Source organism: Streptosporangium amethystogenes subsp. fukuiense (genome assembly GCF_042665875.1).
In the GTDB taxonomy this organism is placed as follows: domain Bacteria; phylum Actinomycetota; class Actinomycetes; order Streptosporangiales; family Streptosporangiaceae; genus Streptosporangium; species Streptosporangium fukuiense.
The window spans coordinates 5,210,868-5,266,639 of the sequence record NZ_JBHTEE010000001.1 but is presented as its reverse complement, the minus strand read 5'-3'; the positions used below and the strand labels follow the sequence as shown (position 1 = coordinate 5,266,639).

56 protein-coding genes, 1 tRNA gene, 1 pseudogene and 2 riboswitches (2 of these 60 cut by a window edge) are annotated in these 55,772 nt (G+C 70.8%); of the genes and pseudogenes, 33 read left to right on the top strand and 25 right to left on the bottom strand.

Annotated features, from left to right (window positions below; all coding sequences use genetic code 11):
• Positions 1-161, top strand: partial view of a YqgE/AlgH family protein gene (locus ACFQVD_RS22485; RefSeq protein WP_343975538.1) — the 3' end only. It extends 418 nt beyond the left edge of the window; only the last 161 of its 579 coding nucleotides appear in the window; its start codon lies beyond the left edge, outside the window; its stop codon occupies positions 159-161.
• Here ACFQVD_RS22485 and ACFQVD_RS22480 read toward each other — a convergent pair.
• Entirely contained in the window at positions 158-793 is a 636-nt protein-coding gene (locus ACFQVD_RS22480) for a TetR family transcriptional regulator (RefSeq protein ID WP_343975997.1), read from the bottom strand. The genes ACFQVD_RS22485 and ACFQVD_RS22480 overlap by 4 nt on opposite strands.
• 155 nt (positions 794-948) lie before the next feature.
• Between ACFQVD_RS22480 and ACFQVD_RS22475 the strand changes: the two genes are divergently transcribed.
• The 6 genes from ACFQVD_RS22475 (at position 949) to ACFQVD_RS22450 (ending at position 8,168) form a co-directional block, all read left to right on the top strand.
• Positions 949-2,538 carry a DHA2 family efflux MFS transporter permease subunit gene (locus tag ACFQVD_RS22475; protein ID WP_343975535.1) on the top strand — a complete coding sequence of 530 codons (1,590 nt, stop codon included), beginning with the start codon at positions 949-951 and terminating at the stop codon, positions 2,536-2,538.
• A gap of 104 nt (positions 2,539-2,642) precedes the next feature.
• The gene (locus tag ACFQVD_RS22470; protein ID WP_343975532.1) at positions 2,643-2,894 is read left to right on the top strand and encodes a DUF3039 domain-containing protein; all 252 of its coding nucleotides are present in this window, start codon (positions 2,643-2,645) and stop codon (positions 2,892-2,894) included.
• Positions 2,895-2,990: 96 nt separating this feature from the next.
• Positions 2,991-3,935 carry a zinc metalloprotease gene (locus ACFQVD_RS22465; RefSeq protein WP_386271947.1) on the top strand — a complete coding sequence of 315 codons (945 nt, stop codon included), beginning with the start codon at positions 2,991-2,993 and terminating at the stop codon, positions 3,933-3,935.
• Positions 3,913-5,301: an MFS transporter gene (locus ACFQVD_RS22460; protein ID WP_343975526.1), complete on the top strand. Its 1,389-nt coding sequence runs from the start codon at positions 3,913-3,915 to the stop codon at positions 5,299-5,301. Before ACFQVD_RS22465 ends, ACFQVD_RS22460 begins: the two co-directional genes overlap by 23 nt.
• A gap of 98 nt (positions 5,302-5,399) precedes the next feature.
• Entirely contained in the window at positions 5,400-6,257 is an 858-nt protein-coding gene (locus ACFQVD_RS22455) for a hypothetical protein (protein WP_343975523.1), read from the top strand.
• Between the two features lie 159 nt (positions 6,258-6,416).
• On the top strand, positions 6,417-8,168 hold the full coding sequence (locus tag ACFQVD_RS22450; protein WP_343975520.1) for a DEAD/DEAH box helicase: 1,752 nt from the start codon (positions 6,417-6,419) through the stop codon (positions 8,166-8,168).
• Between the two features lie 45 nt (positions 8,169-8,213).
• On the opposite strand, the gene ACFQVD_RS22445 is transcribed toward ACFQVD_RS22450, so the two are convergent.
• The 3 genes from ACFQVD_RS22445 to ACFQVD_RS22435 form a co-directional block, all read right to left on the bottom strand.
• On the bottom strand, positions 8,214-8,834 hold the full coding sequence (locus tag ACFQVD_RS22445) for a hypothetical protein (protein WP_343975517.1): 621 nt from the start codon (positions 8,832-8,834) through the stop codon (positions 8,214-8,216).
• 187 nt (positions 8,835-9,021) lie between these two features.
• Positions 9,022-9,597: a nicotinamidase gene (locus ACFQVD_RS22440; protein ID WP_343975514.1), complete on the bottom strand. Its 576-nt coding sequence runs from the start codon at positions 9,595-9,597 to the stop codon at positions 9,022-9,024.
• A gap of 4 nt (positions 9,598-9,601) precedes the next feature.
• Positions 9,602-10,891, bottom strand: a complete 1,290-nt coding sequence (locus ACFQVD_RS22435) for a nicotinate phosphoribosyltransferase (RefSeq protein WP_343975511.1) — start codon at positions 10,889-10,891, stop codon at positions 9,602-9,604.
• A gap of 40 nt (positions 10,892-10,931) precedes the next feature.
• On the opposite strand from ACFQVD_RS22435, the gene clpS reads away from it, so the two are divergent.
• The 6 genes from clpS (at position 10,932) to ACFQVD_RS22405 (ending at position 13,869) form a co-directional block, all read left to right on the top strand.
• Positions 10,932-11,219 carry an ATP-dependent Clp protease adapter ClpS gene (clpS, locus tag ACFQVD_RS22430; protein ID WP_030906445.1) on the top strand — a complete coding sequence of 96 codons (288 nt, stop codon included), beginning with the start codon at positions 10,932-10,934 and terminating at the stop codon, positions 11,217-11,219.
• Positions 11,220-11,319: 100 nt separating this feature from the next.
• A complete protein-coding gene (locus ACFQVD_RS22425) occupies positions 11,320-11,844 on the top strand; it encodes a DUF2017 domain-containing protein (protein WP_343975509.1) in 525 nt (174 codons plus the stop codon).
• A gap of 9 nt (positions 11,845-11,853) precedes the next feature.
• Positions 11,854-12,270: a M67 family metallopeptidase gene (locus ACFQVD_RS22420; RefSeq protein WP_343975506.1), complete on the top strand. Its 417-nt coding sequence runs from the start codon at positions 11,854-11,856 to the stop codon at positions 12,268-12,270.
• Positions 12,271-12,307: 37 nt separating this feature from the next.
• Positions 12,308-12,463: a hypothetical protein gene (locus ACFQVD_RS22415; RefSeq protein WP_343975503.1), complete on the top strand. Its 156-nt coding sequence runs from the start codon at positions 12,308-12,310 to the stop codon at positions 12,461-12,463.
• Between the two features lie 88 nt (positions 12,464-12,551).
• Positions 12,552-12,830, top strand: a complete 279-nt coding sequence (locus ACFQVD_RS22410) for a MoaD/ThiS family protein (protein ID WP_030906436.1) — start codon at positions 12,552-12,554, stop codon at positions 12,828-12,830.
• Between the two features lie 91 nt (positions 12,831-12,921).
• On the top strand, positions 12,922-13,869 hold the full coding sequence (locus ACFQVD_RS22405; protein ID WP_343975498.1) for a PLP-dependent cysteine synthase family protein: 948 nt from the start codon (positions 12,922-12,924) through the stop codon (positions 13,867-13,869).
• A gap of 191 nt (positions 13,870-14,060) precedes the next feature.
• Here ACFQVD_RS22405 and ACFQVD_RS22400 read toward each other — a convergent pair whose 3' ends face one another.
• The gene (locus ACFQVD_RS22400; RefSeq protein WP_343975496.1) at positions 14,061-15,923 is read right to left on the bottom strand and encodes a DUF3352 domain-containing protein; all 1,863 of its coding nucleotides are present in this window, start codon (positions 15,921-15,923) and stop codon (positions 14,061-14,063) included.
• 386 nt (positions 15,924-16,309) lie between these two features.
• On the opposite strand from ACFQVD_RS22400, the gene ACFQVD_RS22395 reads away from it, so the two are divergent.
• From ACFQVD_RS22395 to ACFQVD_RS22370, 6 genes are all read left to right on the top strand, one after another.
• Positions 16,310-17,101, top strand: coding sequence for a thioesterase family protein (locus tag ACFQVD_RS22395; RefSeq protein WP_343975493.1), 792 nt, complete (start codon positions 16,310-16,312; stop codon positions 17,099-17,101).
• 85 nt (positions 17,102-17,186) lie between these two features.
• Positions 17,187-18,008: a glutamate racemase gene (murI, locus tag ACFQVD_RS22390; RefSeq protein ID WP_343975489.1), complete on the top strand. Its 822-nt coding sequence runs from the start codon at positions 17,187-17,189 to the stop codon at positions 18,006-18,008.
• 97 nt (positions 18,009-18,105) lie between these two features.
• Positions 18,106-18,858 carry an MBL fold metallo-hydrolase gene (locus ACFQVD_RS22385; protein WP_343975486.1) on the top strand — a complete coding sequence of 251 codons (753 nt, stop codon included), beginning with the start codon at positions 18,106-18,108 and terminating at the stop codon, positions 18,856-18,858.
• Between the two features lie 5 nt (positions 18,859-18,863).
• Complete coding sequence (rph, locus tag ACFQVD_RS22380) at positions 18,864-19,580, top strand: ribonuclease PH (protein WP_343975483.1); 717 nt, start codon at positions 18,864-18,866, stop codon at positions 19,578-19,580.
• A gap of 115 nt (positions 19,581-19,695) precedes the next feature.
• A complete protein-coding gene (locus tag ACFQVD_RS22375; protein WP_343975480.1) occupies positions 19,696-20,328 on the top strand; it encodes an XTP/dITP diphosphatase in 633 nt (210 codons plus the stop codon).
• A gap of 179 nt (positions 20,329-20,507) precedes the next feature.
• Positions 20,508-22,202 carry a molybdopterin-dependent oxidoreductase gene (locus ACFQVD_RS22370; protein WP_386271940.1) on the top strand — a complete coding sequence of 565 codons (1,695 nt, stop codon included), beginning with the start codon at positions 20,508-20,510 and terminating at the stop codon, positions 22,200-22,202.
• A gap of 279 nt (positions 22,203-22,481) precedes the next feature.
• Here the strand turns inward: ACFQVD_RS22370 and ACFQVD_RS22365 are convergent, their stop codons facing one another.
• From ACFQVD_RS22365 to ACFQVD_RS22355, 3 genes are all read right to left on the bottom strand, one after another.
• Positions 22,482-22,847 (bottom strand): peptidase inhibitor family I36 protein, encoded by a 366-nt coding sequence (locus ACFQVD_RS22365; protein WP_343975474.1) that lies wholly within the window; start codon positions 22,845-22,847, stop codon positions 22,482-22,484.
• 58 nt (positions 22,848-22,905) lie between these two features.
• The gene (locus ACFQVD_RS22360; protein ID WP_343975471.1) at positions 22,906-23,361 is read right to left on the bottom strand and encodes a phospholipase A2; all 456 of its coding nucleotides are present in this window, start codon (positions 23,359-23,361) and stop codon (positions 22,906-22,908) included.
• Positions 23,362-23,662: 301 nt separating this feature from the next.
• Positions 23,663-25,063: a serine hydrolase domain-containing protein gene (locus tag ACFQVD_RS22355; RefSeq protein WP_343975468.1), complete on the bottom strand. Its 1,401-nt coding sequence runs from the start codon at positions 25,061-25,063 to the stop codon at positions 23,663-23,665.
• A gap of 310 nt (positions 25,064-25,373) precedes the next feature.
• Here ACFQVD_RS22355 and ACFQVD_RS22350 point away from each other — a divergent pair, with 310 nt between their 5' ends.
• Positions 25,374-26,120: a toxin glutamine deamidase domain-containing protein gene (locus ACFQVD_RS22350; protein WP_343975465.1), complete on the top strand. Its 747-nt coding sequence runs from the start codon at positions 25,374-25,376 to the stop codon at positions 26,118-26,120.
• Entirely contained in the window at positions 26,117-26,386 is a 270-nt protein-coding gene (locus ACFQVD_RS22345; RefSeq protein WP_343975462.1) for a hypothetical protein, read from the top strand. The genes ACFQVD_RS22350 and ACFQVD_RS22345 overlap by 4 nt, the downstream gene beginning before the upstream one ends.
• A gap of 94 nt (positions 26,387-26,480) precedes the next feature.
• Here ACFQVD_RS22345 and ACFQVD_RS22340 read toward each other — a convergent pair whose 3' ends face one another.
• From ACFQVD_RS22340 to bcp, 7 genes and pseudogenes are all read right to left on the bottom strand, one after another.
• Positions 26,481-28,991 carry an ABC transporter permease gene (locus ACFQVD_RS22340; RefSeq protein ID WP_343975459.1) on the bottom strand — a complete coding sequence of 837 codons (2,511 nt, stop codon included), beginning with the start codon at positions 28,989-28,991 and terminating at the stop codon, positions 26,481-26,483.
• Between the two features lies 1 nt (position 28,992).
• Entirely contained in the window at positions 28,993-29,757 is a 765-nt protein-coding gene (locus ACFQVD_RS22335) for an ABC transporter ATP-binding protein (RefSeq protein WP_386274366.1), read from the bottom strand.
• A gap of 267 nt (positions 29,758-30,024) precedes the next feature.
• On the bottom strand, positions 30,025-30,690 hold the full coding sequence (locus tag ACFQVD_RS22330) for a response regulator transcription factor (RefSeq protein WP_343975993.1): 666 nt from the start codon (positions 30,688-30,690) through the stop codon (positions 30,025-30,027).
• An 82-nt stretch (positions 30,691-30,772) separates the two neighbouring features.
• Positions 30,773-31,972 (bottom strand): sensor histidine kinase, encoded by a 1,200-nt coding sequence (locus ACFQVD_RS22325; RefSeq protein WP_343975452.1) that lies wholly within the window; start codon positions 31,970-31,972, stop codon positions 30,773-30,775.
• 654 nt (positions 31,973-32,626) lie between these two features.
• A tRNA-Leu gene (locus ACFQVD_RS22320) sits at positions 32,627-32,700 on the bottom strand.
• A 30-nt stretch (positions 32,701-32,730) separates the two neighbouring features.
• A pseudogene (locus ACFQVD_RS22315) lies at positions 32,731-32,871 on the bottom strand (HNH endonuclease); the annotation flags it as partial.
• A gap of 371 nt (positions 32,872-33,242) precedes the next feature.
• Entirely contained in the window at positions 33,243-33,707 is a 465-nt protein-coding gene (gene bcp / locus ACFQVD_RS22310; RefSeq protein WP_343975449.1) for a thioredoxin-dependent thiol peroxidase, read from the bottom strand.
• A 111-nt stretch (positions 33,708-33,818) separates the two neighbouring features.
• Between bcp and ACFQVD_RS22305 the strand changes: the two genes are divergently transcribed.
• Positions 33,819-34,151: a DUF3618 domain-containing protein gene (locus ACFQVD_RS22305; RefSeq protein WP_343975446.1), complete on the top strand. Its 333-nt coding sequence runs from the start codon at positions 33,819-33,821 to the stop codon at positions 34,149-34,151.
• 187 nt (positions 34,152-34,338) lie between these two features.
• On the top strand, positions 34,339-34,815 hold the full coding sequence (locus ACFQVD_RS22300) for a hypothetical protein (protein WP_343975443.1): 477 nt from the start codon (positions 34,339-34,341) through the stop codon (positions 34,813-34,815).
• Positions 34,816-34,955: 140 nt separating this feature from the next.
• Here the strand turns inward: ACFQVD_RS22300 and ACFQVD_RS22295 are convergent, their stop codons facing one another.
• Positions 34,956-36,149 (bottom strand): amino acid deaminase/aldolase, encoded by a 1,194-nt coding sequence (locus ACFQVD_RS22295; protein ID WP_343975440.1) that lies wholly within the window; start codon positions 36,147-36,149, stop codon positions 34,956-34,958.
• A 148-nt stretch (positions 36,150-36,297) separates the two neighbouring features.
• On the opposite strand from ACFQVD_RS22295, the gene ACFQVD_RS22290 reads away from it, so the two are divergent.
• Positions 36,298-36,936: a DUF6286 domain-containing protein gene (locus tag ACFQVD_RS22290; RefSeq protein WP_343975437.1), complete on the top strand. Its 639-nt coding sequence runs from the start codon at positions 36,298-36,300 to the stop codon at positions 36,934-36,936.
• Positions 36,937-37,160: 224 nt separating this feature from the next.
• Here the strand turns inward: ACFQVD_RS22290 and ACFQVD_RS22285 are convergent, their stop codons facing one another.
• The 5 genes from ACFQVD_RS22285 to ACFQVD_RS22265 all read right to left on the bottom strand — a co-directional run bounded on the left by ACFQVD_RS22285 (position 37,161) and on the right by ACFQVD_RS22265 (position 42,865).
• Positions 37,161-38,942, bottom strand: a complete 1,782-nt coding sequence (locus ACFQVD_RS22285) for a hypothetical protein (protein WP_343975434.1) — start codon at positions 38,940-38,942, stop codon at positions 37,161-37,163.
• A gap of 114 nt (positions 38,943-39,056) precedes the next feature.
• Entirely contained in the window at positions 39,057-40,433 is a 1,377-nt protein-coding gene (locus ACFQVD_RS22280) for an L-serine ammonia-lyase (protein ID WP_343975431.1), read from the bottom strand.
• Between the two features lie 70 nt (positions 40,434-40,503).
• A complete protein-coding gene (gcvH, locus tag ACFQVD_RS22275; protein ID WP_030906360.1) occupies positions 40,504-40,893 on the bottom strand; it encodes a glycine cleavage system protein GcvH in 390 nt (129 codons plus the stop codon).
• The gene (gene gcvT, locus ACFQVD_RS22270) at positions 40,890-41,981 is read right to left on the bottom strand and encodes a glycine cleavage system aminomethyltransferase GcvT (protein ID WP_343975424.1); all 1,092 of its coding nucleotides are present in this window, start codon (positions 41,979-41,981) and stop codon (positions 40,890-40,892) included. The genes gcvH and gcvT overlap by 4 nt, the downstream gene beginning before the upstream one ends.
• 40 nt (positions 41,982-42,021) lie before the next feature.
• Positions 42,022-42,106, bottom strand: a riboswitch (glycine riboswitch).
• A gap of 2 nt (positions 42,107-42,108) precedes the next feature.
• Positions 42,109-42,207: riboswitch (glycine riboswitch) on the bottom strand.
• 70 nt (positions 42,208-42,277) lie between these two features.
• A complete protein-coding gene (locus ACFQVD_RS22265) occupies positions 42,278-42,865 on the bottom strand; it encodes a PadR family transcriptional regulator (RefSeq protein ID WP_343975421.1) in 588 nt (195 codons plus the stop codon).
• A 65-nt stretch (positions 42,866-42,930) separates the two neighbouring features.
• Here ACFQVD_RS22265 and ACFQVD_RS22260 point away from each other — a divergent pair, with 65 nt between their 5' ends.
• Both ACFQVD_RS22260 and ACFQVD_RS22255 read left to right on the top strand, forming a co-directional pair.
• Complete coding sequence (locus ACFQVD_RS22260) at positions 42,931-43,641, top strand: ABC transporter ATP-binding protein (RefSeq protein ID WP_343975417.1); 711 nt, start codon at positions 42,931-42,933, stop codon at positions 43,639-43,641.
• Complete coding sequence (locus ACFQVD_RS22255) at positions 43,638-46,418, top strand: FtsX-like permease family protein (protein WP_386271934.1); 2,781 nt, start codon at positions 43,638-43,640, stop codon at positions 46,416-46,418. The genes ACFQVD_RS22260 and ACFQVD_RS22255 overlap by 4 nt, the downstream gene beginning before the upstream one ends.
• Positions 46,419-46,487: 69 nt before the next feature.
• On the opposite strand, the gene ACFQVD_RS22250 is transcribed toward ACFQVD_RS22255, so the two are convergent.
• From ACFQVD_RS22250 to ACFQVD_RS22235, 4 genes are all read right to left on the bottom strand, one after another.
• Positions 46,488-47,183, bottom strand: a complete 696-nt coding sequence (locus tag ACFQVD_RS22250; protein WP_343972061.1) for a gamma-glutamyl-gamma-aminobutyrate hydrolase family protein — start codon at positions 47,181-47,183, stop codon at positions 46,488-46,490.
• 139 nt (positions 47,184-47,322) lie between these two features.
• On the bottom strand, positions 47,323-48,087 hold the full coding sequence (locus ACFQVD_RS22245; protein ID WP_343972058.1) for a 3-oxoacyl-ACP reductase: 765 nt from the start codon (positions 48,085-48,087) through the stop codon (positions 47,323-47,325).
• A 5-nt stretch (positions 48,088-48,092) separates the two neighbouring features.
• Positions 48,093-49,439 (bottom strand): aldehyde dehydrogenase family protein, encoded by a 1,347-nt coding sequence (locus tag ACFQVD_RS22240; RefSeq protein ID WP_343972055.1) that lies wholly within the window; start codon positions 49,437-49,439, stop codon positions 48,093-48,095.
• Positions 49,440-49,441: 2 nt separating this feature from the next.
• Positions 49,442-50,809 carry a glutamine synthetase family protein gene (locus tag ACFQVD_RS22235; RefSeq protein WP_386274364.1) on the bottom strand — a complete coding sequence of 456 codons (1,368 nt, stop codon included), beginning with the start codon at positions 50,807-50,809 and terminating at the stop codon, positions 49,442-49,444.
• 64 nt (positions 50,810-50,873) lie between these two features.
• On the opposite strand from ACFQVD_RS22235, the gene ACFQVD_RS22230 reads away from it, so the two are divergent.
• The 7 genes from ACFQVD_RS22230 to ACFQVD_RS22200 all read left to right on the top strand — a co-directional run.
• Positions 50,874-51,593, top strand: a complete 720-nt coding sequence (locus ACFQVD_RS22230) for a FadR/GntR family transcriptional regulator (RefSeq protein ID WP_343972048.1) — start codon at positions 50,874-50,876, stop codon at positions 51,591-51,593.
• A 39-nt stretch (positions 51,594-51,632) separates the two neighbouring features.
• On the top strand, positions 51,633-52,385 hold the full coding sequence (locus ACFQVD_RS22225) for a hypothetical protein (protein ID WP_343972045.1): 753 nt from the start codon (positions 51,633-51,635) through the stop codon (positions 52,383-52,385).
• Positions 52,348-52,767 carry a hypothetical protein gene (locus ACFQVD_RS22220; RefSeq protein WP_343972091.1) on the top strand — a complete coding sequence of 140 codons (420 nt, stop codon included), beginning with the start codon at positions 52,348-52,350 and terminating at the stop codon, positions 52,765-52,767. The genes ACFQVD_RS22225 and ACFQVD_RS22220 overlap by 38 nt, the downstream gene beginning before the upstream one ends.
• Before the next feature lie 115 nt (positions 52,768-52,882).
• Complete coding sequence (locus ACFQVD_RS22215; RefSeq protein ID WP_343972042.1) at positions 52,883-53,071, top strand: hypothetical protein; 189 nt, start codon at positions 52,883-52,885, stop codon at positions 53,069-53,071.
• A gap of 251 nt (positions 53,072-53,322) precedes the next feature.
• Positions 53,323-53,571 (top strand): acyl carrier protein, encoded by a 249-nt coding sequence (locus ACFQVD_RS22210; protein ID WP_084195145.1) that lies wholly within the window; start codon positions 53,323-53,325, stop codon positions 53,569-53,571.
• Entirely contained in the window at positions 53,568-54,788 is a 1,221-nt protein-coding gene (locus ACFQVD_RS22205) for a beta-ketoacyl-[acyl-carrier-protein] synthase family protein (RefSeq protein ID WP_343972035.1), read from the top strand. Before ACFQVD_RS22210 ends, ACFQVD_RS22205 begins: the two co-directional genes overlap by 4 nt.
• Before the next feature lie 208 nt (positions 54,789-54,996).
• Positions 54,997-55,772: the 5' end (the start) of an ABC transporter ATP-binding protein gene (locus tag ACFQVD_RS22200; RefSeq protein WP_343972032.1), read on the top strand. Its footprint extends 952 nt past the window's final position; the window shows 776 of its 1,728 coding nt (coding positions 1-776); it begins with the start codon at positions 54,997-54,999; its stop codon lies beyond the right edge, outside the window.

Here is a 55,772-nt window from a genome sequence, read left to right as displayed (position 1 = left end):
TGGAGAGCGAGATCGGCGAGGGCGCCTGGTACGTCGTGGACTCGGAGCCCGGCGACACCTTCCACCACGATCCCGAGTCGCTCTGGCGGGCCGTGCTCCGCCGCCAGCGGGGCGAGCTGGCCTATGTGGCCACCTGCCCCGACGACCCGTCGATGAACTAGACCGGGTGCCCGGGGCGGTCCCAGCCGGGGCGCAGGGAGCGTTCGGCCAGGGCGAGGGTCGACTCCAGGCGGGCGGCGAGGGCGTTGACGTCGTCGAGGTCGGCGGGCTCGCAGAGTTCGAAGCCGACCCGGGCGACGGCGGTGAAGAGCGCCACCACGAAGTGGGGCAGGAGGTCGCCGGGGCCGGTGCCCTGGCGCCTGCTGATCTCGGCGATCAGCCGCCGTTCGTTCTCCATCAGCCGGCGCACGCTCCCCGCGAAGAGAGCGGGGGTGGCGTCGATCACTTCGCGGGCTCTGAGGAACCTGGCGGTGTCGTCGAGATCCCCTTCCTGGAGCATGGTGACCATCGCCCGCACGGCGTGTGAGAGCGCGGTGAACGGCGCCTCGTCGGCCGGGCGGGTGGCCAGCTCGGCGAGCATGGCCTCCTGTCCGTCGGCGGCCAGGGACAGGGCGACGTCCTCCTTGGTGGCGAAGTAGCGGAAGAACGTGCGCGGGGAGACGTCCACGGCCGCGGCGATCTGGTCGACGGTCGTCGCCTCGTACCCCTGCTCAAGGAAGAGGGAGAGGGCGGCGTCGATCAGCGCCAGCCGGGTCTTCTGCTTCTTGCGCTCGCGTAGGCCGGGCCGACGCATACTCGTCACCACCTCGAAACGTATAGTTCACAGTCTGCCATAAGTCATCCGCTGCCTCTTAAAAGAATTTGTAACTTGTCAGTGACTGTCATAAATTACCCTCCGGTTGACGCCCCACGCGGGGGCAGGAGAAAGATCACAAGGGGGACCCTTCCATGGCACAGGCCAAGACGGTGGCCACGGCACCACCACCGCCGGATCCGGGCAGATCGTCCAGGCAGGGGCACCCGTGGCTGACGCTGCTGGCGGTCTCCCTCGGTGTGATGATGGTGATGCTCGACGGCACCGTCGTCGCCATCGCCAACCCGGTGATCGGCAAGGAGCTCAACGCCTCCCTCGCCGACCTGCAGTGGGTGACCAGCGGTTACCTGCTCGCGCTCGCCGTGTTCCTGATCACCGCGGGCAAGCTCGGTGACCTGTTCGGGCACAAGCGGATCTTCGTGATCGGCATCGCGGGCTTCGCGCTCACCTCCCTGGCCATCGGCCTGTCCGACTCCATCGCCTGGCTGATCGCCTTCCGCGTCCTGCAGGGGCTCTTCGGCGCCCTGCTGCAGCCCGCGGCCCTGGCCCTGCTCCGCGCGGCCTTCCCCGCCGAGAAGCTGAACATGGCGATCGGCGTCTGGGGCGCGGTGATCGGCCTGTCCAGCGCCGCCGGTCCCATCGTCGGCGGCCTGCTGGTGGAGCACGTCAACTGGCAGTCGGTCTTCTTCATCAACGTCCCGGTCGGCATCGTCGCCCTGGCCGTCGGATTCCTGGTGATCAGGGAGAGCAAGGCGGCCTCGCTGTCCAGGATCGACTGGCTCGGCGTGGTCCTGCTCTCCGGCGCCATGTTCTGCATGGTCTGGGCGATCATCAAGGCTCCCGAGTACGGCTGGGGCGACACCAGGACGCTCGGCTTCCTGGCCGGTGCCGTGGTGCTCGGCGCCGCGTTCGTCTACTGGCAGACCAAGGCCGCCGAGCCGCTCATTCCGCTCAGCCTGTTCGGCAACGCCTCGGTCGCGATCGGCACCGTGCTGATGGTGCTGGTGGCGTTCTCGATGTTCGGCGCGATGTTCTTCCTCACCTTCTACTTCCAGGGCGTGCACGGCCTGTCACCGCTCGACTCGGGTATGCGGATGCTCCCGATGAGCGCGGGCATGATCGTCGCCTCACCGCTGGCGGGTCTGGCGATCGGCAAACTCGGCCCGAAGATCACGATCTCGGCGGGCATGCTGATCACGGCCGTGGCCATGTTCCTCCTCTCCCGCCTGGGCATGGACGCGGGTTACCTCGACAGCGCGATCCCGTTCGTGCTGCTCGCCTTCGGCCTCTCCCCGGTGATGGTCGGCGCCACCGAGATCATCGTGGGCAACGCCCCGGAGGAGCTCAGCGGGGTGGCCGGCGGCGTGCAGCAGTCGGCGATGCAGGTCGGCGGCTCGATGGGCACCGCGGTGCTCGGCGCGATCGTCGCGGCCAAGGTGGCCGACGTGCTTCCCGGCTACTGGGCGGCCGCCAAGCTTCCGGAACTCCCCGCCGAGCAGCTGGAGCTGGTCAAGCAGGGCGCCTCCTACGCCCAGGCCGGCGCGGCCCCCGGCACGCCCGAGCCGATCGTGCAGGCCATCACCGGTGTCGTGCACTCCTCCTTCCTGGACGGCATGCACCTCGGTTTCACGGTCAGCACCGGGGTGGCCATCCTCGCGGCGCTGCTCGCACTCTTCGTCAGGGCGGGCCGCAAGAGCGAGGGCGCCGTGATCCACATGGGCTGAAGGCCCTCGAACACGCCTCATCCCCAGGCCCGGCGATCGATCGCCGGGCCTGGGACGTCGCGCCGGTGACCGGGGCGCGACGCTGCGGGCATAAAATCATCAGGGTGAGTACGAAGATTCTCCCTGAGAGCGACGTCCGGCCGGACCTGTCGCACGGCGACGGCGACCACGAGCGCTTCGCCCACTACGTCGAGAAGAACAAGATCATGGAGAGCGCACTGAGCGGGACACCGGTCCGCGCGCTCTGCGGGAAGGTCTGGGTGCCCAACCGCGACCCCCAGAAGTTCCCGGTCTGCCCGGAGTGCAAGGAGATCTACTCGGGCCTGCCGAAGGGTGAAGACGGCGACAAGGAGTGAGTGTTGCTCATGGGTGATCGCCACCGATGAGGCTACGGTCGGGATGTCGCCGGGGGGCGGCGAGCGACCAGTGGCCGGTATTCGTCGGGGGAGTCCATGTTTCGGCGTGCGATCGCCGTTGTCTCCGCATGCCTGTTGACGATGCCCACCCCCGGCCGGGAACCCGCCGCGCCCGGATGCGTCCTCGCCCCCGGAGCGGCTCACGTCATGGTGCGGGGGGCGGTCCGCCCCGTGCCGCCCGTGCCGTCCCCGGTGTCGTCCCCCGCGCCGTCCGTCGCGTCGCCCGCCCACCCGCCCGTCGACGGACGGTCCCGGTCGAGACGGCTTCCGCTCGTGCTTCCCGTCACCGTGCCCACCTGGGTGCACGTCATCACCGACGGCCGCCTCGGCGCCCCCGACTTCGCCGTGCGCGACCAGATCACCACGCTCAACATCGCCTACTCCGGGCAACTCGGCGGGGCGGACACCGGGATCCGGTTCAGGCTGGAGGGCATCACCCGCACCGTCAACCCGGCGTGGTTCCGCGACCCCGTCACCCACGAGCGGGCGATCAAGCAGATGCGCAGGGGCGGCCCCGAGACGCTCAACCTCTACATCGCCCAGCTCAGCGAGCTGGTGCTCGGCTACTCCACCTACCCTTACGGATACCGGAGGGAGCCGGTCCTCGACGGCGTGGTCGTCGACTGGCGCAGCCTGCCCGGCGGGGCGATGCGCAGCTTCGACCGGGGGTACACCGGGGTCCATGAGATCGGTCACTGGCTCGGGCTGCTGCACACCTTCGAGAAGGGCTGCGAGGCCGTGGGCGACGGCGTCGCGGACACCGCGCCCGAGGGGCAGCCCACCGAGGGCTGCCCGCAGGTCAAGGACACCTGCGCGGGAGGCGGGCCCGACCCGATCCACAACTTCATGGACTACTCCGACGACCGCTGCATGTCCGGGTTCACCTCCGGCCAGGCCCTCAGGATGCAGGAGATGTGGGTCGCCCATCGGGAGCCGGGGCGGACACTACCCTTGACAGGTGACAGTACCGAAGACACTTGACGCTCCGTACGAATCCCCCCGGCTCTTCGGCCCCGAGTACCGCACCGCCTCCCTCGGCATCCTGCTCGTCGTCACGCTGATCGGTTTCGAGGGCATGTCCGTGGGCACGGTCATGCCCGCGGTCTCGGCGGATCTCGACGCCCTGGACCTGTACGGGATGAGCTTCTCGGCCTTTCTCATCTCCGGTCTGCTCGCCAACGTGGTCGCCGGCCTCTGGTCCGACCGGCGGGGACACGCCTGGCCGTTCCTGCTCGGTGTGGGGCTGTTCACCGCCGGTATGGTCCTGGCCGGTGCCGCCGGGACCAAGGAACTGTTCATCGTGGCGCGGGCGGTGCAGGGCCTCGGCGGCGGCGCCGTCATCGTGGCGATCTACGTGATGATCGCGCGGGTCTACGTCCCCGAGACCAGGCCCCGGGTGTTCGCCGCGCTGTCGGCCGCCTGGGTGCTTCCCGCGCTGCTCGGGCCGGCCCTCAGCGGGATCATCGCCGAGACGGTCGGCTGGCGCTGGGTCTTCTACGGCATCGCGCCGCTCGTCGTCCCCGCCCTCGTGATGCTCCTGCCCGCGCTGCGCGCCCAGCGGGACCAGGCGCCCGAGCCCTCCACCGGGCCCCGGTCCAGGCCGCTGGCGATGACCCTGGCCGCCATCGCCACGGCGGCCGGTGGCGGAGTGCTGCTGTACGGCGTGGACCGCCTGCAGAGCACCCCGGTGCCCGGCGGGGTGGCCGTCGTGGCCGGGCTGCTGTTCCTCGCCGTGGGGCTGCCCAGGCTGCTGCCACCCGGGGCGCTCAGGTTCGGGCGCGGCCTGCCCACCACGATCATGATGCGCGGGGTGCTCGCCTCGGCCTTCTTCGCGGTCAACTCCTTCATCCCGCTGCTCCTGACCGAGGTGCGGGGCTTCTCCGTCGCCGAGGCGGGGGTCGCGCTCACCACCGGTGCCCTGGGCTGGACCACCGGCTCCTACCTGCAGAGCCGCCGCTCGTACGATCGGCCCCTGCTGGTCGGGATCGGTTCCGCGGCGATCACCGCGGGCATCCTGCTGACCCTGCTCGCGCTCGTACCCGGTATCACCGGCTGGGTCACCGTGCCCGCCTGGGTCGTCGCCGGGTTCGGCATGGGCATCGGCACCACCAGTGTCAACATCACCGCGATGCGCCAGTCACCCGACGCGGAGCAGGGCGCCAACTCCGCCGCGCTCCAGGTCGTCGACACCCTGGGCGGTGCTCTCACCATCGGTCTGGCCGGTGTCCTGATCAACCTGATCGGCCACGACGACATCGCCACCGGCTACACCGTGATCGTCGCCCTGATGGCCTCCCTGGGGCTCTTCGGGGTGATCGTGGCCCGGCGTATGCGGGACATCTCATGACTCATTGGTCACTCCCGTAACAACGATCACCCATAGCCGGACCACGCCGCGGGATGCATGGTAGGACGGTAGGACCGTGACCGCCGGGAGGAGGCCCCGTGCACGAACGACCTCGCCGGTCGGACCCGTTGGGCGAGCCCGGTCGTGACGGGGGGCGCCGGTCCCGGCGGGCCGGAAAGGCCGCCCAGAAGGCCGCGCGGAAGGCGGCGCGGAAGGCGGAAGAGCGGGAATGGCCGTCCGGTGACCCGGACCTCGGCGACGAGCGCCGTCCCTGGCCGCCGCCGGAGTCCGAGCCGTCCGACAGCCGCTCCCACCTCACCTGGCCCCCCCGGATACCCGAGCCCGGCGACGACCTGCCACCCTCGGCCCGCTGGTACGGCACGCCCATCGCCCCGCCCCAGCCCCGTCCCGGGCGCCTGCGCGGCCTGCTGCTCGTACTGCTCACCCTGGTCGTCGGCGGCGGCGTCATCGCCGGCGCGGTCGTGCTGGTGCTGCGGTCGGTGCCGGACCCGCCGCCGGGGCGGGTGACCGATCCGGTCGCGGGGGTCAGCTACCGGCTGCCGGAGGGCTGGCTCGCGGGCGCGGTGCCGCCTGTCACGGGGTTCACCTCGATCGCGGGCGACGGTGTCAACACGACGGTGATGGTCATGCCGGCGGAGCCCGCGGCCGACGTGCGCGCCACCGCGGCCGAACTCGGCGACCTGTACGGGCGGCTTCTGCTCCACGGCGACAAGGTGAAGGTCGTGGACGACACGGAGATCGCGGTGGGCGCGCGCACCGGGCACGCCCGCTCGCTGCGCGCCGAGTACCTGGACATCGTGAACCGGCCGGCCTACCTTCGCGTGGTCTTCCTCACAGGTGGCGGCAGGCGCCCGGTGGTCGTGGTCGGGATGGCCCAGCCGGACGATCCCGTGTCGCGGGCCGAGATCGATACGGTGATCGCGGGTCTGAGCTGACGCTCGGCCTCCGTGAGCCGCGCCGTGCCCGTCGATCGGCGGCGACGCGGCGGGCGAAGGATCCGGGGGACGGAACACCTAGCACGTGGAGGCGACCTTGGCGAGGATCTCGGCCGATCGGCACGTCTTGTCGGCGACGCAGATTACCCTGGTGACACTGTGAGCACTTTCGCCGCATCCCACCTCTCGCCTTCATATCCGGACCGTGCCGCCTGGGGCACCGCGCCGAAGCTTCGCGCGTGGCAGCAGGAGGCCTTTGACCTGTACTCCAGCCGTGAGCCGCGCGACTTCCTCGCGGTCGCCACGCCGGGTGCGGGCAAGACGACCTTCGCGCTCCGCATCGCCAGCGACCTGCTGTCCAGGGGGGTGATCCGGGCTGTGACCATCGTCACACCGACGGAGCATCTCAAGCAGCAGTGGGCGGACGCCGCGGGCAGGGTCGGCATCGCGATCGACCCCGAGTTCAAGAACAGCCAGGGCGCGACCTCCCGTGACTACGTCGGGGTGGCCATCACCTACGCCCAGGTGTCGATGCATCCGGCACTGCACCGCGCACGCACCGAGGCGCGCAAGACGCTCGTGATCTTCGATGAGATCCACCACGCGGGCGACGCGAAGTCCTGGGGCGACGGCGTGCGGGAGGCGTTCGAGCCCGCCGCCCGGCGCCTCGCCCTGACCGGCACCCCCTTCAGGTCCGACATCAACCCGATCCCCTTCGTCACCTACGCCGAAGACGGCGACGGGGTCAGGCGCAGTGTCTCCGACTACTCCTACGGTTACGGTCCCGCGCTCGCCGACGGTGTCGTCCGCCCGGTCATCTTCCTGGCCTACGCCGGTGAGATGCGCTGGCGGACCCGCGCCGGCGACGAGATCGCGGCGACCCTCGGCACCCCGCTCACCAAGGACCAGCTCGGCCAGGCGTGGCGGGCCGCGCTCGACCCGAAGGGCGAGTGGATTCGCCAGGTCCTCCGGGCGGCCGACCGGCGGCTGACCGAGGTGCGCAGGGGCGTGCCCGACGCCGGGGCCCTGGTCATCGCCACCGACCACGAGACCGCCCGCGCCTACGCCCGCCACATCAGGACGATCACCGGCGAGGGCGCCACGGTCGTGCTCTCCGACGACCCGGCGGCCTCCAAGAAGATCAAGGACTTCTCCGCGTCCGAGCAGCGCTGGCTGGTCGCGGTCCGGATGGTCTCCGAGGGTGTCGACATCCCGCGTCTGGCCGTCGGCGTCTACGCCACGAGCATCTCGACCCCGCTCTTCTTCGCGCAGGCGGTCGGCCGCTTCGTCCGTGCCCGCAAGAGAGGCGAGACCGCGTCCGTCTTCGTGCCCTCGGTGCCGACCCTGATGGGACTGGCCGCGGAGCTGGAGGCCGAGCGCGACCACGTGCTCGACCGCAAGCCCCCGGAGGAGGGGCTGGACGACTTCCTGATGGAGGACGCCCAGCGTAAGAAGGACAACCCCGACGTCCTTGGTGATGAGCTGCCGTTCGAGACCCTGGAGGCGGTCGCCACCTTCGACCGGGTGCTCTTCGACGGCGGCGAGTTCGGCAGCGCCGCGGAGACCGGTTCCCCCGAGGAGGAGGACTTTCTCGGCCTGCCGGGTCTGCTGGAGCCCGACCAGGTCCGCACCCTGCTGAGCAAGCGCCAGTCCGATCAGCTGAAGGCCAGGCGGAACAGGCCCGAGCCCAAGGAGCCGCAACTCGCCCCGCACGAGCTGATCGCCAACCTTCGCAAGGAGCTCAACGGCCTCGTCGGCGCCTGGAACCACCGCACCGGCCAGCCGCACGGCGTCATCCACGCCGAGCTCCGCAGGTCCTGCGGCGGCCCCGCCATCGCGCAGGCCTCCGCGGAGCAGATCCAGGAGCGGATCGACAAGATCCGCCACTGGGCCACCCAGCGCTCCCACTGACCCGGCCACCGGGTCGCACCGGCGTTCGCGCCGGGCGCGACCCGGTCAGCCGAGGGCGATCGGCCTGCCGGTCCGGCCGTCGACCGCCCGGAACCCTCCCTCGCCGCGCACCGGTTGCGCGAGCAGCACCTGCAGGGAGGCCACGCCGCCGGTGACGCTCACCGGCCGCGTCGTGGCGTCCGAGGCGCGACTCTCCCGACCATCCGTCTCGCCGTCGCGCACCCAGACCCTGATCGTGCGGTTCCGGTGACGCAGGACCACGGTCGCGGTGTCGCACTCGTCGGCCCTGGCCGTCCAGAAGAGCGTCACACCCCGCAGCGCGCCCTGGCGGCGGGCCAGCCGCACCCGCTCGGGGGCGGGCATCCTGCCGGGGCAGGAGGCGCTCCGCACGTCCCGAGCGCCCTGCTGAGCCGCCTGCGGGGCCGGGGCCGGCTCCGAGGCCGGCCCCGCAGGCGGCCCCGGAGCCGGTATCCGGGCCGCCGAGGGCGAGGGCGCGGCGATGAGGGTCCGCGGGGGGATCCGGACCGTGCTGGTGGTCCAGATCGTGGCCATCTCCAGTGAGACCAGCGCCAGCACGCTCGTCAGCCGCACCAGCGTCCCGCCGCGAAAAAGGTTCCACAGGCACAGCGGGGTCAGGACCAGCCAGGAGACACCGAGCACGAACATATGAGGTCACCACCGGTAGTAAGAGGTCTCAGCTCTCCGTGATACTCCTGTCGCGGCGGGTGGTGGTTGTGTTTACCCACCCATGCCGATCCGGTAGTCGTTCGAATGCCCGGAGTGGGCGATCCTGATGGCCTTCCCTCGCCGGGCTGACGGACAGGGCGGGAAACCGTGCCGAAGGGGGCGGCCGTCAGGCCGGGCGGACCACCGGGGTGCCGGTGAGACGGGCTCCGGCGGAGCCGAGCTCGGCGAGGGCGGCTTCGGTGGTCGGGGCGGCCACCCCCGCGGTGAGATCCAGCAGCACCCGGACGGAGAGGCCGTGCGCGAGCGCGTCCAGGGCGGTGGCCCGCACACAGTGGTCCGTGGCGATGCCGACGACGTCCACCGTGTCCACGCCGCGCTCGCCGAGCCAGTCGGCCAGGCCCGTACCGTCGGGGGTGACGCCCTCGAAGCCGCTGTAGGCGGCGGCGTGCGCCCCCTTGCTGAACACCTCCTCCACCCGTCCGGTGTCGAAGGCGGGATGGAAGTCCGAGCCGGTCGTCCCGGCGACGCAGTGGACGGGCCAGGAGTTCACGTAGTCGGGTTCGGCGGCGAAGTGGGAGCCGGGGTCCACGTGGTGGTCGCGGGTGGCCACGACGTGGTCGTAGCCGTGGGAGGCGGTGTACCGGGAGATGGCGGCGGCCACCTCGGCGCCGCCACCGACCGGAAGGCTGCCGCCCTCGCAGAAGTCGTTCTGGACATCGACGATGATCAGTGCGGTTGGCATGCGGTCAGTCAAACATGGTGGGCAGCGCGGCGTAGCCCCGGGAGAGCTGGTGGGCGTTGGCCGGCAGCTCGGCGAGGGCCTCCCGGTGTCGCGTGCGGGCCGCGTCCAGCTTCTCGCGGCCGACGATCTCGCCCTTCCTGACCAGCGGGACCTGCAGCGGACGGGCGTCCGCGGGAAGATCGCCGGAGGTGGTGACCAGCTCGGTGACCGCCGTGCCCGCCGGGTCGAGCCTGCGGAAGGCGTTCTTGCGGCCGCCCCTGCTGGGCTTGCCCACCGATCTCTTGGCCACCGGCCGCATGGTCCCGTCGGCGTCGGCGCGGGCGACGAGCTTGTAGACCAGGGCGGCGGTGGGCGAGCCCGAGCCGGTGACCAGCGACGTGCCGACGCCGTAGCCGTCCACGGGAGCGGCCGACAGCGCCGCGATGGCGTACTCGTCGAGGTCGCTGGTGACGATGATCCGGGTCTGGTGCGCGCCGAGCGCGTCGAGCTGCTCGCGGACCTCGTGGGCCACCTGGACGAGGTCGCCGGAATCGAGGCGGACGGCGCCGAGGGAGGGGCCGGCCAGCTCCACCGCGGTCCGTACGGCCTGGGCCACGTCGTAGGTGTCGACCAGCAGCGTGGTGCCGGCGCCGAGGGAGGTGATCTGGGCCTGGAAGGCCTGCTCCTCGGAGTCGTGGAGCAGGGTGAACGCGTGGGCCGCGGTGCCGGCCGTCGGCACCCCGTACGCGCGGCCCGCCATGAGGTTGGAGGTGGAGGAGAACCCGCAGAGGTAGGCGGCTCGCGCGGCGGCCACGGCCGCGGCCTCGTGGGTGCGTCGCGAGCCCATCTCGATGATCGGCCTGGTCCCGGCGGCGCCGACCATGCGAGCGGCGGCGGCGGCGATCGCGCAGTCGTGGTTGAGCACCGACAGGATCACGGTCTCCAGCAGCACCGCCTCGGCGAACGTGCCCTCCACCGTCATGATCGGGGAACCGGGGAAGTAGCACTCGCCCTCGGCGTAGCCGTCCACGTCGCCCGAGAACCGGTATCCGGCGAGGAAGGCCAGTGTCGGCTCGTCGACGATCCGGTTGTCTTCGAGGAACGCCAGCGACTCCTCGTCGAAGCGGAAGGACTCCAGCGCCTCCAGCACCCGGCCGGTACCCGCGACGACCCCGTAGCGCCGTCCACCGGGCAACTGCCGCGCGAACACCTCGAAGACCGCCCGCCTGGAGGCGGCGCCGCTTCTCAGCGCCGCCTCCAGCATCGTCAGCTCATAGTGATCGGTAAGCAACGCGGTGCTCATGCTCTCTGTCACGAGTCGAAGACTAATCCCGGGGTAGGGCAGACTGGTGAATGTGGGTAGCACCGCTCCAACAGAGGTCGAGCGTCCGTCAATCGACGTAAGACCCGATCTGCCATGGTTGACGATCGTCTGGAATGACCCCGTGAACCTGATGTCCTATGTGACGTACGTCTTCCGGACCGTCTTCGGATACTCCAAGGAGAAGGCGGAGAAGTTGATGCTCGACGTGCATCACAAGGGCAAGGCGGTGGTCTCCAGCGGCACCCGTGAGGAGATGGAGCGCGACGCGCAGATCATGCACTCCTACGGGCTGTGGGCCACGGTCCAGCGGGATTCGTGAGCGGGCGGCCGGTGCCGTCCGTCGCCGGGCGGATGACGGGTCGATCCCAGACGACGGGCGGGTCCCGGGTGGAGGGCCCGCGAGGAATGGTGGGCGAGAGATGAGTTCGGGATTCAAGCCGGGGCGTGAGGGCGGTGTGGTCACGGGTTTCGACGCCGCCGAGGTGTCGATCCTGCGCTCGCTGGTCACCCAGACCCTGGGCCTGATAGAGCCGGGGGAGACCGGAGACGATCCACTGGAGAGGGCGCTCGGCATCGGCGCGTCCGAACAGTCCAACGATCCGGTGCTGGCCAGGCTGTTCCCCTCGGCGTACGAGGACGGCGAGGCGGCCGCGGAGTTTCGCCGGTACACCGAGGCGACGCTGCGCGAGGGCAAGCGGGCCGACGCCAAGGCGATGCTCGACAGCGCCGAGCCCGGCCGGGTCGAGCTGACCAGGGAGCAGGCGGAGGCGTGGATGCGCGCGCTGAACGACGTGCGGCTCACCCTCGGCACCCGGCTGGAGGTGACCGAGGAGGTGCACGACGAGATCGCCGACATGCCGGAGCACGACCCCCGTTATCCGGTGTACGTCATCTACGACTGGCTGACCTACCTCCAGGACACCCTGGTCCGCGCCCTTTGGTAGCTTTCAGACATGCTCACGATCTCCCGGGAACTGGTTGACAAGATCATCGCGCACGCTCGGGCGGACCACCCCGACGAGGCCTGCGGTGTGATCGCCGGGCCCGTCGGTTCCGACTCCCCCGAACGGTTCATCGCCATGGAGAACGCCGAGCGGTCGCCGACGTTCTACCGGTTCGACTCGCTGGAGCAGTTGCGCGTCTGGCGGGAGATGGACGACCGCGACGAGGAGCCGGTGGTGATCTACCACTCCCACACCGCCACCGAGGCGTACCCCTCCCGCACCGACATCTCCTACGCCGCCGAACCAGGGGCCCACTACGTGCTGGTCTCCACCCGGGAGGAGCTGGGTGCGGAGGCCGAGTTCCGCTCGTACCGGATCGTCGACGGCGTCGTGAGCGAGGAGAAGGTGACGATCACCTCCGGGTGACCGTCCCGGGTGTACGGCCGTGTGGTGGATTGTCCCTTTGGGTAAGCTGGTGGGCATGCTGACCGCCGCCCCGAGCCAGGAGGACGTCGTGTGCTCGCGTCCCGGCCCACGGGCACGGCACGCGGGCGTCGCGCCCGTGCAGAACTTCCTGTTCGCGCACACGCCTTTCGTTGTCGTCTACGACTGTCGCTGACCGGCTTTTCTGGAATCCCCCGGCGCTCGCCGGTGTTTCGAACCGGTGGGCTATTACTCCCATGACGACACAAGGAGATTGACCCGCGATGGCCATTGAGGTTCGCATCCCGACCATCCTGCGCACCTACACCGACGGTGCCAAGGCCGTCGACGCCAAGGGCGCCACGCTTGAGGAGCTGATCGGCGACCTGGAGGCCCGGCACCCCGGGCTGAAGGAGCGCCTGGTCGACAAGGGCGCGCTGCGCCGCTTCGTGAACGTCTACCTGAACGACGAGGACGTCCGGTTCCTGGGCGGGCTGGAGACCCCGGTCGCCGACGGCGACACGGTCACCGTCCTGCCCGCCGTGGCCGGCGGCTCCCGCTAGTGCGCGGCGCCGCCCGCCTCGCGAGATCTCTCGGGGTGGGCGGCGCACCTCGCTGTCGTTGGTAGGACTACAGAGGCGGAAGCCGTACACCATGCGCTTTGACTCACTGATCGACTCGGTAGGCCGGACCCCGATGGTCGGCCTGCCCAGGCTCTCGCCCTCGGAGGACGTGCGGATCTGGGCCAAGCTCGAAGACCGCAACCCGACAGGTTCGATCAAGGACCGTCCGGCGCTGTGGATGATCGAGCAGGCGGAGAAGGACGGGCTCCTCTCACCGGGCTGCACCATCCTCGAACCCACGAGCGGCAACACCGGCATCTCGCTGGCGATGTCCGCCCGGCTCAAGGGTTACCAGCTGATCTGCGTGATGCCGGAGAACACCTCCGAGGAGCGCCGCCAGCTGCTGCGCATGTGGGGGGCGCAGATCATCTCCTCGCCCGCGGCGGGCGGCTCCAACGAGGCGGTCAGGGTCGCCAAGGGGCTGGCCGCCGAGAACCCCGACTGGGTGATGCTCTACCAGTACGGCAACCCGGCCAACTGGCGCTCGCACTACGAGTCGACCGGGCCGGAGATCCTGGAGGACCTGCCCTCCGTCACCCACTTCGTGGCCGGTCTGGGCACCACGGGCACCCTGATGGGCGTCGGCCGGTTCCTGCGCGAGCACGTCCCCGATGTGAAGATCGTCGCCGCCGAGCCGCGTTACGGCGAGCTGGTGTACGGCCTGCGCAACGTCGACGAGGGCTTCATCCCCGAGCTGTACGACGCCGAGGTCCTGACCACGCGTTTCTCCGTCTCCTCGGCCGACGCGCTGCGGCGCACCCGGGAGCTGCTGGCCGCGGAGGGCATCTTCGCCGGGGTCTCCACCGGGGCCGCGTTGCACGCCGCGCTCGGCATGGCGGCCAAGGCCGTCAAGGCGGGGGAACGGGCCGACATCGTCTTCGTGGTCGCGGACGGCGGCTGGAAGTACCTGTCCACCGGTGCCTACGAGGGGACGCTGGACGAGGCCGAGGAGCGGCTCGAAGGCCAGCTCTGGGCCTGATCCGAGGTCGGTGGGTACCGGCCGAGCGGTGAACGGCGAGGCCGGCTCGCGGTCCGTCGAGGGAATCGGGCCGGCGGGTACGGGTACGGGCGCCGGATGACGGGCGGACGACGAAGGGCGGGCGTCCCACCGGGACGCCCGCCCTTCGTCGTCCGGTCCCCGGCGGGAGCCCGCCGGGGACCGAGGGGGAGCTAGTCGTTGAGCAGGAGCCGCATCGAGAAGGTCGCCTCGCTGCCCGACTGGGTGCCGCTCACGCCCACGCCGCGCAGCACCTGGAGGTTGGCCTTCTCGTCGCCCTGCAGGCCTTCGAGATAGAGCTTCTCGATCTTGTCCAGGTCGACGAAGACGGCGAAGGTCGCCTCGTCGGCGTTGGGGATCGCGAGCTGGAAGGTCTCGCTGTCGCCCAGGGCGCCGTCCTTGTCGAGCTCGGCGGCGTACTCCTGCGAGCTGGCCAGCACGAAGGTGCCGTCACCGGGAACCTTGGCGAGCTGCGGGACGGCCGTCCCGGTGGCGGCGAGATACTTCTCGATCTTGCCGACCACCTCCTGCGCCTTGGCCGGGTCGGTGACGACCTTCGCGCCGAACTTCGGCTGGTCGCCGTCGAGGCCACCTGCGTCCAGCGCGAGGGTGATGTTCTTGCCGAGCAGCGTCACCAGGTCGTCGGGGAGCGACAGCCCGGACTGCTGCTTGGCCTGGTCGACGAACTGCTGCACGCCGCCGCCACCGGCCGCGTCGGCCGACTTCATGAGCTGCGTCCACTGCTTGCCGATCACCTCGCCGAGACCGGAGATCGAGACCGCGCCGGCGGTGGAGGCCGGAAGCGTGCTGATCCGGGAGGCCTCGGGGGTGCCCATGTCCAGATTCTGGGCGCCGCGGCTGACGCCCGCGAGCTCGATGTACCCGCTGTCGAAGCGGAGGGCGCCGGCCACCCGGACGTTCTTGATCTGGGCGAGGGTGGCGGGGTCCTGGGACGCCACTTCGGGAGCCAGCTGGGCGAGCTTGCCGGCGTCCGCCCAGAAGGAGAGGACGCCGGTCTCGCCGAGCGCGCTCAGGTCGTCGGAGAAGTTGGCGTTCTCCGACAGCGGCGCGGCGGCCGCGGCCCGGTCGGCCTCCGCCTGGGTGGGGCTGAGCAGCGCGTAGTCGTCGCGGAACGCGATGCCGTACTTCTCCTTGCCCATCAGCTTGGCGATGCCGGCCTTGGCCTTGTCCTGGTCGGTGACCTGGACGGCCACCACGGCGCCGGGCTCCTTGGCGCCCCTGGCGGGCGGCACCGCGGCCACGCCGACGCGGACGCCGAGCCACGGCTCGATGTCGGTGGCGTAGTTCACCTTGCCGAGGCTGTCGGACTCCTTCTTCAGCAGGTCGAAGATGGCCTGGCGCGGGTCGTCGCCGGTGAAGGAGTCCTTGGTGGCGGTGAACTTCCTGGCGATGCCGAACAGCGCCAGCTTCTGGTTCGCGGCCGGGTCGAGGTCAAGGCGTACGTAGCCGATGGCGTTGGCGGGCAGCACGTCGTGCGGCTGCGTGCCGCCGCCGCTGAGCAGGTTGACCGCGAAGACGCCGCCGCCGCCCACGAGGACCACGACCAGCGCGGCGATCGCCGCGAACAGCCAGCCCTTACCGCCCTTGCGGGGCGGAGTTCCGGTCGGCTGTCCCGCGCCCAGGAAGTCGGGGCCCTGCTGCCAGTTCCCCGCCTGCTGCGGATAGGGCTGCTGCCCGTAGCCCTGCTGCTGGCCGTAGGGCTGGCCGGCCGGCTGCCCATAGCCCTGCTGGCCGTAGCTCTGCTGACCATAGTTCTGCTGCCCGGCGGGCTGCCCGTAGTTCTGCTGGCCGTACGCCTGCTGGGGGTTCTGCTGAGGCTGGCCCTGCTGCGGGTAGGGCTGCCCCTGCTGGTAGCCCTGCTGGGGTTGGGGGTATCCGGGCTGGGTGTTCTGCGGGTAGACCTGCGTGTGCGGTTGGTCGCTTCGCTGCGCGCCCTCGTTCCAACGGTAGGCGATCGTCCTGTCGGGTTGCTGATCCGGCGTGGGCGACTGGTCTGGGGGATTGTTGGCAGGCATGATCACTCACAATGTGGACTTCGTGGATATGGAGAAGTTAGTGCACTTTGCTAGCAACCCGCTTGCATTGAACTAACCATGTGATTGGTGCATCTAAGGGGGGTTGGGCCTGCTCCCTTGGGGTTCGTCAAGACTTGACGCGCCATTTTCGCAGGTGGTCGTCATGTCCTTCTTCCTGCGGGCTTCGACCTTTCCGCAGCCCCGGGCGGTCCGGGAAACCGCGGAGAATCCTGCGATTCGGGTGCCCTCAGCCTCATTTCGGGCTCGGTTTGGAATCGGATCGGGCTCAGGTCCGGCCCAGGTGGTGGAGCGTCCGGGGGCCGGAGAGGCGAAGGCGGCGAGGAGTGGGTAAAGTGAGCCGTCTAGAACAAGGTTCGGGAGCGTGGATGACGAAGTTCGACGAGGCGACAGGGGCCATCCGGGTGGACGAGACCACCTACGACGTGTGTCTCGACCCCGGATACTCGATCGGCGGCCCCCTCAACGGCGGCTACCTGATGGCCGTGCTGCTGCGCGCGGTCGTGGACGCCTCCCCCCATGAGCACCCGGTGACCACCAGCGCCCAGTTCCTGCGCGCCGCCGTCCCCGGCCCCGCGCAGGTGCGCCTGGAGCAGATCAAGACCGGCCGCACCGCCACGATGACCCGGGCCAGCCTGGTCAGGGACGGCGACTCCATCATCGAGTCCCTGGTCACGACCGCGACCCTCGGCGGCGCCGCCCCCGACTGGACGGACGGACCCTCGGTGGCGATGCCGCCGATGGAGCAGTGCCTCCGGCTGCCCGCCCCCAAGACCGAGTCGAACATGACGCTCAACGCCCAGATGGAGCTGGCGTTCGACCCTCCCACCATCGGCTGGCTCGACGGCAGGCCCAGCGGCCGCCCCGAGGCCCGCGCCTACTTCCGGATGGCCGAGCCACAGGATCCCGACCCCTACGTGCTGGCGCTGGCGGTGGACGCGCTGCCGCCGGTGGTCTTCTCCGCCGGAGAGCGCGGCTGGGCCCCCACCGTCGACCTCACCTGGCACCTGCGCGCCCTGCCCGCCCCCGGCTGGCTGACCGTCATCGCCGGCGGCAGGCTGATCAGCGACGGCTGGTTCGACGAGGACGTCGAGGTCTGGGACTCCGCCGGCCGCCTGGTCGCCCAGTCCCGCCAGCTGGCCCGCGTCGGGCGGGGCTGACGTCCACGGGGCCGCTCGGGTGAGGCCGGCGGTGTGAGGATTCTTACCGTGTTCGATCGACCCAGGTCGCCTAGCCTTGGGAACTGTGTCGCAAGCAAGCGTTGGAATCTTTGACAGTGGTGTGGGCGGCCTCACGGTGGCTCGGGCGATCATCGATCAGTTGCCCAACGAGTCGATCCTCTACGTGGCGGACACGGCGAGGCAGCCGTACGGCCCCAAGAGCATCGCGCAGGTCCGCGCCTACGCGCTGGAGGTGATGGACCACCTCGTCGAGCACGACGTGAAGATGCTGGTGATCGCGTGCAACAGCGCCAGCGCCGCGGTGCTCCGCGACGCCCGCGAGCGCTACGACGTGCCGGTCGTCGAGGTGATCCAGCCGGCCACCCGCCGTGCCGTACGCGCCACCCGCAACGGCAGGGTCGGGGTGATCGGGACCAGGGCCACCATCGAGTCGATGGCGTACCACGACGCGTTCGCCGCGGCCCCCGACGTCCGGCTGACCACGGTGGCGGCGCCGCGCCTGGTGGAGTTCGTCGAGCGCGGGGAGACCATGAGCGAGGAGCTCATCGCCGTCATCCGTGAGTACCTGGAGCCGGTGCTCGCCGACCGGTGCGACACGTTGATCCTGGGATGCACGCACTACCCGCTCCTCGTCGGGCCGATCTCCTACGTGGTGGGAGACGGCGTCACGCTGGTGTCCAGCGCCGACGAGACGGCCAAGGACGTGTACCGCATCCTGCATGACCGGGGTCTGGCCGCCGTAGGGGGCGCGCCCGGACACCGTTTCCGCGCCACCGGTGACGCGGGCCTCTTCGCCGACCTCGGGCGACGGTTCCTCGGACCGGAGATCGAGGCGGTCGAGGTGGCGGTGGTGGGTGATGTTTCGAACAACGGACATCGCGCGTAACAGTGCTCCGGCGCTCCGTAGGGGAGCGCCCGGGAGCGGCGGACACCGGTCACCGGCGTCCGCGACGCGCAGCGCCGCAAAAACAGTGGAGGCCGCCGTGAAATTGACGATCATCGGGTGCTCGGGGAGTTTTCCCGGCCCTGACAGCCCTTCGTCCTGCTACCTGCTGGAGGCGGAGGGTTTTCGCATGCTGCTGGACTTCGGGAACGGCGCGCTCGGCGCACTCCAGAGGCACATCGGCCTGTACGACGTGGACGCGATCTGCCTGTCGCACCTGCACGCCGACCACTGTCTCGACATATGCCCGTACCACGTGGTGCGCACCTACTCGCCCGAGGGGCCGCTGCCCAGGGTGCCGGTGTACGCACCCGCGGACGCGCGCCGGCGCCTGAACTCGGCCTACGCGATGCCGGACGAGCCGCTGCTGGAGTCGGCCTTCGACTTCGTGGGGCTGACACCGGGAACGCTCGAGGTCGGCCCGTTCGAGGTGACGGCCGCGCTGATGAACCACCCGGTGGAGACCTACGGGTTCAGGGTCTCCTGCGGCGGGCGCTCGGTGGCCTACTCCGGCGACACCGGCGAGAGCGCCGAGCTGGTCAAGCTCGCCTCGGGAGCCGACGTCTTCCTGTGCGAGGCGTCACACCTCGACCGGCCGGGACTCCCCACCGGCCTGCACCTGAGCGGCCGCCAGGCGGCCGAGCACGCGGCCAGGGCGGACGTGGAGACCCTGGTGCTGACCCACCTGGTGCCCTGGAACGACAGCGACCGCGTCCTGGGGGAGGCCCACGGCGGCGGGTTCGGCGGGCGGATGGAACTCGCACGAAGCGGGGTCCGGTATGACCTAGGGTGAGCTGCATGGCTCGTGCAGATGGACGTTCTCCCGATCAGCTCCGCCCCGTCACCATCACCCGCGACTGGATCACCCACGCCGAGGGTTCGGTGCTCGTCGAATTCGGCGGCACCAGGGTGCTCTGCGCCGCCTCCGTGCAGGACAGCGTGCCGCGCTGGCGCCGAGGCAGTGGTCAGGGCTGGATCACCGCCGAGTACGCCATGCTGCCGCGTGCCACGAACACCCGCAACGACCGCGAGTCGGTACGCGGCAAGATCGGCGGCCGTACGCACGAGATCTCCCGCCTGATCGGCCGTTCGCTGCGCGCCTGCGTCGACTACAAGGTCCTCGGCGAGAACTCGATCGTCATCGACTGCGACGTGCTCCAGGCGGACGGCGGCACCCGCACCGCCGCCATCACCGGCGCGTACGTGGCGCTGGTCGACGCGATCGCCTGGATGCGCAAGCGGAAGATGTGCGCCGGAGACCCGCTGGTCGACTCGGTCGCGGCGGTCTCCGTCGGCGTCGTCGGCTCGACGCCGCTGCTCGACCTCTGCTACACCGAGGACGTCGCCGCCGAGACGGACATGAACGTGGTGATGACCGGCTCCGGCGAGTTCGTCGAGGTCCAGGGCACCGCGGAGGGCAAGCCGTTCAACCGCGCCGCCCTCGACGAGCTGCTCGACCTCGGCGCGGCCGGCTGCGCGGAGCTCACCCGCCTGCAGCGAGAGGCCCTGGCATAAGGGTTCTCCACCCGGGCGGGTAGGGTGTGGCCCGCTTCGGCGTTGTCAGGTCAGGTGCGACATGACCTGGCCTGTTCGAGCAGGATATGACTGGGTTTGGAGCGAAGGAGCCAGTGTGAGCGAGTCCGAGGTGCACGAGAGCGGCAGCCCCAGAGTGGTCCTCGCCACCCGGAACGCGGGGAAGATCGCCGAGCTGCGCCGGATCCTGGCCGACGCCGAGGTCCCGGTGGAGATCGTCGGGCTTGAGGAGTTCCCCGAGATCGGCGACGTCGCCGAGACCGGCCTGACCTTCGCGGAGAACGCCCTGCTCAAGGCGCACGCGGTGGCCCGGCAGTCCGGCCTGCCGGCGATCGCCGACGACTCCGGCCTCTGCGTCGACGCGCTGAACGGCATGCCGGGCATCTTCTCCGCCCGCTGGTCCGGCAGGCACGGCGACGACCCGGCCAACCTCGACCTGCTGCTCGCCCAGGTCTCCGACGTGCCCGCCGAGCACCGGGGCGCGCACTTCGCCTGCGCCGCCGCGCTGGCGCTCCCCTCCGGAGAGGAGCGGGTGACCGAGGGCGCGCTGCACGGCGTGATCATCGACACCCCGCGCGGTGTCAACGGCTTCGGCTACGACCCGATCCTCGTCCCCGAGGGCGAGAGCCGGACCACCGCCGAGCTGTCCGCCGAGGAGAAGGACGCCATCAGCCACCGGGGCCGCGCCTTCCGCGCCCTGGCCCCCATCCTCGCCGAAGTGCTCGTCTGACGCTCTTGCACGGTCCGGCCGCGAGGGCCGGTAGAGAGCCGCCGTGGTCACGGCGAGGCTCTCGTGCTCCTCGGCGGAGCCCGTCCGGGGAGCAAGTGATGACCAGGGGCGACTGTTCGAGCCGGCCTGTAATCGGGGCGTAAGATCCTCCGTTCGCGAATGGGCGTAGCGTCGGAGGTATGCAGAGCAACAGGCGCATGCCCTCGTGGGCCGCGGCGCTGATCGGCCTGGTGTCCGGCGCGGTGGCGGTCGGGGTCTCCCTGCTCGCCGCGGGCCTGGTGAACCCGTCCGCCTTCCCGGTCGTCGCGGTGGGCGACTCGGCGGTCGACCTCACCCCGGCCGCGCTCAAGGAATGGGCGATCCGCTCCTTCGGCGAGAACGACAAGGTCGTACTGCTCGGCGGGATCCTCGTGGTCATGGCGGTCATCGCCGCGCTCCTGGGAATCGCCGCCGCCCGCGACGTCCGGTACGGCCTGGCGGGCCTGGCCGCCTTCGGCGTCGTCGGCGTCGTCGCCGTGCTGACCCGCCCGGACTCCGGGCTCGCGGACGTCCTGCCGACCGTGGTGGGCGTCGGCGCGGGCATGTTCGCGCTGAGCAGGATCATTCGCCGCTCCCTCGTGCCCGTCGAAGAGCTCGGTCCGTACGGCGACCGAGGGCACCCGACGCCCGGCGGCGCCGTGGGCGCGGCGGGGGCCGCGCACGGCACCGGACTGTGGGAGACCGCGCCGGATTCGTCGCCGGAATCCGAGGAGCGGCCCGAGGCGTCCGTGCCGCCGGTCATGCGGGCCGGGAACGACCTGCGCGCGTTCGACCGCCGGGGCCTGCTGACCGGCGTGCTCGGCGGCGTCGCCGCCGCCGGAGTGGCCGGGATCGCCGGGCGGATGCTGTCGGGGCGGGCCGAGGTGAGCGTGGCCCGTAGCGGCATCACGCTGCCCCGTCCCGCGAAACCCCTCGCCCCGCTGCCCGCCGGGGTCGACCTCAGGCTCAAGGGCCTGTCGCCGTTCGTCACCCCGAACAGCGACTTCTACCGGGTCGACACCGCCCTGGTCGTCCCCCAGGTGGACCCGGGCAGCTGGACCCTCAAGATCCACGGCATGGTGGACCGCCCGGTCGAGCTCACCTTCGCCGACCTGATGAAGCGCACCGTGGTCGAGGCGGACGTCACGCTCTGCTGCGTCTCCAACGAGGTCGGCGGCCCCTACATCGGCAACGCCCGCTGGCTGGGCGTCAGCCTGGCCGACGTGCTGCGCGACGCGGGCGTCCGCAGAGGCGCCGACATGCTGCTCAGCACCTCCGCCGACGGCTGGACCGCAGGAACGCCGGTCGACGTCGTCCTCGACGGCCGCGACGCCCTGCTGGCCTTCGGCATGAACGGCGAGGCGCTCCCCGTCGACCACGGCTTCCCGGTCCGCCAGGTCGTCCCCGGCCTCTACGGCTACGTCTCGGCCACCAAGTGGGTCACCGACATCAGGGTCACCCGCTTCGACGAGGACGAGGCCTACTGGACGCCCAGGGGCTGGTCCGCCAAGGGGCCGATCAAGACCGAGTCCCGCATCGACCTGCCCAGGGACGGCGCGAGCATCTCCGCAGGCCGCACCGTCATCGCGGGCGTCGCCTGGGCCCAGCACAAGGGCGTGGACGCGGTCGAGGTCCGCGTCGACCGGGGCCCGTGGCGTCAGGCCCGCCTCGCCGAGGCCCCCACCGCCGACACCTGGCGCCAGTGGGTCCTCGACGACTGGGACGCCACTCCCGGCGGCCACACCATCGAGGTCCGCGCCACCGACGCCACCGGCTACACCCAGACCGCCGACCGGGTCCCGGTGGCCCCGGACGGCGCCACCGGCTGGCACACCATCCAGGTACGGGTCGGCTGACTTGGGCGGCGGGTCCTGTTGATGGCCTTTGACTGCCACAGGTGGAATCACACTCCCGCGTACGCGGGGCGGACTTATGGGACCCGAACGCGAAACAGCGGTTGTCAGGATCACCCCCGCGCGTGCGGGGCGGGCCTGATCTTCCGGAGCGACGGCGAGAGCTTCGTGGACCACCCCCGCGTGTGCGGGGCCGACAGGGCATCCTCATGATTCTGCAACACCCTGCGGTGTGGCGAGAGGACACCCCGCCTGCGGGGTGGGGTCACGCCCTCTGGTGAGTCACCGGTAGCACGGTTTTGCGGAGCTTGCCCGGTTGTCCCACTCCGGGGACAGGTTTCCGGAGCCCCCGGGGTATATCGGCCAGGACGACTCGTCGTAGTTCGGGTTCTCGTACAGGCACCACCAGGTGTCGGTGGTGCGGTCGGCGTAGCTCGATGCCCGGTCGTCCATGCTCTGCCGTCGCAGGTCCGGCGAGCCGTGCCGGAACGAGGCCATCAGCCCGGTCCCGCCGGCCCCGTCGAAAAGGCAGAAGTGCTGACGCGGGCAGCGTTCGTAGCCCGCGGGGGCGGCCTGGGCGAACGCCGGGCCGCCACCGCCCAGCAGGGCGAGTCCGAGAAGGGAGATCAGGGTTTTCCCGCGATACATGGTTGTTTCCCTTTGTCGTGGTCACCGGTGTCCTCCGTGGATGGAAGCGCGCCGGAGATTAGAAGAAGTGTTCGCCGCCGTGGTCGCGGACGTACTTGTAGGCCGTGTAGGCGCCGCCCAGGCACCCCTGGGTCGCGCCACCGCTGGGGCCGTAGGTGTCGAAGCAGATACGGCGCATCTCATGCCAGAAGCGCTCGTCGATCCACTCCTTGGTGGCGGGGAACGGGCTCAGTTTCAGAGCTCCGTGGTTACCGAAATTGCGGTAGCCGAAATCGTGGATGACGCACGCGCGACGGAAGAACTGTCCGATTCCGGTGCAGCCGTCGGTGCTCCAGTCGAACGGCGCGACGCGCGGGTGCCGTTCGAAGTCCGGATAGTTCAGCCCCATGATGTGGCGGGCGTCCTCGTACACTCCCGCCGAAGAGATCTCGGCCGAGGCGGCCGCCGGACCGCCAGTGGCCAGGGCCAGGGTCGTGATCAGGGCGAGGACGCCCTTCTTGACCGGGTCGCGCATGTGTCTCCCTCACTGGTCGGTACGTCGGCCCTGCTCGTGGCCGCCGGTTCCGATCACCGCCGTCACGAGCCGCGGCAGCCGGAGCGTTCACGCGGGTCTTCCGGCCTCGGCCGGATCGCCTGCCGCGGCGCTCACCTCGCTGCGGCACCGAGAGTGCTTCAGGCCGGTCACCTTTCGGTCGCTTCCCGGTGACCTGCCTGGTCAGAGGCCCGCAATCCGGTACGGCCCCTTTGGCGTCCGGTGCGTGGGCGGACAGCGGACGCTCGTCGACCATCCGTTGCCGGAGGGGACGCCGGTCGGGTCAGGTCCGCCGGATCGAGGCGGGCCAGACGACGATGTCGGGTTGCAGGGGATGGTCGGCGTTCTGGACGCCGACGGCGGCGAGACCGCCCGTGAGCCCCGCCGCCGTACGGTGCAGCCAGAGGGCCGGGGCGTGCGGCCGCGCGGCCAGGTCCGGGGCGTCGACCAGGCCGTCGAGCTCCACGGTGACGGAGGACCCGGTGACGTGCAGCCCGGTGATCGCATGTTCGGCGGAGTTCCACCTGGCGGTGCCGGAGGCGTCCGGGGCGATCGACAGGGAGAGCGGCACCGCCCCCGAGGGCAGGTCGAGGCTTCCCGACCACGCGCCGCCGACCTCGGTGGCCGGTACGGAGGACAGGTCGTCGTCGGGTGAACCGCCTGCGCGTACCAGCGGCGTGAAACCCGGCAGCAGAGCGGACAGGATGTCGTTGGCCACCGAGATCAGCAGATCCCTGCCGCTCTGCACGTTGGCCAGGGCCGCGATCACGATCCCCGCCGTGGGGACCGCGACCAGGTAGGCGGCCACGCCGCCCATGCTGCCGCCGTGGAAGGCGACGGGCAGGTCGCCGTGGTGCCGCACGCCCCAGCCGATCCCGTAGCCGTCGGCCCCGGGCCACGGCGCGGTGGGACGGCGGCTCGCGGCGAGCGCCTCGGCGGGCAGGGCGCTCGTGCCGCCCGCGTGCGCGAGCCCGAAACGGAGCAGGTCCCGGACGCTGCACCAGGCCTCCGCCGCCGCGCCGTGCCCGGTGACGTAGGGCGGGTACGCCGAGCCCGACGAGGTGTGGCGCCGGGCGGCGCCGAGGCCGCCGTCCGGCTCACCGAACCGGGCCGACCGCATCCCCAGCGGTTCGAAGATCAGCTTGGACAGCGCGTCCGCCAACGGGGAGCCGGTGACCTCCTCGATGACCGCGCCGAGCAGCTCGTAGCCGACGTTGGAGTAGGTCTGCCGGCCCCCCGGCGGGAACACGACACGGGCATAGGTCCGTAGCAGGTCGTTCCTGCTCGGCGCCCGATCGATCTCGTCGCCGTAGAAGAATCTGAGGAACGTGGGGAAACCACCGGTGTGGTTGGCGACCTGCCGGAGGGTGGGGACCGCCTCGTGGCCGGGCAGCGGCCGGTAACGCGACACCGGGGCGTCCAGATCGAGCGCGCCACGTTCGGCCAGGACGGCCAGTGCCGTGCCGACCATGGGCTTGGTGACGGAGGCCAGGCTGAAGGGCGTGTCGACCGTGGCGGCGACGCCGTCCCCGACCGAGGCCAGTCCGAACGCGGCTTCGAGCACCGTCGTCCCCCCGGCCGCGACGGCGAGCGCGGCTCCGGGCACCTCGCCCGAGTCGCAGGCGTCGCTCAGCCGGCGAGCCGCCTGGAGGACGAGGGTGCTGATCTGGTCACCGGGGGTCATCGTCTCCCATTCCTGCTTTTCGGTCCGTATCAGGGCGACATCGGGCAGACCAACCTATCGATCTACCCGGCCGGCCCTGTGAGCCGGGCCGTTCGCGGAACGCGGCGCCGTTCGTGGTGTCGCGCTGTGCGAGGTGAGGGCGAGAAGCAGCGGTTTCCATGATCTGGGGGCTTTGCGCGCCGTCGGCGTGCCAAATCCCCCGGAGAGCGGAAAATCCCCGGTCACCACCTCTGCAAATGGTCAACTCCTCCGTGCCGCGCCGGGAGCCGCTCTACTATCTGGCTCCCAGGGGTCGGGGGACGGGGGAGCGGTGAGTGGGTGGAGTTTGGCCTCGGGGGTCTACAACCCCGTGGTGACCGTGGACGGGCAGCGGTGGCGGGACTTCGAGCTGGAGTTTCAGGCGCCGGCGGCGGCGGTGCCCCGGGAGCGGGAGCGGATGCGCTGGGGGCCGGCCCGGTTGGACCAGTGCCGGCCGTACGGGGTAGCGGGCGGGTTGGCCAGGCCCGATCCGCAGACCGAGGAGGACATGCTGCGGGCCGTCCCGGTCACCGAGCAGGGCACTCCGCGCCGCTTCCCCGACCCGCGCGGCATGTGGATCAGGCTGATCAACGGGACCGGGCCGGCCGACGACCCGTTCCGGGCCACCAACGCGATCGACTGCGCGCTGTCGGTGCTCTCCACCTGGTACGGGGCCCCGGCGGTGGCCGCGCCCCGGCGGCCTGAGTACGACCGGGTCGGCAGGCCGCTGCTCAGCGGCGAGGCCGGGGGAGTGGCCAGGGCGGAGCGGTGGCTGGGACAGCGCTTCCAGTACGTGGGGCAGGGGCGCCACGCCTACCTGCCGATCGCGCAGGCGCTGCTGGCCGGGGGGCACGGCTCCTCGGCCGTGGTCGTCAATCGCTGGCCGGCCGGGGGCAGCCACGCGTGGAACGCGGTGAACTTCGACGGCGAGGTGATCTGGATCGACGGGCAACGGGGACACATGGCGGTGGAGCCGCCGTACGAGTCGGTGACCGGCGTGTTCTGCGTCGTGATCGACAGGGAGGGGCGGCGGCTGTGAACCCGGACCAGGCCAGGGCGGTGGCGGAGGAGTACTTCAATGGTGTCCGCGGCGCGGGCGCCGCCGTCGAAATCAGGATTTATGCCTTTCAAGAGGGCTATGTCGCCTGGTCGAATGAGCCCGACTCCGACGATCCCAGCGTGCTGCCCGACACCGTCGGCTCCGGGTGCGTGGTCATCGACAGGGCCACCGGCGAGATCGTCATCCGGCCGCTGCTCAACCCCGAGACGGTGGCGGAGCAGTGGCCGGGACGCCGCCCCCGATAACGGAGACGTCCCGGCCACCATGCTCAACCTGCCCGGTTCCGCCGGGCCTCACCTCACGCTCGGGCCCGCTCGCGAACTCACGGCCCGGCGGCGCTCAGCCGCTCGCGAGCGAGCCCACCACCGAGGCGCGGGCCGCGCGCCGGGCGGGCAGGACCGCGGCGAGCACCCCGGCCAGGCCGGACAGCGCCACGAACGACAGGATCTGCGGCACCGGCAACTGGAGGATGACGTTCTCGGTCATCGTCCGCGCGGCGGCCCAGCCGAACCCGATGCCCAGCACCACGCCGACCAGCGCGCCGATGAGCCCCAGGACCAGCGCCTCGACCGAGAGCGTCCGCCGCAGCTGGGGCCTGGTCAGGCCGAGCGCCCGCAGCAGCGCCGACTCGCGGGTGCGCTCGTGGACCGACAGCGAGAGCGTGTTGGCGATGCCCAGCAGGGAGATGAGCACCGCCAGGCCGAGCAGCCCGGTGATGATCATCAGCATCATGTCGAGCGCCTCGTCGAACTCGCCCCGCACCTCCGTCGAGCTGGCGACCTTCGCCGTCGGGTACGGCCGCGTCGCCGCCTCGACGGCCATCAGCGCCCGGTCGGGATCCACGCCGTCGGAGTGGTTGACGATCACTCGGCTGTCACCCACCTCGCCGAAGTAGCGGTCGAACTCCCGCTCCGGAACCGTCACACCGGAAAGGCCCGACTCCTGGTCGGAGACGCCCACGATCGACAGCTCGACCGCACCCGCCTTCGGCGTCCGCACGGTGATCCGGTCACCGACCCCGGCCTTGAGCCGCTCGGCGACATGGTCCGCGACCAGCGCCGTGCCCGGCACGAGCCGGTCGACCGAGCCCGCGTCCAGCTTCGGGGCGAAACCCGGAGCCGGGGTGAACGTCCCCACCTCGTATTTCTCGTCCCCGGTCGCGAGCCTGGCGGTGCTTGACCGGAACGCGACGACCGCGGTCAGCTCGGGCCTGGTCCGCAGGTCCTCGGCGATCGCCCGGGGCAGCTCCGAACTGCGATCCTGGCTCCGCACCAGGTAGTCGATCGGGAACTGCTCGTCGAGCTGATGGGCGTACGTCACCCGGATGGTGCCGGTGAGGACGGAGATGACGGTCATCAGCGTCACGCCCACGGTGAGCGCCACCGTGGTGGTCGCCGACCGCTTCGGGTTACGCCGGGAGTTGTCCACGGCCAGTCTGCCCGGCACCCCGAAGAGCCTGGCCGGAACCCAGCCCGCGAAGGCGGACAGCGGCTTCACGATCACCGGGCCGAGGGTCAGCACCGCCAGGAAGATGAGCGAGCAACCGGCCATGACCACGACGAGCGCGGACTCGCCGGGCGCCGTGGCCATGCCCGCCGCGGTGATCCCCGCGCCCGAGACCAGAAAGAGCGCCGCGAAGATCATCCGTACCAGGCCGGCCCTGAAGGTCTGCTCCTCGGCCTGCGAGCGCAGCGCCGCGATCGGCGCCACCCGCGTCGCCGACCTGGCGGGCGGCAGCGCCGCGCCGACCGTGACGGTCAGGCCGATGACCAGGCCCAGGACGATCGTACGAGGCGTCAGGGAGGCCGCGACCGACGGCAGCGGCGCGCCGACCGCGGTCAGCACGGCCAGCGCTCCCGCCCCCATCCCGTAGCCGAGCAGCAGGCCCAGCACCGACGACAGCAGGCCGACCACCGCCGACTCCAGCACGATCGAGCCGAAGACCTGCCCGCGCGTCGCCCCGATGCAGCGCAGCAGCGCCATCTCACGGGTCCGCTGGGCCACCAGGATGTTGAAGGTGTTGTAGATGACCAGCGCGGCCACGAACATCGCCACCACGCCGAACAGCAGCAGGCCCAGGGTGAGGAACTCGCTGCTGGCGCCGTTGGCCTTGGCCAGGTCCGCCGCGTACCGCTCACCGGTCTTGACCTGGTGACCCGCCCCCACGGCCGCCGCGACCGAGGCGCGCAGCGTCTCCTGGGAGACCCCCTCGGCGGCGGTGACGTCGACCTCCCGGAACCCCCGCTGCCCGGTCATCTCCCTGGCCGTGCCGGTGGTGTAGCCGACCGCGCCGCTGTACCCGATCTCCTGGTCCAGGCCGACGTCGAACAGGCCCACCAGGGTGAACTCGTGCCTGACGTTCTCCGAGTCGAGCACCGCGATGGTGTCACCGACCCTGAAACCGCGAGTCCTGGCCGTACCCTCGTCGAGCACCGCCTCCTTCGCGGTCCTCGGCGCCGTACCGCTGACGATCGAGGTACGGTTCAGCGCGCCCTCGGGCAGCGAGATCCCCACCGTGGGATGGTCACCGGCCGCCTTGCCGTCCTTGCCGATCAGGGCGGACGTGCCCCGCACCAGCCCCTGGGCGTCGGCGACGCCTTCCACGGCGCGGATCTTCTCCAGGGTCGCGTCGGAGAGGACCGGAGCCCCGCCGCCGCTGTCCGGCAGCGGGAGCACCGCGACGTCGATCCGGTCGGCCGCCGCCGCGAACTTCTGGGTGAAACCCGCCTCGATGGTGTCGGTCAGTACGAACGTCCCCGCGATGAAGCCCACACCCAGCGCGATCGCCAGCGACGTCAGCAGCAGGCGCAACCGGTGCGCGCGCAACCCGGCCAGCGTCGTCCTCAGCACCTCACGCCTCCAGCTTCATCAGCGTGTCCAGCACCGACTGCGGCGTCGGCCCCACCAACTCGCTGACCAGCAGGCCGTCACGGAGGAAGACCACCCGGTCGGCGTAGGAGGCCGCCACCGGGTCATGGGTGACCATCACGATCGTCTGGTTCAGCTCGCGCACCGACGTACGCAGGAACGACAGCACCTCGGCACCGCTCCGCGAGTCCAGGTTGCCGGTGGGCTCGTCGGCGAAGATGACCTGCGGCCCGCTGATCAGGGCACGGGCGACCGCGACCCGCTGCTGCTGGCCACCGGACAGCTCGGAGGGCTTGTGCCCCAGCCGGTCGCGCAGCCCCACGGTCCCCACGACCAGGTCGAACAGCTCCGGGTCGGCCAGCCGCCCGGCGATCTCCAGCGGGAGCCGGATGTTCTGCTCGGCGGTCAGCGTCGGCAGCAGGTTGAACGCCTGGAAGACGAAACCGATCCGCTCGCGGCGGAGCAGGGTGAGCTGCCTGTCGTTGAGACCGGTGAGCTCCACGTCCCCGATGCGCACCTGCCCGCCGCTCGCCGTGTCCAGCCCGGCCAGGCAGTGCATCAGCGTGGACTTGCCCGACCCTGAGGGCCCCATGATCGCGGTGAAGGCGCCGGACGAGAACGAGACGTCCACGCCGCGCAGCGCGTGCACGGCGGTGTCCCCCCGGCCGTACACCTTCGTGAGACCCCTGGCCGTCACGGCCGGCTCCGCGCCTCCGCGTGCGCCCCACGCGCCGACCTCTCCGGTGATGGTCACGGCAGTTCTCCTCAACAACGTATGGCGTTATGACGCACCAAACGCTATTGGCGAGAAAAGCGGGATCCATCATGAATTAGGCCTGACCTGCGGCCCTACGCAGGGCGTACCCGGAAGGCGAGACAGCACCTACGTCGCAGCACCACCTCGGCCATTCGGCCGATGGCGTCCACGACGACCGGCCGGGACGGAAGAGAGAGAACGGCGGACACGGCTCGAACAGGCCGACGCCGACCCGCGACGACCGTCCCCGATGCCGGGCTAGCCCGCCGAATGCGGGGTGACCAGGCCGGACTCGTAGGCGTACACGACCACCTGCGCCCGATCCCGCAGGCCCAGCTTGGCCAGCACCCGGCCCAGATGCGTCTTGACCGTCGCCTCCGCCAACTCCAGCCGCCCGGCGATCTCCGTGTTCGACAACCCCCTCGCCACCAGCACCAGCACCTCACGCTCCCGCGCCGTCAACCCCGACAGCGCGGCCGGCTCGGCCACCCCCGCTGAGGGAAGATGCACCGCGAACCGCTCCAGCAACCGCCGCGTCGTACTCGGCGCCACCACCGCGTCGCCACTGTGCACCGAATGGATCGCACTCACCAGATCGGCGGGCGGCACATCCTTCAGCAGGAACCCCGACGCACCCGCCTTCAACGCCGCGAACGCGTACTCGTCCAGATCGAACGTGGTCAGGATCAGCACCCGAGGCCCCCCGGCCACCGAACGGATCAAACGCGTCGCCTCCACCCCGTCCATCACCGGCATCCGCACATCCATCAGCACCACATCGACCTCGACCGCCCGCACCGCCTCCACCGCGGCGGCCCCGTTACCCGCCTCCGCGACGACCTCGATACCCGGATGGGCGCCGAGCACCATCCGGAACCCGGTACGCAACAACTCCTGATCGTCGACCAGCATCACCCGAATCACCCGGTCGCTCACCGCTCCACACCCGTCCTGCTCTCCACGGAACGCACCCGATCGCCACCACGCCCGACCCGGACACCCACTCTCAAGCCGCCCGACCCGCCCCGGCCTCGCCGATCGGCAGCCGCGCCACCACCCGGAAACCACCACCGGAACCCGGCCTCGCCTCCACACTCCCACCGAACAGCGCGACCCGCTCCCGCATGCCGACCAGGCCGTGCCCGCCCTCCCGCCGCGGCGCCGCGGCACCACGACCGTCATCGGTCACCCGCAACAGCAACTCCCGCACGCCGTACTCCATCTCCACCACGGCCCTGCTCTCCGGACCGCCGTGCTTGAGAGTATTGGTGAGCGCCTCCTGCACGATCCGATAGACGGTCAACTGCTCCCCCTCAGGAAGCCTCCGCGGCGCCCCGAGCACCCGGAACTCCACCGGCAGCCCGGACGCACGCACCCGCGCCACCAGATCGTCCAGCTGCGACAGACTCGGCTGCGGAGCGTACTCCTCCTGCACGCCATCGGCCCGCAACACACCCACCATCCGCCGCATCTCCGCCAGCGCCCCGCGCCCCGTCGCCGAGACCGCCCGCATCGCCTGACGCGCCTGCTCCGGATCATGCTCGATCGCGTAACCCGCCCCGTCCGCCTGAACGATCATCACGCTCACATTGTGCGCGACCACATCGTGCAGCTCACGAGCGATCCGAGCCCGCTCCGCCGCCGCCGCCAACCGGGCCTGCTGATCACGCTCCCGCTCCGCCCGCTCGGCCCGCTCCTCCAACCCCTCCAGATAGCGGCGACGGGTGTTCGCGTAGATCCCCGCGATCCAGATCGCCACCGTGAACGCCGAGACCGTGGCGAAGGCACTCACGTCAAGTTCCGGCACCAACCGCGCGAACGCCAGAGCCAGCCCCAGCTCCACCACCAGACCCGCGCCGACCGCCCAGCGCAGCGGGCGCCGCGACGCCACACCGTACATGGCGACGAGCACCGAGACATTGAAGAACAACGGCTGCACACCGAGGAGCCACTGCAGGAAACAGGTCAGCGAGATGATCGCGAAAACCGCGACGGGACGCCGCCGCAGCCAGAGCAGCGGCACGAACAGCAACAACCCCAGCCCCGCGAACCCCCACAACCCCAGCCTCGCCGCCCCCAACGCCGCCAGGTCACCCGTCCCGACGGCCCAGACATTGAGCACCGAGACCAGCAGGAACGGGCTCAGCCACAGCGCGTCCGTAATCCCGGGGTGGCGCCTGCTCCAGGCGCGTAATCTGCCGAACACACCACCACGATACGTATGCGCGGATCACCGCCCTTCCCCCTGAAGACGGAGTCGGACGTACGACCCAGGTCGCACATCCGGCACGACTTACAGAGCCTTTACGGACCCTGCGGCACCATGGTTTATGGGAGCACCCTCCGGGGTGAGTAAAGGGAGACAGTTTGTGATGATCAATCACAACGACGCCGGGTCGCGCGGCATTTAGACCACGCCGCGCGACCTGACGTTTTCCCGTTCCCCCTGCCACACCGGATACCGCTCGGATGCTTCGGTGATCTCCTCCGAATCACCCGCTTACCCGCGCGGATCCACAGGGTCTCTCCCGTCCAGCGGTGGACATCCTGCCGTTCCGGGCGACGCCGGTCCCACTAGCGGTCGACCGGAGCTCACGAGGGTGACTCACCGAAGCCGTCCCGCACGGCGAAGCGACCCGAACCTACGTCCCCGGCCGCACCCGCCACACCGGACGCGGCGGCACGGTCTTCCGCGAGGACGGATTCGCGCAGTAACTGAATGGCCCTGCGTATGACCGCGGATCTCGACGCGAAGCGTCTTTCGGCCCGGCAATATTCTATGAAGAATGAATCCTGGGCCGATATTGTTACGTTGGTGTCTATCGACTTCATGTCGACCGGTTGGCTTTGAATTGTTTTGTAGGGCCGCCGGGATTCGAACCCGGACTGGCACGGACCTAAACCGTGTGTCTCCTGCCTTTGGACTACGGCCCCTTTGTTTTTTCCTGCGAAATTCTCTGTCTGTGAATGGCAATTCGGGCAGAGAAAGCGTAGGTTTTCTTTTCTGTTGTCCAGCCAGTTGCCATTGATATGGTCAACGTGCAGTGTCAATGCCTGACCTTGCCAGGCGCCCTCGATCCTACAGCCCGCGCAGCGGTATGGCATCCCGATCTCGATCAAGCTGCGCCTGAGCTGCCCGGGTTTCGGGCGCGGGCTGCCCTCCGGCCGCATGACGAGAACCTGTTCCGGGAGACGGCGTCGTGGTGAGGAGTGTCCTCGATGATGTGCTTGGCCGAGGAAGTGCGATGTGTCGATTCCGAGGCGCTTCAGTTGGCGGCTGATGTGGGCGTGGTTGCCGCCCGCGACGGTGATGCCGAGGCGGCGGAGGACGTCGGTGACGCTGAGGGAGTCGGCCGCGGCCTCCGCCAGCATTTCGGGGGTGTATTTGTATTTGACGGGCACGCGTCAAGCCTAGGCAACAGATACGACAATTCTCGACGCGTGCCCACGTCATGATAAATGGCTAAAAAAGGGATTTAATCGACGCCGAGTTCGCGGCGGAGCCGGGCCACGTGGCCGGTCGCCTTCACGTTGTAGAGAGCTTTCTCGACCTTGCCGTCGGCGTCGATGACGAAGGTGGAGCGGATGACCCCGACCGTCGTCTTGCCGTACATCGTCTTCTCCCCGTAGGCGTCGTAGGCCTTGTGGACCTCCAACTCCGGGTCCGACAGCAGCGGGAAGGTCAGCGCGTCGCGCTCGACGAACTTGGCGAGCTTGGCGGGGGTGTCCTTCGAGACGCCGAGCACGGCGAGGCCGGCCGAGGTGAGCGAGGCCAGGCTGTCGCGGAAGTCGCAGGCCTGTTTGGTGCAGCCGGGGGTCATCGCGGCGGGGTAGAAGTAGAGGATGACGCGCCTGCCGCGGTACTGCTCAAGCGACACGGTGGTGCCGTCGGCGGCCGGAAGCGTGAAGTCCGGGGCGGCGTCGCCCGGCTCGAGTTTCATGATGTCCCTCCGAGGAATGGTTCCCCGGTCAACTTACCGGCCTGTCCGAAGTGCCGTGGGTGGTCCGGACCTGACAGACTGATCGATGTCAAGGAGTAGGGGAGGAGAGCCATGGCGGACACCGATCCCGCGGAGTTGGAGCGGCAGATCGAGCGCACGCGCGCGGAGTTGGCTCAGACGGTGGACGCCATCGCGGACCGGGTGAGCCCCAAGCGGGTCGCGGAGCGTGGTGTGGCGAAGGTCAGGGCGAACGCCGAGCATTTCGTCGCCCAGGTCGGTGACCTGGTGACCGGTGCGGCGGGGCCGAAGCCGGTCAGGCTGGATGGGGAGCCCGAGGATCTGTGGGCGGACGACCGGCCGGATCTGGCACCGATTCTGATCGGTGTGGGCGCGTTGCTGGCGGTCAGTGCGGTGATCATGTTGTGGCGGCGCCGCCGGCCGTGACCGGTGGACGGCGCCGTCGCGCGGCGGTGGGTGTGCTTCGATGCCTCCGGCCGTACGGATTCGGCGCCGATCCTGACCACTGTGGGGGCACCGGTGGTCGGAGGTCCCGAGTTGAGTAGGGGTTTACTCATGCGCCTTTTTCCTTGCTCGCGGAACATTGCGAGCAGGGAAAAAGGAGGGTAAATCCGTGAAAAGCATCATTCGCGCTGCGGTCGCGGTGGCGGCGACCACCGGTCTCATGCTGACGGTGGCTCCGGCCGCCTTCGCGGCGGCGGCGCCGGCGTCGGCCGCGCGCGACTTCGACGACAGCTTCGACCAGGAGTCCAGGAACGGTCTGGCCACGGTCGAGGCCGAGTACTCGGTCGAGGGCGACGACGAGGACGAGAACACGTTCGCGCTGCGGGGCGGGCTGTACGACGGTGACAGGCGCTCGCTGGCCCGGGGCGGGCGGTGTGCCTACTTCGAGGTGCAGGCCGCCTCGTCCGATGACGAGGACTGGAATGCCGTCAAGCGCGTGAAGCAGTGCGGTTATGACGACACCAAGTACTTCCGCGTCAAGGCGCACGACGTCAGCGAGGTGCGGGTGAGGACCTGCCAGATCAGCTACCGGGGTTGGTCCACCTACAAGTGCAGCAGGTGGTACGAGCTCGACCTGGGCTTCTAGAGGTTTCCGCCGAGCCCTGACACGGGGGCCTCTCCGGGCGCGGGGGCGGCGCGGGCCTCCGGGGCCGGAGGGTGGGGATGGGACACGAGCGGGCACCCGCCGGTGGGCGAGGTGTCCGCTCCGCGTGCACGGGTGGTGGGTCAGAGGAAGGTGCGGCCCTCGCCCCGGTAGGTGGGGACCTCGTCCACCACCCTGTCCCCGTCGATCAGGTGCAGACTGGCGAAGCGCTCGCAGAGCTCGCCGGCCTTGGCGTGCCTGAACCAGACCCGGTCGCCGGTGCGCAGGTCCTCGGCGGCCTGTCCGACCAGGGGGGTCTGGACCTCGCCGGCTCCCTCGTCGGGGTCGTACCGCAGCCCGCACGGCAGGTAGGGCTGGGGCAGGCGGTCGGCGCCGGGGGCGCCGGAGGCCGGGTAGCCGCCGCCGAGGACCGTGACGACGCCGGGTGCGGGGCGGCGCACGACGGGCAGGGCGAAGAGGGCGGCGGGGTGGCCGCCGAAGCCCCGGTAGAAGTCGAACAGGCGGGGGTGGAAGAAGCCGGAGCCGGCGGCGATCTCGGTGACGGCCCTCTCCCTGGTGGTCTTCTCGATGCTGCCGGTGCCGCCGCCGTTGACGAACTCCAGGTCGGTGATCTGGCGGACGGCTTGGACGATCCGGCCCCTGCGTGTGATCAGCTCGCGCTGGGAGCGGGTCTGCATCAGGCGGATGGCCCGGGTGAGGGCGGGCTTGCCGGGAGGGTCGTCGCCGACCCCGGCGATCTGCGCCTCGTACGCCATCACGCCCACGAGGCGGAATCCGGGGCGTTTGGCGATCCGGGTGGCCAGGTCGGCGGCCTGGTCGCTCTCGCGGACGGGGGAGCGGCGGACGCCCGCCCGGAACCGGCCGCCGAAGGCGAGGTAGCCCGCGTCGATGTCGAGGCAGACCCGGATCTCCTGGCGGTCGCGGACGCCGGCGACGGCGGAGTCGACGAGGTCGAGGTGGTCGATCTGGTCCACCATGACGGTGATCTCCCGCGCGGCGAGCGGTTCGGCGGCCAGCTCGGCGAGCGCGGCGCGGTCCACCGTGGGGTAGGCGACGAGCACGTTCCGCATTCCGGTGGAGACCAGCCAGAGGGCCTCGGGGAGGGTGAAGGCCATGATCCCGGTGAAACCGTCCATGGCGAGGATCCGTTCGAGTACGGCCCGGGACCTGACGGACTTGCTGGCGACCCTGATCGGCTTGCCGTGAGCCCGATGGAGCATTCCCTCGGCGTTGGCGCGCAGGGCGGGCAGGTCGAGGACGGCGAAGGGGGGGTCCAGGTGTGCGGTGGCCCGGTTGTAGCGCTGGAGGTCGTCCATGTCCGCAGGATAACTCGGCTCGGGAGAATATGAGCAGTGTTCATGTTGATGGAGGGTGCTCAATGCTCCCGCAAGGAGGGCCCCAAGATCGCGCAAGAGGGTGGTTGATCCCGGCCTCGCCCCCGCCGGAACGCGTACACCTGACCGAATGACGACTACTCTCCAGGACGTCCTGGCGGGCTCGGCGGGCACCGGGAGCGCGGGAGGCAGGGCGGCCGAGCAGTTTCAGGACGTCCGCCGCAGGTCGGTGCGGCTGCTTCGGCCGGGGAGGACCCCGGCGGGCGTGTCGGCGGCGCTGGTGGCGTCCGTCGTGCTGTCGGTCTCGGCCGCGGTGACCGTGGGCCTGCTGATGGAGTCGCCCGTCGCGCGCATGCCCTACCGGCGGCTCGTCAACGGGGTCGGCTCGTGGAGCTGGTCGGACCCCGTCGTGTTCGCCATGGCGGTGCTCGCCATGGCGGCGGGCCTGCTGATGCTCGGGCTCGCGGCCCTGCCGGGACGGCCCAGACTGGTGCCGCTGGAGTCGGGGGATCCGCACCTGGTGATCGGGATCACCAGGTCCGGACTCTGCCGCACGCTGGGGGAGGCGGCGGCGTCGGTGGAGGAGGTGAACGGGGCACGGGTCCGGCTCGCCTCAAGGATCGTCGAGGTCACCGTGTTCACCGAGGCCGAGCGGACCGGGCCGGTGCTGCGCGGGGTGGGCGCGGCGGTGGGTGACCGGATGGCGGGCCTGGGCGCGATGTGCGCGGGCGACGTCGTGGTGCGGCTGCGCAGGCGGAGGGTCAGATGAGACCGTACCTCGGCAACCGGATCGGCCTGGCCGTCACCGGCGCGGTGCTGGCCTGCACCGGTCTCTACGCCTTCCTGCGGGGACGTGGTGACCTGCCCGGCCGGCCGCCGGGGGCCAGGCTCGTGCGCGGGGGGTTTCCCGGGTGGCTGGCCGCGCATCCGTGGCTGGGCTGGCTGGTCGCGCTGCTGCTGGTGGTGCTCGCGCTGCTGGCGGTGCGGTGGCTGCTACACGCCCTGGGCTGGAGACGGTGGGGCAGGCGGACCGGAACGGGGACCGCCATGCTCGCTGTTGCCCTTAAAGAAGTCGAAGGGCTCGTCCGGATTCGGGTCAGGTACGTAAGGCACGAGCGGCTGCGGATCAGTGTGGGCTGCGCGCCGGGGACCGACGTCGGCAGGCTCGTGGCGCGGCTGAACAAGGACGCGGTGGGGAAGGTCAGACGGGCTCTCGGGGAGGTAGAACTCGGCACGATGGTTCGGCTGCACGTCCGTCGGCGCTGACCTGCCGTACACCGGCTCCTCGACGGGGCTCGCGTACACCGGCCGCTCGGCGGTCCTGCCGTAGGCCGGTTCCTCGTCCGGTTCCGCGTCCTCCGCCTCCTCGGGGGCGCTCTCCCGGTGCCGGACGCCGAAGGCCAGTCCGGCGGCCAGGCAGAGCAGCGGGAGCGCGGGCACCACGTAGCGGTGGTCGAAGGCCGCGATGAAGGGCGGCAGGATCAGCAGCATGGTCCCCGCGGCCCAGGGCAGCAGCACCGCGCCGCCGAGCCGCCGCAACCGCATCAGCACGCCGACCAGGCCGACCAGGCAGATCACCGCGAGGAACGGGCCGCGCACGAAGCCGTGCTCCTGGTAGCCGCGTAGCCAGCCCGCGTACGGCTCGGCCATCGTCGGCGCGCCCGAGGAGCCCTGGTAGGCCACGGTCAACTGCTCGGCGGTCTTCCCCTGTGAGGCGGCCCCGGTGGAAAAGGGGCGCGGCGTGTCGGGGAAGACGTAGGCGCTCTGCGGCCCGGGGGTCGGGTAGACGCGCCGGGTCCAGTCGAAGATGTGGACCGCGTCGTCCAGGCCCGCCCGCAGGAAGTCCAGGGGCTGGGCCTTGATGGCCTGGGTGGCGAAGGCGCCGGCGAGCGCGTCGCGCTCGGCCCAGCTGCCCTTGACCTTGTTCAGCGGTGAGGCGCCGTCCCAGATGTAGACCGGCGGCGCCGCGCGCCGCCCTACCGGTTCCGTGGGGCACAGGGCCGCCTCGGGGCCGGTCGGCTGGATCCTGGCGCAGTCGGCGAAGGTCATCGTCCGCGCCCACAGGAAGGTGTTGCCCCGGGTCAGTGCGTAGCCGCCGTGCTCGGATTCGAACCAGGCGGCGTAGGAGCCCAGGCCGATGGCGGCGGCCAGGGTCGCGGAGACGACCGCCCGCCACCCGGCCCGGCGGATCACCAGGCAGACCAGCGCCACGGCGATCAGCGGCAGCCCGATGGTCCGGGTGACCGTCGCGGCGGCCAGCAGCAGGCCGGCCAGCGCGGCGACCCAGGCGGCCGGGCGTCGCCGCCACAGCAGCAGGGTGACCGCCAGCACCGCCAGGAACTGGAAGAGCAGGTCCGCCATGACGAGGTGTTCGAGCTGGATCTGGTGGGCGTCCAGCAACACCGGCAGCGCGGCGAGCGTCGCGCCCCATCCCGGCAGGCGGCCCAGCCTGCGCAGCAGCAGGTAGACGCAGAGCGCCACGGCCAGCCCGAGCAGGTGCTGGACGACGACCACGGCCTGGACGCTGGCCAGCGGCTTGAGGATCCACAGGAACAGCGAGTAGCCCGCGGGACGGGACTCCAGGGGACGGGGGTCGAGCCCGGCGCTCAGGTAGACGAAGGAGTCGGCCCAGAACCACAGGGCGGGCCGGTAGCCGAGCACCGCCAGGGCGCGCAGGCCGCCGCCGGCCAGCAGGGCGGCGATGAAGAGCCAGTGTGCCCCGAGGAAACGGAGCACCCGCGAGGCGCGGTTCGCCGGGTGCGTTCCCGTTACCACCACGACCTCCCGAGTCCCGCGGACATGGCCACCCAGCATAGGCGCGAGATGGGAGGGGCCCATACGTGATGCGAAATTTGGTGGTGATCGAGTTCTTTGTGGCGTTCCAGGCGTTCAGCACTCGATGACGTTCACCGCGAGCCCGCCGCGGCTGGTCTCCTTGTACTTGTCGAGCATGTCGCGGCCGGTGTCGCGCATCGTCTTGATGGCCTTGTCCAGCGAGACGAAGTGCCGGCCGTCGCCGCGCAGCGCGATCCTGGCCGCGGCGATGGCCTTGATCGAGGCGACGGCGTTGCGCTCGATGCACGGGATCTGCACCAGGCCGCCGATCGGGTCGCAGGTCAGCCCCAGGTTGTGCTCGATGCCGATCTCGGCGGCGTTCTCGACCTGCTCGGGGGTGCCGCCCATCACCTCGGTGAGCCCGGCGGCGGCCATCGAGCAGGCGGAGCCGACCTCGCCCTGGCAGCCCACCTCGGCCCCGGAGATGGAGGCGTTCTCCTTGAACAGCACGCCGATCGCCCCCGCGGTCAGCAGGAAGCGGATCACTCCCTCGTCATCGGATTCGCGGACGAAGCGGTCGTAGTAGGTGAGCACGGCGGGGATGATGCCCGCGGCGCCGTTGGTGGGCGCGGTGACGATCCGGCCGCCGGCGGCGTTCTCCTCGTTGACCGCGAGGGCGAACAGCGAGACCCAGTCCATCGTCTGCAGCGAGTCCTTCTCTCCAGGCTCGCTCCGCAGCTGCCGGTGGAGCTGGTGGGCGCGGCGGCGGACCTTCAGGCCGCCGGGCAGCACGCCCTCCTTGTCGATGCCCCGTCGCACGCACTCGCTCATCACCTGCCACAGGACGAGCAGCTGGGCGCGGATCTCGGCCTCGGTGCGGCCGAACGCCCGCTCGTTCTCCAGCATCAGCCCGGAGATCGACAGCCCGGTCTCCGCGCACTGGGCGAGCAGTTCCGCGGCCGTGGTGAAGGGGTGCGGCAGGACCGTGTCGTCGGGTTTGATCCGGTCGGCGCCGGTGGCGTTCTCGTCGACGACGAAACCGCCGCCCACCGAGTAGTAGACCTTCTCGCGCAGCGTCTCGCCGGACTCCGACAGGGCGGTGAAGCGCATGCCGTTGGGGTGGTGGGGGAGCGAGATCTTGCGTTCGAAGACGAGGTCCTCGCCGATGACGAAGGGGACCTCGTGGGAGCCGTACAGGCGGACGGTGCCCGAGGCGCGCATGGCGGCCAGCCGCTCGTCGACCGTGTCGACGTCGACCAGCTCGGGTTTCTCGCCCGACAGGCCGAGCAGCACCGCCTTGTCACTGCCGTGGCCCTTGCCGGTCAGCCCGAGCGAGCCGTACAGGACGGCGCTCACCCGCGCGGTCTTCTCCAGCAGCCCGTCCCGGTGCAGGCCCCGGGCGAACTTGTGGGCGGCGGCCATCGGGCCGCCGGTGTGCGAGCTGGACGGGCCGATTCCGATCTTGAAGAGATCGAAGACACTGATCGTCATCTGAATCCTTCCAGCGCGGACGGTCACGCGTGCCCGAGGACGCGCGTGACCGTGACGCGGGGCGTCGAACTTATGACTCACCCGAGGTGAGCGCGGTGTACTCCTCCGGCGACAGCAGGTCGTCGGCGGAGCCCTCAAGACGTACGCGGAACAGCCAGCCGTCACCGTAGGAGTCGCTGTTGACCAGCGAGGGGTCGTCCACGACCGCCTGGTTGACCTCCACGACCTCGCCGGTGACCGGTGCGAAGATGTCGCTCACCGACTTGGTCGACTCGACCTCGCCGACGGCGTCACCGGTGGCGATCGACGCGCCGACCTCGGGTACCTGCACGTAGACCACGTCGCCGAGCGCCTCGGCGGCGTAGGCGGTGATGCCCACGGTGAGGGTCAGGCCGTCGTCGACGCCGCCGATCCACTCGTGTTCCTTGGTGTAGTGCAGGTCCTCGGGAATGCTGCTCATTTTTTCCTCCTGTAGAAAGGCAGTTCGACGACCTCGACCGGCTCGCGGCTGCCCCGGATGTCGACGGCCAGCCCCGACGACAGGCCGCTGTCCACGTAGGCCATGGCGATGGGCCTGCCCAGTGTCTGGGAGGGCGCCCCGCTGGTGACCTCCCCGGCGACCGTGCCGTCGTCGGCGACCACCACCGGATACCCGTGCCGGGGCACCCTGCGGCCGCCTCCGACCAGGCCGACCAGACGACGGGCCGGCGGGACGTCCCTGAGCGGTTCGAGGGCGGCCCGGCCGACGAAGTCGCCCGGCTTGTCAAACCTCACCACACGGCCGAGCCCGGCGTCGAACGGAGTGCGGTCCGCGGAGAGTTCGTTGCCGTAGAGCGGCATACCGGCCTCCAGACGGAGGGTGTCGCGCGCGGACAGTCCGGCGGGGACCAGCCCGTGCGGTGCGCCCGCCTCGGTGAGGGCGGCCCAGAGGGGTTCCGCCGCCGAGGCCGCGACGAACAGCTCGAAGCCGTCCTCGCCGGTGTATCCGGTGCGGGCGACGAGGGCCTCGTGGCCGGCCACCACGGCGGGCAGGCCCGCGTAGTACCCGAGCCCGTCCAGGTCGGCGTCGGTGAGAGTGCTCAGGATCTCCACCGAGCGCGGCCCCTGGATCGCGACCAGCGCGTACTCCTCGGAGCGGTCCCGCACCGCGGCGTCGAAGTCCTTGGCGCGCTCGGTCAGCTCGGCGGCCACCCGGGGGTAGTTGGAGGCGTTGGCGACGACCATGAACTCCTCGGGGGCCAGCCGGTAGACGATCAGGTCGTCCAGCACGCCGCCTCCGGCGTCGACGATCATCGTGTAGCGGGCGCGGCCGGGTGCCAGCGCGGAGAGGTGGCCGACCAGCGCGTAGTCGAGGGCCTCGGCGGCCTGCGGGCCGGTCACGAAGATCTCCCCCATGTGGGAGAGGTCGAACAGGCCGGCCGCCTGGCGGACCGCGTTGTGCTCGGCGGACTCGCTGCCGTAGCGGAGCGGCATCAGCCAGCCCGCGAAGTCGGTCAGCGTCGCGCCGAGGGACTCGTGCACGCCGCGCAGCGGCGTAGGTCGGGACATGTTCGCACCTCAGACAAGGGACAGATGAGATCATCCTCCCCCTCTGTCATTGGTGCCTGAGAGTTTCATCCGGGTTTTGCCGGACTTTCACCTTCGGCGAGGTCGTGGGACCTGCTTTCCAGAGGCACCTACCCGCACGGTCCTTTGCCTTGAGAGGTTCGCGGGGAGGGCTTGCTCCTTCAGGGGTCCTGGCCTGGATGTCAGGACACTCTCCCGCGCGGGGTTCATCGGTGTCGTCGGCCAGCCTAACCGCCCGCACCGGCCGAGCGAAATCCCCTCGGGCCCGTCGGCCGGGATCAGGCACCCTCGCCCAGTGCCCGGAGACCATCGCCCTCGGGCCCTACGGTGTGCACGTCCGCGCTGGCGGCGGCCATCGCCGCCAGGCGCTCCTCGGCGCCGTCGACGATCTGCAGGTCGGCTCTGGTGTGCGCGATGGCCGCGTCGACGAGCAGGGACACCAGGGGGTCGCCCTGCTCGCGGCGCAGGCGGGTCAGCGCCGCCAGGTCAGAGAGGTAGGCCTGGCGCTGCGCGGACACGAACGAGCCGAGCGCGTCCGTGCCCAGCCGGGTGGCCGCGAGCAGCTTGAGGAACAGTTCGTCCCGGAACCCCGACGAGCGGACCCAGGGAGCGCCCGCCCACTCCCGCAGCTCACCGGCGCCGCTCTCGGTCAGCCGGTACAGCGTCTTGTCCGGGCGGTCGCTCTGGGGCACGTGGCTGCGGGTCACGTGGCCGTCCCTGACCAGCCGGTCCAGGATCTGGTACAGGTGCCCGATGTTGAGGCCGCCCCACTGGGGGCCGACCGCCGCCTCGAACCGGGCCTTGAGTTCGTAGCCGTGGCTGGGCCCGTCGGCCAGCAGGGTGAGCACGGCATGGCTAAGTGGCATGATTCCTACATTGTCACAAGTTAGGAACTTCACGGACCCCCCTGCATTGTGACAATGTATCGGCCATGAGCGTTGAAGTCAGCCTGCGAGGCGTCAGCCGGGTACACGGCTCCACCCGGGCACTCGACGAGGTCGGCCTGGAGGTCGAGGCCGGTCAGGCGGTCGCGTTCACCGGGCCCTCGGGAGCGGGCAAGTCCACGCTCCTCCATCTCGTCGGTGCGATGGATCTCCCCGACGGGGGTGAGATCCACGTCGGAGGGAGGCGCGTCGACGATCTCGGGCGCCGGGGTCTCGACCGGCACCGGCGCGCGGTGGGCTTCGTCTTCCAGCGCTTCCACCTGCTCCCGGCGCTGAGCCTGCTGGACAATGTGCTCGCCCCCGTGCTGCCGCTCAGGGTGGGCTTCGACCGCCGGGCCCGCGCCAGGGAACTGCTGGCCGCGGTCGGGCTGGCCGACCGGGAACGGGCGCTGCCCGGCGAGCTCTCCGGCGGGCAGCAGCAGCGGGTGGCGATCGCCCGGGCGCTGATCGCCCACCCGCCTCTGCTCCTGGCGGACGAGCCCACCGGCAACCTCGACAGCGTCACCGGCCAGGAGATCGTGGACCTGCTGTTCTCCCTGCGGGAGGAGTACGGCATGACCATGCTGGTCGCCACCCACAACCCCGAGGTGGCGGCGGCGTGCGACCGGGTGGTCCGGATGCGGGACGGCCGGATCACCGGTGACGACCGGGTGACGCCCGCCCAGGACGTGCTCGGCCGGATCGGGCGGCTCGGATGACCCGCCTGGTCTGGGCCCAGCTTCGCCACCGGCTTGCCCGGGCACTGGTGCTCCTGCTCGGCATCGTGGTCGCGGCCACCGGGTTCACCGTGCTGACCGGCACCGCCGAGACCCAGCGTCTGGAGATCATCGGCACCGTCGGGGAGAACTTCCGCGCGCAGTACGACATCCTGGTCCGTCCGAAGAACTCGGCCACCACCATCGAGCGGTCGCAGGGGCTGGTCCGCGCCAACTACCTGTCGGGCATCTTCGGAGGGATCACCTTCGACCAGTACGAGCGGATCAAGCAGGTCAACGGCGTCGAGGTCGCCGCCCCGATCGGCATGATCGGTCATGTCGTGCACACGGCAGCTGTCCGGGTCGACGTGACGGACCTGCTGCACGAGGGCGACCGCACGATGCTGCGCGTGGAGCGCACCCGGGTCACCGACCGGGGCCTCACCCGGATCCCGTTCCTGCAGCCCCGGTACGAGTACGTCACCCGCCGCCCTGTCACGCTCGACTTCACAGAGGTCGCGGACGGGGGCGAGTACGTCGAGGCGGCCGAGGAGGAACTGCCCGGCGGCCGGCGGGTCCGGTTGGCGACCTCGCTCGGCTGGTCGCAGGACCCGGCGAGGACCAGCCCCTTCCCCTCCGAGCGGACGCTGCCCGACCGCGGCTACTGGTCCACGCGGACCGGTCTGGGCGACATCGGCGGATACTTCTGGGACGGATTGAAGCCCGGCCAGGCGGGCGTGCCGCTCTACCAGGAGTTCCCGTTCGTGCTCGCGGCCGTCGACCCGGATGCCGAGGCCCGGCTGGCCGGGTTGGCGGGGGCGATGGTCGAGGGACGGTACCTCACGGCGAAGGCGGCCAAAGACGATCCCAACGAGATCCCGCTGATCGCGGCCTCGGTGCCCTACGCGGACCAGCGGGACGAGGTCGTGATCCGGCGGCTGCCCGCCGAGGCGGCCGAGAAGGTCACCGAGGGCGTGCCGGCCAAGAGGCTCCTGCCCTATCTCGCCGCGAACCGGGGCGAGGAGGTCAGACGTCTCACCCTCGACGCCGGACAGGTCTACGAGTCGATGCTCGACCGGTGGTCGGATCTGTCGGACGGGCACTACGTGCCGTTGACGAGGTACTGGGCATCCGGGCCCGTCGAGTACCGGCAACGGGGAGCTCGTGAGCTCGCCGCGCTCCCGGTGCGGAACGGGTCCGGTGTCTGGAAGGATCCGTGGTTCTCGGGGGTGGCGGGTGTGGCCAAGGACTCTCCGGGCGCGACGGTCGGGGCATCTGACACCCAGTTCCGCACGCTGAACCGCAGGGCGGTCTCCAGACGCCACACCGGGGACCTCAAGTCCCGCGTCGTCGGACGGTTCGACCCGGCCAGGCTGCCCGGTTTCAGCGAGCTGACCCGGCTTCCCATGGAGACCTACAACCCACCGGCCGCCACGCCGGGCGACGGCCGGACCGCCGCGCTCCTCGGCGGACGGGACCTGCTGCCCAACGACAACGTCGCCGGATACCTCCAGACGCCGCCCCTGCTCCTCACCAGCCTGCAGTGGCTGGAGGAGATCGCGGAGAGGACCGAGGGGCGGCCCGCGGCGCGGGCGCCGCTGAGCGTCATACGGGTGCGGGTCGACGGTGTCACCGGGCCCGACCCGGTCAGCCGGGAGCGGATCAGTCAGGTGGCCAGGGACATCGTGGCGGCCACCGGACTGAAGGTGGACATCACGGTCGGCTCGTCGCCGTCGCCGATGACGGTGGACCTGCCCGCCGGGTCCTTCGGGCGTCCCGCGCTGACCCTCCGGGAGGACTGGGTGAACAAGAACGTCGCCTACCGGATCCTGAACGCCGCCGACCGCAAGTCGCTCGTGTTGTTCGTACTGGTCCTGGCCGTCTGCGGGTTGTTCGTGCTCAACGGTGCGGCGGCGGCCGTGCGGGCCAGGAGGTCCGAGCTCGGCGTGCTGGCCTGTCTGGGCTGGTCGCGGCCGAAACTGTTCGGGACCGTGCTCTGCGAGGTCGGTGCCATCGGCCTGCTGGCGGGCCTGCTGTCCGTCGCGCTGGCCTGGCCTGTCGCCCTGTGGTCGGGGGTGGCGCCGCCGGGGCAGCGGGCGTGGCTGGCGGTCCCGGCGGCGGTGACGCTGGCGCTGCTGGCGGGACTGACCCCGGCCTGGCGGGCCTCGCGGGTGCCGCCCGCGGAGGCGGTGCGGCCGGCCGTGCGGTTGCCGCGCAGGGCGCGCTCACCGCGCGGGGTGGCCGGGCTGGCGGTGAGCGGGTTGACCAGGTCCCCCGGGCGGACCCTGCTGGGCGCGGCGACGCTCGCGGCCGCGGTCTTCGGGCTGACGGTGCTGCTCGGCGTCACCTACGGCTTCCGCGGCCGGGTGGTGGGCTCGCTGCTCGGCGACGCCATAGTGGTGCAGGCCCGCCCGGCCGACTACGCGGCTGTCGCGGTGATGTTCGGGCTGGCGGTGCTGGCCGTGGCCGACGTGCTCTACCTGGGGGTACGGGAGCGCGACACCGAACTGGCCGCGCTGCGCGCCTCGGGCTGGTCGGGGGGCTCGCTGGCCCGGCTGATCGTCCTTGAGGGGGCCTGCATCGGCCTGCTCGGCGCCCTCGCCGGGGTCCTGGGCGGGGTGACGGCCGCGTTCGCGCTGGCGGGCGGCCTGCCGAGTGCGGTGGTCGTGGGAGCGGCGGTCGCGGCGGTGGTGGCCGTCACGCTCGCGGCCCTGGCCTCCGCCGTTCCCGCCCTGCTGGTGCAGCGGCTCCCGCTAGCCCTGATCCTCACGCGGGAATGAGCCCGGCTCCGGTGCTCCGCTCCACGGTGAGCGGCCTTGTGTCGAGCGGGCCTGGGTCGAGCGGGCCGTTCAGCGGCGGGCGTGCCGGACCAGCGCCTCGAACAGGGCCGGCTCGTCGTCGGTCTCGGGATGCCACTGGACGGCGAGGGCGAACGGGTGATCCTCCACCTCCACGGCCTCCACCGTGCCGTCCTCGGCGTGGGCGGTCACGGTCAGGCCCTCGGCGAGCAGGTCGACGGCCTGGTGGTGGTAGTGGGCCACGTCCACGGTCTCGGTTCCGAAGACCTTCGAGGTCAGGCTGCCGGGGGCGAGCCGCACCGGCATCCTGCCGTAGTCGCCGGGGGCCGGGGCGTGCCCCTGGTGGCCCACCACGTCGGGCAGGTGCTGGTGGAGGCCGCCGCCGAGGGCGACGTTCAGGATCTGCATGCCCCTGCAGACGCCGAGGAAGGGCAGGTCCCGCTCCAGCGCCGCCCGGACCAGCCCCAGCTCGGCGTCGTCGCGGAACGGCCGGACGTAGCCGGTCCGCTCGTGCGGTTCCTGCCCGTACCGTTCCGGGCCGACGTCCCCGCCGCCGGCCAGGATCAGCCCGTCCAGGCGATCCACCAGCGTCGCGGGGTCGCCCGCGGGTGGCAGGATCACCGGCTGCCCGCCCGCGCGGGCCACGTGGTCGACGTAGTCGTACGGCAGCAGCGCGGTGGTCGTCTCCCAGACGGTGAACCTCGCGGGCTCGACGTAGCAGGTGATGCCGATGACGGGACGGGACATGATCTCTTTCTCACACGGACGCCGGGGACATGGGACATCCGCCCACGTCCTCGCACGTTATCGGGGCCAGGGTATGGCCTGGGCAAATCCCGCCGCCGCGGGTCGCGAAGGCGGCGGGAGCGGAGCCGGCGGGGAGCGGTCAGAGTGGCGTGACGTAGGCGCCCGAGATGCCGCCGTCCACCAGGAACTCCGAGCCGGTGATGAAGCTCGCGTCGTCCGAGGCGAGGAACGCCACCGCGGCGGCGATCTCGGTCGCCTCGGCGAAGCGGCCGATCGGGATGTGCACCAGGCGGCGCTGTGCCCGCTCGGGGTCCTTGGCGAACAGCTCCTGCAGCAGCGGGGTGTTGACCGGGCCGGGGCAGAGCGCGTTGACCCGGATGCCCTCGCGGGCGAACTGCACGCCCAGCTCGCGCGACATCGCCAGCACCCCGCCCTTGGAGGCGGTGTAGGAGATCTGGCTGGTCGCCGAGCCCATCACGGCCACGAACGACGCGGTGTTGATGATCGACCCCTTGCCCTGCCGCCGCATGTACGGGATGGCGTGCTTGCAGCACAGGTAGACGGAGGTGAGGTTGACCTCCTGGACCCGGCGCCAGGCGTCGAGGCCGGTCTCCAGGATCGAGTCGTCCTCCGGCGGTGAGATGCCCGCGTTGTTGAACGCGATGTCCACGCCGCCGTAGCTGTCGAACGCGGTCTGGAACATCCGGGCGACGTCGTCCTCGCTGGTCACGTCGGCCTTCACGAACAGGCCGCCGACCTCGGCCGCGGCCGCGGCGCCGGTCGTCTCGTCCAGGTCCACGCACACGACGCGGGCGCCCTCCTCGGCGAACCGGCGCGCGGTGGCCAGGCCGATCCCGCTGCCGGCGCCGGTGATGACGGCCACCCGGTCCTGCAAACGCAGCATCGCTTCTACTCCTCGGAAATGAAGACGTTCTTGGTCTCGGTGAACGCGGACAGGGCGTCCGGTCCCAGCTCACGGCCGAGACCCGACTGCTTGAAACCGCCGAACGGGGTCCAGTAGCGGACGCTCGAATGCGAGTTGACGCTCAGGTTGCCCGCCTCGACGGCCCTGGCCATCCGGAGCGCCCGGCCGACGTCACGGGTCCAGATGGACCCGCTCAGGCCGTACGGGGTGTCGTTGGCGATCCGTACGGCGTCCGCCTCGTCGTCGAACGGCAGCACCGACACCACCGGTCCGAAGATCTCCTCGGTGAACGCCCGGTCGTCGGCGGAGCCCGGGGTCAGGACCGTCGCCGGGAACCAGAACCCCGGCCCCGGCGGGCACGTGCCCCGCAGGTGGGGCGGTTCGGTGACGTAGGAGGCCACCCGCTCCCGGTGTTCGGCGCTGATCAGCGGGCCCATCTCGGTGCTGTCGTCGCGCGGGTCGCCGACTCGGACGTTCAGCACGGCCTCGCCGAACCGGGCCAGGAACTCGTCGTACACCGAGCGCTCGACCAGGATCCGGGAGCGCGCGCAGCAGTCCTGGCCCGCGTTGTCGAAGACCGCGTACGGCGCGGTCGCCGCCGCCCGTGCCAGGTCGGCGTCGGCGAAGACCACGTTGGCGCTCTTGCCGCCCAACTCCAGGGTGAGCCGCTTGACCTGCCCGGCGCAGACGGCGGCGATCTCCTTGCCCACCTCGGTGGAACCGGTGAACACGATCTTCGCCACGCCGGGGTGCTCGACCAGCCGGGCGCCCGCGACCTCTCCGGCACCGGGCAGGACCTGGAACACCCCCTCGGGCAGCCCGGCGGCCAGGGCCAGCTCGGCCACCCGCAGGGCGGTCAGCGGTGTCCACTCGGCGGGCTTGACGATCACGGTGTTGCCCGCGGCCAGCGCCGGGGCCATCCCCCAGGTCATGATGACCATCGGGAAGTTCCACGGCACGATCACTCCGACGACGCCCAGCGGTTCCCTGAAGGTGACGTCCAGCCCGCCGGGCACCGGGATCTGCAGGCCGTGGTCGCGCTCGGGCGCCCCGGCGTAGAAGTCGAGCACGTCGGCGACGTTGCCCGCCTCCCAGCGGGCGTTGCCGATCGTGTGCCCGGCGCCCGCGACCTCCAGCAGGGCCAGTTCCTCGGCGTGCTCGCGCACCAGCGAGGCGAACCGGCGCAGCAGCCGGGCCCGGTCCGAAGGACCGACCCTCCGCCAGCCGGCGAAGGCCCTTCTGGCGCGCTCCACCGCCCTGTCGACCTCGGCGGCGTCCGCCATCTCGACCTCGGCGATCACCTCTTCTGTCGCCGGATTTATGATCTTCACCGTCACATCCGTTCGAATCCTCGGAACAGCTCCCAGTCGGTCACCGCCGCGTCGAAGGCGGCCAGCTCGGTCCGGGCGTTGTTCGCGTAGTGCGCCACGACGTCCTCGCCGAAGACGGCGGCCGCGAACGCGGAGCCCTCCCAGAGCTCCAGCGCGTCCCGCAGGGTGTGCGGGACGGTCTCCGCGCCCGAGGTGTAGGCGTTCCCCGTGACCGCCTCCTCAAGCGGCAGCTCGTTCTCGATGCCGTGCAGTCCGGCCGCGACCAGTGCCGAGACCGCCAGGTAGGGGTTGACGTCGCCACCGGGCACCCGGTTCTCGATCCGCAGCGAGGGGCCGTGGCCGACCAGGCGCAGCGCGCACGTCCTGTTGTCCACGCCCCACTTGACGGCGGTGGGCGCGAAGCTGCCCGGCACGTACCGCTTGTAGGAGTTGACGTTCGGCGCGTACAGCAGGGTCAGCTCGCGCATGAGGGCGAGCTGACCGGCGATGAAGTGCCGTCCCGTCGCGGACAGCCCGTGCGCCTCGGAACCCGCCATGACCGGCTCTCCGGCGGCGTCCCTGAGCGAGATGTGGATGTGGCAGGAGTTGCCCTCGCGCTGGTTCGGCTTGGCCATGAAGGTGATCGACATGCCCTCCTGGGCGGCGATCTCCTTGGCGCCGTTCTTGTAGACGGCGTGGTCGTCGCAGCTGGACAGGGCCTCGCCGAAGCGGAAGGCGATCTCGTGCTGGCCGAGGTTGCACTCGCCCTTGGCCGACTCGACGTACATGCCCGCGCCCTCCATGCCGAGCCTGATCCTGCGCAGCAGCGGCTCGACCCTGGCGGTGCCGAGGAGGGAGTAGTCGACGTTGTAGAGGTTGGCGGGCGTCAGGTCGCGGTAACCGCCGCGCCAGGCGTCCTCGTAGCTGTCGTTGAAGATCACGAACTCCAGCTCGGTCCCGACGAACGCCCCCCAGCCCCGTTCGGCCAGCCGGGCGAGTTGCCGGCGCAGGATCTGCCGCGGCGAGGCGGTCACGTCGGAGCCGTCCTCCCAGAGCAGGTCGGCCATCACCAGGGTCGTCCCCTCCTGCCACGGCACCCGGCGCAGGGTGGACAGGTCGGGTTTCATGACGAAGTCGCCGTATCCCCGCTCCCAGGAGGACATCGCGTAGCCGTCGACCGTGTTCATGTCGACGTCGACCGCGAGCAGGTAGTTGCATCCCTCGGCGGCGTGTCCCAGCACCTCCTGCAGGAAGTAACGTGCCGACAGGCGTTTCCCCTGCAGGCGGCCCTGCATGTCGACGATCGCCAGCAGCACGGTGTCGATCCGTCCTGCCCGCACCTCGTCGTGAAGTTCGCGGACGTCCACACGCCCTCCTCGCCGGAGTCTTATTGGGCTAGTGTCAGACCATTGACGTGTAGCGGGGGGAGCATTGTCAAGGGTCGGAGGAGATCAATTGGACGAGGTGTCACGACTGGCGACCGTGCTGCGGCCGGTGCGCGCGGGCAACGCGTTCGAGGAGACCGTGGAACGCCTGCTCCAGGTCATCAAGCTGGGGCTGGTGACCGAGAAGCTGCCGCCCGAGCGGGAACTCGCCGCCCAGCTCGGGATCAGCAGGGTCACCCTGCGCGAGGCCATCCGCGCCCTGGCGGAGGCGGGCTACCTCACCGTGCGCCGTGGCAGGTACGGCGGCGCCTTTCTCACCTACACCCCGCCGCGCCCGCACCGTGACGACCTGCGCAGGGCGGTCGTCGACATGGGCACCGACGACCTGGGCGACGCGCTCACCTTCAGGATGGCCGTGGAGTGCGGCGCCGCCCAGGTGCTCGCCACCACCGCGCTCACCGAGGAGCGGCGCGACACCCTGCGGGAGCGGCTGCGCGAGGTCAACTCGTCGGGGCCCGACGACTACCGCCGTCTCGACACGGCCTTCCACCTGGCCATCGCCGAGCTGACCGGCTCCCCGCTGCTCGCCGCGGCCTGCGCCGACGCCCGGCTGCGGGTCACCGACCTGCTCAACGCCATCCCGGTGCTCCGGCGCAACATCGAGCACGCCGCGATCCAGCACGAGGCGATCGTGACGGCGATCCTGGCCGGCGACCCCGAGGGTGCGCGCCGGGCCGTGGCCGAGCACCTCGAGGGCACCGCCGCGCTGCTGCGGGGCTTCCTCGCATAGCCTGAGGAAACGGTGGGAGATTTGTTCCGAGATCGGATCATGGAAACAGGACGGCTGCCGCTGTTCTGTTTCTTTGTCGCGCTGATCGTCGCCTTCGTGTTCACCAGGATCAATGTCCGGCTCATCCGAGCCAAGATCGGCTGGTTCCGTGACGTCAACGTCGGCGAGATGCACATACACCACGTGGTGTTCGGCGTGGTGCTGACCCTGCTCGGCGGGGTGTCCGGCCTGCTCGTCTCCGGGGTCTCCGAGGGCTGGTACGCGGTGACGGCGGCGATCTTCGGTGTCGGCGCCGCCCTCGTCCTCGACGAGTTCGCGCTGATCCTGCACCTGCGCGACGTCTACTGGGAGGAGGAGGGCCGGGCCTCCGTCGACGCGGTGTTCATCGCCGTCGCGATCACCGGCCTGCTCCTGCTCGGCCTGCGCCCCCTCGGCTGGGAGAACTCCGACGGCACCCCCAGGGGGACCTGGATAACCGGCGGCCTCATCGTGACCAACCTCGGGCTCGCCGTGGTCACGCTGCTCAAGGGCAAGATCTGGACGGGCCTGGTCGGACTGTTCGTGCCGGTCCTCCTGGTGCCGGGGGCCGTGCGGCTGGCCCGCCCGGGATCGCCCTGGGCGCACTGGTTCTTCGCCCCGGGCGCCCGGCACCCGCGGCTCCGCAAGATGGCCAGGGCCGAGCGCCGCGAGGAGCGCTGGCGCCGCCCGGTGATCCGCGGCAAGATCGCCTTCCAGGAGTTCGTCTCCGGCCGTCATGACCTCCCCTCCACCCGCCGCCGCTCCCGCCGCTGAGCCGCCGATGTCCTCGCCGTCGCTCCCGCCGTCGCCCTCGCCGGCCGGGCCGGAAGCCGAGGTCGGCCCGCGAGTGTGGGCACTGCACGAGCGCGGTCTCGCCCGCGACGTCATCGACGTCGCCTCGGTCTCCGAGCCGTACGGCTTCCGCGAGCTCGAACACCTCGCCCGCCTGCACGACGAGGGGTTCTCACTCGCCGAACTGGTGATGAGGCTGGAGTTCGTCGCACTGATCGCCGACGAGGACTTCGAGGCCCACGGCGTGGCGGGCGAGCGGCTCCGGGAGATCCGCCGGTTCGCCGGCGCCTGGGTGGAGGACATCGGGCTGCGCCGTGCGGAGGAGGGCGACATCGACCACGACGACGTCCCCGATCCCGACTGAGGGGCGCGGGAAAGCGGCGGCACGGTCGCGGTGGGCTTTGGAACCCGTGCATATCCGGCCGCCCGCCGGGCAGATGACGGCCCTCTCTGCCGAAGGGATGCTGATCATGGGTCTGATGGAGAAGCTCAATCTGCGCGAGATGAAGGCCAGGGCCAAGCGGAGGCTGGCCGGCCGGACGGGCGACCGCCGGCTGGTGGCCGAGGCCAGAACCGAGGAGGCCGAGGCGAGGCTGCTGAAGACCCAGGACGAGATCCTGGACACCGTCGCGGAGATGCGCAGGGAGTACGGCGTCCGCCGCCGCTGACCCCGCTCGCCGGTGTCCCGCCGATGGGCTCCTCGCCGAGCCGGCTCCGGATCGGCGGGGCGCCGGTACGCGGTGGCCGATCCTCGGCCCGGTTCCGGGAGGGGTGGTTTTCACCGCGCGGCTCATCACTTAATGAGTAGAAAATTCGAGAATTCCGCCTGGTCGTACATAGACAGAACATATGTCTGTTTCGCTATAGTCCGAAGGCATTGCAGGGGCGCGAGTGGACCAATCCTTTTAAAGGTGGGCGAATGACAAGCCTCGATTCAGCGACATCCGTGGTCCGGTCGGCGATCGCCGAGGTGCTGAGCGTACCGAGCGATCAGGTGAAGCCGGGGGCCACCATCGCCGACCACCAGATCGACAGCCTGGAATGGGTGGAGATCTCCGTCATCATCGAGGAGAAGCTGGGCATCCAGCTCGACCCCAGCGACTTCGCCGGGGCGCAGACCGTCGCCGACATGGCGGGCGTACTGCACGCCGCGCTGGCGGCCCGGTGACGCGCGTCGTCGTCACTGGTCTGGGGGTCAAGAGCCCGGCGGGCAACACGGCGCGGGACGTCTTCGCCACGGTGCTCGCGGGCAAGTCGCTCGCGACCGCCATCCCCGAACTGGCCGACGCCCGGGTGCCGGTCTCGATCGGGTGCCCGCTGGCACCGTTCGAGCCGGATGACTACTTCGGCGGGCGCGAGCTCCGGACCCTCGACCGGACCTCCCAGATCGGCCTCGCCGCGGCGATCGACGCCGTCGCCGACGCGGACGGCCTGCCCGCCGAGGGCTGCGGGGTGTATGTGGGCACCGGCGGCGGCGGGTTCGCCACCCTGGAGAACCTGATCGTGGGGCATACCCTCGGCAGGGAGAAGGTGCCCGTCCACGCGGTCCCGACACTGATGTCCAGCTCGACCGCCTCGCGCGTCGCCATCAGGTACGGCTTCAGGGGGCCATGCCTCACCTTCAACACGGCCTGCGCCAGCGGGGCCACCGCGATCGGTGAGGCGCTGCGCGCGATCCGCTCGGGCGTGGTCGGTTCCGCCGTCGCCGGGGGCCTGGACGCGCTGCTCTCCCCGCTCGCGATGGAGGCCTTCGCCCGGGTCGGCGCCCTGTCGGAGCGGACGCACGCCCCCTCGGAGGCGTCCCGCCCGTTCGACGCCGACCGTGACGGCTTCGTCATGGGGGAGGGTGCGGCCTTTCTCGTCCTGGAGCGCGCCGACCTCGCCGAGGCGCGGGGGGCCCGTGTCTACGGCGAGGTCAGCGGCTACGCGGCCAACTGCGACGCCAACCACATCGTGGCACCGCTCAGGGACGGCTCGGTGGCGGCCGAGTGCATGCGCGCCGCCCTGTTCGACGCCGGACTCGACGCCGGCGACATCGGGCACGTCAACGCCCACGGGACCTCCACCCCGCACAACGACAGCGCCGAGGCCGTCGCCCTGCACGCGTGCTTCGGCGGCCGTACGCCCCCGGTGACCTCGACCAAGGGGGTGACCGGCCACCTCGTCGGCGGCGCGGGCGCGCTGGAGGCGGTCATCGCCCTGCTGTCGGCCCGAGAGGGCCTGATCCCCCCGATCGCCAACTTCGCGGGCGGCCCCGAGGCCGACCTCATCGACATCGTCTGTGGTGAGCCCCGGTCCGTGGCCGCCGCCCCCGTCCTGTCCAACTCCTTCGGCTTCGGGGGCAGCAACGCCTGCCTGGTCCTCACCCCCTCCCCGGATTCCTGACATTCCGTAAGGCCCCGCCGGTCCGCCGTGAAACGGTGCCGAACCGGCGGGGCCTTCGCCAACTCCCTGATGTCAACTTTAGTTGCCTAAATTAGTGGCGTAATCGACTTTCGTTGCGAAATACGGCAAAGACGCTCGGGGCGGACGCATGCCAGGTAGACAAGAGGAGCGGCCGTAGATCGATCGCGTCGCTTCAAAGGGGGTCGCATTGTCCGAGACCGCGTCCTGGCGGTTGTTGGTCGCCTATATAAGGCCCTACCGAAAAACCCTGCTGCTGGGTGGGGTGCTCAGCCTCGTCGGTTCGCTGGCCGGATTGGCGATGCCGCTCCTGGCCAAGACGGTCGTCGACGCCTTCGGCGAGCAGCGCTCCCTGCTCGGCCCCGTGCTGGGGCTGACCGCCGCCGTGCTCGTGGGCGCCGGCCTCGGCGCGCTGGGCAGCTACGTGCTGGAGCGGATGGGGGAGAGCATCGTGTTCTCCGCCCGCCGCGGCCTGGTCGACCGGATGCTGCGGCTGCGCGCCTCCGAGGTCGACCGGCTCAAGCCCGGTGACCTGATGTCCCGGGTGACCTCCGACACCACGCTGCTGCGCGCGGTGTTCGCCAACAGCGTGGTCGAGATGGTCAGCTCGCTGTTCATGCTCGTCGGCGCCGTGGTCATGATGGCGATCATGGACTGGGTGCTGCTGCTCATCACGCTGGGGGTACTGGTCCTGGTCGGCGGGATCGTCGGCCTGATCCTGCCCCGGATCCAGCGCGCCTCGGCGCAGGCCCAGGTCGCGGTCGGCGAGATGGGCGCGGTCCTGGACCGGGTGCTCCAGGCGTTCCGCACGGTCAAGGCCAGCGGTGCCGAGGAACGGGAGATCGCCGCGGTGAGCGAGGCGGCCCGCGAGGCGCGTGACCGGGGGATCGCGGTCGCCTGGCTGACCTCGATCGCCGGTATCTCGGCGTGGGTCGCCGCGCAGCTGGCCTTCGTGGCCGTGCTCGG

Excerpts from the sequence above, each read along its gene's own strand:
- ACFQVD_RS22480 (WP_343975997.1), bottom strand. The coding sequence starts at position 793 with ATGCGTCGGCCCGGCCTACGCGAGCGCAAGAAGCAGAAGACCCGGCTG.
- ACFQVD_RS22475 (WP_343975535.1), top strand. The coding sequence starts at position 949 with ATGGCACAGGCCAAGACGGTGGCCACGGCACCACCACCGCCGGATCCG.
- ACFQVD_RS22465 (WP_386271947.1), top strand. The coding sequence starts at position 2,991 with ATGTTTCGGCGTGCGATCGCCGTTGTCTCCGCATGCCTGTTGACGATG.
- ACFQVD_RS22445 (WP_343975517.1), bottom strand. The coding sequence starts at position 8,834 with ATGTTCGTGCTCGGTGTCTCCTGGCTGGTCCTGACCCCGCTGTGCCTG.
- ACFQVD_RS22440 (WP_343975514.1), bottom strand. The coding sequence starts at position 9,597 with ATGCCAACCGCACTGATCATCGTCGATGTCCAGAACGACTTCTGCGAG.
- ACFQVD_RS22425 (WP_343975509.1), top strand. The coding sequence starts at position 11,320 with ATGAGTTCGGGATTCAAGCCGGGGCGTGAGGGCGGTGTGGTCACGGGT.
- ACFQVD_RS22420 (WP_343975506.1), top strand. The coding sequence starts at position 11,854 with ATGCTCACGATCTCCCGGGAACTGGTTGACAAGATCATCGCGCACGCT.
- ACFQVD_RS22410 (WP_030906436.1), top strand. The coding sequence starts at position 12,552 with ATGGCCATTGAGGTTCGCATCCCGACCATCCTGCGCACCTACACCGAC.
- ACFQVD_RS22405 (WP_343975498.1), top strand. The coding sequence starts at position 12,922 with ATGCGCTTTGACTCACTGATCGACTCGGTAGGCCGGACCCCGATGGTC.
- ACFQVD_RS22400 (WP_343975496.1), bottom strand. The coding sequence starts at position 15,923 with ATGCCTGCCAACAATCCCCCAGACCAGTCGCCCACGCCGGATCAGCAA.
- ACFQVD_RS22395 (WP_343975493.1), top strand. The coding sequence starts at position 16,310 with ATGACGAAGTTCGACGAGGCGACAGGGGCCATCCGGGTGGACGAGACC.
- rph (WP_343975483.1), top strand. The coding sequence starts at position 18,864 with ATGGCTCGTGCAGATGGACGTTCTCCCGATCAGCTCCGCCCCGTCACC.
- ACFQVD_RS22370 (WP_386271940.1), top strand. The coding sequence starts at position 20,508 with ATGCAGAGCAACAGGCGCATGCCCTCGTGGGCCGCGGCGCTGATCGGC.
- ACFQVD_RS22365 (WP_343975474.1), bottom strand. The coding sequence starts at position 22,847 with ATGTATCGCGGGAAAACCCTGATCTCCCTTCTCGGACTCGCCCTGCTG.
- ACFQVD_RS22360 (WP_343975471.1), bottom strand. The coding sequence starts at position 23,361 with ATGCGCGACCCGGTCAAGAAGGGCGTCCTCGCCCTGATCACGACCCTG.
- ACFQVD_RS22355 (WP_343975468.1), bottom strand. The coding sequence starts at position 25,063 with ATGACCCCCGGTGACCAGATCAGCACCCTCGTCCTCCAGGCGGCTCGC.
- bcp (WP_343975449.1), bottom strand. The coding sequence starts at position 33,707 with ATGAAACTCGAGCCGGGCGACGCCGCCCCGGACTTCACGCTTCCGGCC.
- ACFQVD_RS22305 (WP_343975446.1), top strand. The coding sequence starts at position 33,819 with ATGGCGGACACCGATCCCGCGGAGTTGGAGCGGCAGATCGAGCGCACG.
- ACFQVD_RS22295 (WP_343975440.1), bottom strand. The coding sequence starts at position 36,149 with ATGGACGACCTCCAGCGCTACAACCGGGCCACCGCACACCTGGACCCC.
- ACFQVD_RS22290 (WP_343975437.1), top strand. The coding sequence starts at position 36,298 with ATGACGACTACTCTCCAGGACGTCCTGGCGGGCTCGGCGGGCACCGGG.
- ACFQVD_RS22280 (WP_343975431.1), bottom strand. The coding sequence starts at position 40,433 with ATGACGATCAGTGTCTTCGATCTCTTCAAGATCGGAATCGGCCCGTCC.
- gcvH (WP_030906360.1), bottom strand. The coding sequence starts at position 40,893 with ATGAGCAGCATTCCCGAGGACCTGCACTACACCAAGGAACACGAGTGG.
- gcvT (WP_343975424.1), bottom strand. The coding sequence starts at position 41,981 with ATGTCCCGACCTACGCCGCTGCGCGGCGTGCACGAGTCCCTCGGCGCG.
- ACFQVD_RS22265 (WP_343975421.1), bottom strand. The coding sequence starts at position 42,865 with ATGCCACTTAGCCATGCCGTGCTCACCCTGCTGGCCGACGGGCCCAGC.
- ACFQVD_RS22260 (WP_343975417.1), top strand. The coding sequence starts at position 42,931 with ATGAGCGTTGAAGTCAGCCTGCGAGGCGTCAGCCGGGTACACGGCTCC.
- ACFQVD_RS22255 (WP_386271934.1), top strand. The coding sequence starts at position 43,638 with ATGACCCGCCTGGTCTGGGCCCAGCTTCGCCACCGGCTTGCCCGGGCA.
- ACFQVD_RS22250 (WP_343972061.1), bottom strand. The coding sequence starts at position 47,183 with ATGTCCCGTCCCGTCATCGGCATCACCTGCTACGTCGAGCCCGCGAGG.
- ACFQVD_RS22245 (WP_343972058.1), bottom strand. The coding sequence starts at position 48,087 with ATGCTGCGTTTGCAGGACCGGGTGGCCGTCATCACCGGCGCCGGCAGC.
- ACFQVD_RS22225 (WP_343972045.1), top strand. The coding sequence starts at position 51,633 with ATGGAAACAGGACGGCTGCCGCTGTTCTGTTTCTTTGTCGCGCTGATC.
- ACFQVD_RS22220 (WP_343972091.1), top strand. The coding sequence starts at position 52,348 with ATGACCTCCCCTCCACCCGCCGCCGCTCCCGCCGCTGAGCCGCCGATG.
- ACFQVD_RS22215 (WP_343972042.1), top strand. The coding sequence starts at position 52,883 with ATGGAGAAGCTCAATCTGCGCGAGATGAAGGCCAGGGCCAAGCGGAGG.
- ACFQVD_RS22210 (WP_084195145.1), top strand. The coding sequence starts at position 53,323 with ATGACAAGCCTCGATTCAGCGACATCCGTGGTCCGGTCGGCGATCGCC.